The organism is Paenibacillus terrae, from assembly GCF_005217525.1.
GTDB lineage: Bacteria > Bacillota > Bacilli > Paenibacillales > Paenibacillaceae > Paenibacillus > Paenibacillus terrae_C.
Genome location: NZ_PNXQ01000014.1, coordinates 1 through 51,475 on the forward strand (window position 1 = coordinate 1; position 51,475 = coordinate 51,475).

The 51,475-nt window shown below is 48.8% G+C and carries 49 protein-coding genes and 2 tRNA genes; 38 read left to right on the forward strand and 13 right to left on the reverse strand.

Going from position 1 to position 51,475, the window contains the following annotated elements; all coding sequences use genetic code 11:
• The coding region (locus C1I60_RS14715) for an alpha-helical endospore appendage domain-containing protein (protein WP_491844697.1) at window positions 1–317 on the reverse strand (317 nt) is incomplete at its 3' end.
• A 101-nt stretch (window positions 318–418) separates the two neighbouring features.
• Between C1I60_RS14715 and C1I60_RS14720 the strand changes: the two genes are divergently transcribed.
• The 3 genes from C1I60_RS14720 to C1I60_RS14730 all read left to right on the forward strand — a co-directional run bounded on the left by C1I60_RS14720 (window position 419) and on the right by C1I60_RS14730 (window position 4,917).
• Window positions 419–3,400, forward strand: coding sequence for a methyltransferase domain-containing protein (locus C1I60_RS14720; protein WP_137062420.1), 2,982 nt, complete (start codon window positions 419–421; stop codon window positions 3,398–3,400).
• Between the two features lie 69 nt (window positions 3,401–3,469).
• Window positions 3,470–4,132, forward strand: coding sequence for a class I SAM-dependent methyltransferase (locus C1I60_RS14725; protein ID WP_137062421.1), 663 nt, complete (start codon window positions 3,470–3,472; stop codon window positions 4,130–4,132).
• A gap of 83 nt (window positions 4,133–4,215) precedes the next feature.
• Entirely contained in the window at window positions 4,216–4,917 is a 702-nt protein-coding gene (locus C1I60_RS14730; RefSeq protein WP_137062422.1) for an HAD family hydrolase, read from the forward strand.
• Between the two features lie 48 nt (window positions 4,918–4,965).
• Here C1I60_RS14730 and C1I60_RS14735 read toward each other — a convergent pair whose 3' ends face one another.
• Genes C1I60_RS14735 through C1I60_RS14760 form a run of 6 tightly spaced genes read right to left on the reverse strand, consistent with a single transcriptional unit; the run spans window position 4,966 to window position 11,729 of the window.
• Window positions 4,966–6,156: a YheC/YheD family endospore coat-associated protein gene (locus C1I60_RS14735; RefSeq protein WP_137062423.1), complete on the reverse strand. Its 1,191-nt coding sequence runs from the start codon at window positions 6,154–6,156 to the stop codon at window positions 4,966–4,968.
• Entirely contained in the window at window positions 6,138–6,653 is a 516-nt protein-coding gene (locus C1I60_RS14740) for a GNAT family N-acetyltransferase (protein ID WP_137062424.1), read from the reverse strand. Before C1I60_RS14740 ends, C1I60_RS14735 begins: the two co-directional genes overlap by 19 nt.
• A 17-nt stretch (window positions 6,654–6,670) precedes the next feature.
• A complete protein-coding gene (locus tag C1I60_RS14745) occupies window positions 6,671–7,780 on the reverse strand; it encodes a YheC/YheD family endospore coat-associated protein (protein WP_137062425.1) in 1,110 nt (369 codons plus the stop codon).
• Entirely contained in the window at window positions 7,777–9,147 is a 1,371-nt protein-coding gene (locus tag C1I60_RS14750; RefSeq protein ID WP_137062426.1) for a YheC/YheD family endospore coat-associated protein, read from the reverse strand. Before C1I60_RS14750 ends, C1I60_RS14745 begins: the two co-directional genes overlap by 4 nt.
• A 12-nt stretch (window positions 9,148–9,159) precedes the next feature.
• On the reverse strand, window positions 9,160–10,314 hold the full coding sequence (locus tag C1I60_RS14755) for a YheC/YheD family endospore coat-associated protein (RefSeq protein ID WP_137062427.1): 1,155 nt from the start codon (window positions 10,312–10,314) through the stop codon (window positions 9,160–9,162).
• A gap of 44 nt (window positions 10,315–10,358) precedes the next feature.
• A complete protein-coding gene (locus C1I60_RS14760) occupies window positions 10,359–11,729 on the reverse strand; it encodes a YheC/YheD family endospore coat-associated protein (protein WP_137062428.1) in 1,371 nt (456 codons plus the stop codon).
• Between the two features lie 163 nt (window positions 11,730–11,892).
• Between C1I60_RS14760 and C1I60_RS14765 the strand changes: the two genes are divergently transcribed.
• The 3 genes from C1I60_RS14765 (at window position 11,893) to C1I60_RS14775 (ending at window position 14,131) form a co-directional block, all read left to right on the forward strand.
• Window positions 11,893–12,237, forward strand: coding sequence for a YlbF/YmcA family competence regulator (locus tag C1I60_RS14765; RefSeq protein WP_025685398.1), 345 nt, complete (start codon window positions 11,893–11,895; stop codon window positions 12,235–12,237).
• Between the two features lie 72 nt (window positions 12,238–12,309).
• Window positions 12,310–12,594 carry a hypothetical protein gene (locus C1I60_RS14770; RefSeq protein ID WP_137062429.1) on the forward strand — a complete coding sequence of 95 codons (285 nt, stop codon included), beginning with the start codon at window positions 12,310–12,312 and terminating at the stop codon, window positions 12,592–12,594.
• Window positions 12,595–12,796: 202 nt separating this feature from the next.
• Window positions 12,797–14,131, forward strand: coding sequence for a DRTGG domain-containing protein (locus C1I60_RS14775; RefSeq protein ID WP_137062430.1), 1,335 nt, complete (start codon window positions 12,797–12,799; stop codon window positions 14,129–14,131).
• 41 nt (window positions 14,132–14,172) lie between these two features.
• Here C1I60_RS14775 and C1I60_RS14780 read toward each other — a convergent pair whose 3' ends face one another.
• Entirely contained in the window at window positions 14,173–14,670 is a 498-nt protein-coding gene (locus C1I60_RS14780) for a sporulation membrane protein YtrI (RefSeq protein WP_137062431.1), read from the reverse strand.
• Between the two features lie 12 nt (window positions 14,671–14,682).
• The gene (locus C1I60_RS14785; RefSeq protein ID WP_013309582.1) at window positions 14,683–15,012 is read right to left on the reverse strand and encodes a YtrH family sporulation protein; all 330 of its coding nucleotides are present in this window, start codon (window positions 15,010–15,012) and stop codon (window positions 14,683–14,685) included.
• A 139-nt stretch (window positions 15,013–15,151) separates the two neighbouring features.
• On the opposite strand from C1I60_RS14785, the gene C1I60_RS14790 reads away from it, so the two are divergent.
• The 6 genes from C1I60_RS14790 to pyk all read left to right on the forward strand — a co-directional run bounded on the left by C1I60_RS14790 (window position 15,152) and on the right by pyk (window position 23,402).
• Entirely contained in the window at window positions 15,152–18,823 is a 3,672-nt protein-coding gene (locus C1I60_RS14790; RefSeq protein WP_137062432.1) for a DNA polymerase III subunit alpha, read from the forward strand.
• Between the two features lie 128 nt (window positions 18,824–18,951).
• Window positions 18,952–19,449, forward strand: a complete 498-nt coding sequence (locus C1I60_RS14795; RefSeq protein ID WP_137062433.1) for a phosphatidylglycerophosphatase A family protein — start codon at window positions 18,952–18,954, stop codon at window positions 19,447–19,449.
• 152 nt (window positions 19,450–19,601) lie between these two features.
• Window positions 19,602–19,790 carry a hypothetical protein gene (locus C1I60_RS14800; protein ID WP_013309585.1) on the forward strand — a complete coding sequence of 63 codons (189 nt, stop codon included), beginning with the start codon at window positions 19,602–19,604 and terminating at the stop codon, window positions 19,788–19,790.
• 181 nt (window positions 19,791–19,971) lie between these two features.
• Complete coding sequence (accD, locus tag C1I60_RS14805; protein ID WP_137062434.1) at window positions 19,972–20,865, forward strand: acetyl-CoA carboxylase, carboxyltransferase subunit beta; 894 nt, start codon at window positions 19,972–19,974, stop codon at window positions 20,863–20,865.
• Complete coding sequence (locus C1I60_RS14810) at window positions 20,866–21,849, forward strand: acetyl-CoA carboxylase carboxyltransferase subunit alpha (protein WP_137062435.1); 984 nt, start codon at window positions 20,866–20,868, stop codon at window positions 21,847–21,849.
• Between the two features lie 122 nt (window positions 21,850–21,971).
• A complete protein-coding gene (gene pyk, locus C1I60_RS14815) occupies window positions 21,972–23,402 on the forward strand; it encodes a pyruvate kinase (RefSeq protein WP_137062436.1) in 1,431 nt (476 codons plus the stop codon).
• 99 nt (window positions 23,403–23,501) lie between these two features.
• On the opposite strand, the gene C1I60_RS14820 is transcribed toward pyk, so the two are convergent.
• Window positions 23,502–24,401: a LysR family transcriptional regulator gene (locus C1I60_RS14820; RefSeq protein WP_137062437.1), complete on the reverse strand. Its 900-nt coding sequence runs from the start codon at window positions 24,399–24,401 to the stop codon at window positions 23,502–23,504.
• 207 nt (window positions 24,402–24,608) lie between these two features.
• Between C1I60_RS14820 and C1I60_RS14825 the strand changes: the two genes are divergently transcribed.
• From C1I60_RS14825 to C1I60_RS14855, 7 genes are all read left to right on the forward strand, one after another.
• Window positions 24,609–25,532 (forward strand): phosphate ABC transporter substrate-binding protein, encoded by a 924-nt coding sequence (locus tag C1I60_RS14825; protein WP_137062438.1) that lies wholly within the window; start codon window positions 24,609–24,611, stop codon window positions 25,530–25,532.
• A gap of 104 nt (window positions 25,533–25,636) precedes the next feature.
• Window positions 25,637–26,569 carry a phosphate ABC transporter permease subunit PstC gene (gene pstC, locus C1I60_RS14830; protein WP_137062439.1) on the forward strand — a complete coding sequence of 311 codons (933 nt, stop codon included), beginning with the start codon at window positions 25,637–25,639 and terminating at the stop codon, window positions 26,567–26,569.
• On the forward strand, window positions 26,569–27,465 hold the full coding sequence (gene pstA, locus C1I60_RS14835) for a phosphate ABC transporter permease PstA (protein WP_137062810.1): 897 nt from the start codon (window positions 26,569–26,571) through the stop codon (window positions 27,463–27,465). The genes pstC and pstA overlap by 1 nt, the downstream gene beginning before the upstream one ends.
• 16 nt (window positions 27,466–27,481) lie before the next feature.
• Window positions 27,482–28,315 (forward strand): phosphate ABC transporter ATP-binding protein PstB, encoded by an 834-nt coding sequence (gene pstB, locus C1I60_RS14840; protein WP_137062440.1) that lies wholly within the window; start codon window positions 27,482–27,484, stop codon window positions 28,313–28,315.
• Between the two features lie 206 nt (window positions 28,316–28,521).
• Window positions 28,522–29,730 carry a pectate lyase gene (gene pelA / locus C1I60_RS14845; protein ID WP_137062441.1) on the forward strand — a complete coding sequence of 403 codons (1,209 nt, stop codon included), beginning with the start codon at window positions 28,522–28,524 and terminating at the stop codon, window positions 29,728–29,730.
• Window positions 29,731–29,868: 138 nt separating this feature from the next.
• Window positions 29,869–30,387: an acyl-CoA thioesterase gene (locus tag C1I60_RS14850; protein WP_137062442.1), complete on the forward strand. Its 519-nt coding sequence runs from the start codon at window positions 29,869–29,871 to the stop codon at window positions 30,385–30,387.
• Window positions 30,384–30,782, forward strand: a complete 399-nt coding sequence (locus C1I60_RS14855; protein ID WP_137062443.1) for an FxsA family protein — start codon at window positions 30,384–30,386, stop codon at window positions 30,780–30,782. The genes C1I60_RS14850 and C1I60_RS14855 overlap by 4 nt, the downstream gene beginning before the upstream one ends.
• A 27-nt stretch (window positions 30,783–30,809) precedes the next feature.
• Here the strand turns inward: C1I60_RS14855 and ytvI are convergent, their stop codons facing one another.
• Window positions 30,810–31,928 (reverse strand): sporulation integral membrane protein YtvI, encoded by a 1,119-nt coding sequence (gene ytvI, locus C1I60_RS14860; protein WP_137062444.1) that lies wholly within the window; start codon window positions 31,926–31,928, stop codon window positions 30,810–30,812.
• Between the two features lie 346 nt (window positions 31,929–32,274).
• Here ytvI and citZ point away from each other — a divergent pair, with 346 nt between their 5' ends.
• The 15 genes from citZ to C1I60_RS14935 all read left to right on the forward strand — a co-directional run bounded on the left by citZ (window position 32,275) and on the right by C1I60_RS14935 (window position 48,938).
• Window positions 32,275–33,387: a citrate synthase gene (gene citZ / locus C1I60_RS14865; protein ID WP_137062445.1), complete on the forward strand. Its 1,113-nt coding sequence runs from the start codon at window positions 32,275–32,277 to the stop codon at window positions 33,385–33,387.
• Window positions 33,388–33,538: 151 nt separating this feature from the next.
• The gene (icd, locus tag C1I60_RS14870; protein WP_137062446.1) at window positions 33,539–34,834 is read left to right on the forward strand and encodes an NADP-dependent isocitrate dehydrogenase; all 1,296 of its coding nucleotides are present in this window, start codon (window positions 33,539–33,541) and stop codon (window positions 34,832–34,834) included.
• Between the two features lie 15 nt (window positions 34,835–34,849).
• Window positions 34,850–35,791 carry a malate dehydrogenase gene (gene mdh, locus C1I60_RS14875; RefSeq protein WP_137062447.1) on the forward strand — a complete coding sequence of 314 codons (942 nt, stop codon included), beginning with the start codon at window positions 34,850–34,852 and terminating at the stop codon, window positions 35,789–35,791.
• Between the two features lie 251 nt (window positions 35,792–36,042).
• Entirely contained in the window at window positions 36,043–36,459 is a 417-nt protein-coding gene (locus tag C1I60_RS14880) for a hypothetical protein (protein ID WP_137062448.1), read from the forward strand.
• A gap of 203 nt (window positions 36,460–36,662) precedes the next feature.
• Window positions 36,663–37,532 carry an SDR family oxidoreductase gene (locus tag C1I60_RS14885; RefSeq protein WP_170970825.1) on the forward strand — a complete coding sequence of 290 codons (870 nt, stop codon included), beginning with the start codon at window positions 36,663–36,665 and terminating at the stop codon, window positions 37,530–37,532.
• A 166-nt stretch (window positions 37,533–37,698) separates the two neighbouring features.
• Entirely contained in the window at window positions 37,699–39,501 is a 1,803-nt protein-coding gene (gene pnpS / locus C1I60_RS14890; RefSeq protein WP_137062450.1) for a two-component system histidine kinase PnpS, read from the forward strand.
• A 128-nt stretch (window positions 39,502–39,629) separates the two neighbouring features.
• The gene (locus C1I60_RS14895) at window positions 39,630–40,361 is read left to right on the forward strand and encodes a response regulator transcription factor (RefSeq protein ID WP_010349065.1); all 732 of its coding nucleotides are present in this window, start codon (window positions 39,630–39,632) and stop codon (window positions 40,359–40,361) included.
• A gap of 161 nt (window positions 40,362–40,522) precedes the next feature.
• Entirely contained in the window at window positions 40,523–41,647 is a 1,125-nt protein-coding gene (locus C1I60_RS14900) for a methyl-accepting chemotaxis protein (RefSeq protein ID WP_137062451.1), read from the forward strand.
• Window positions 41,648–41,774: 127 nt separating this feature from the next.
• A complete protein-coding gene (gene pstB, locus C1I60_RS14905) occupies window positions 41,775–42,533 on the forward strand; it encodes a phosphate ABC transporter ATP-binding protein PstB (protein WP_137062452.1) in 759 nt (252 codons plus the stop codon).
• Between the two features lie 40 nt (window positions 42,534–42,573).
• Complete coding sequence (gene phoU, locus C1I60_RS14910; protein ID WP_137062453.1) at window positions 42,574–43,233, forward strand: phosphate signaling complex protein PhoU; 660 nt, start codon at window positions 42,574–42,576, stop codon at window positions 43,231–43,233.
• Between the two features lie 176 nt (window positions 43,234–43,409).
• On the forward strand, window positions 43,410–46,064 hold the full coding sequence (polA, locus tag C1I60_RS14915) for a DNA polymerase I (protein ID WP_137062454.1): 2,655 nt from the start codon (window positions 43,410–43,412) through the stop codon (window positions 46,062–46,064).
• 71 nt (window positions 46,065–46,135) lie between these two features.
• Entirely contained in the window at window positions 46,136–46,966 is an 831-nt protein-coding gene (mutM, locus tag C1I60_RS14920; protein ID WP_137062455.1) for a DNA-formamidopyrimidine glycosylase, read from the forward strand.
• A 111-nt stretch (window positions 46,967–47,077) separates the two neighbouring features.
• Window positions 47,078–47,770, forward strand: coding sequence for a sporulation membrane protein YtaF (gene ytaF, locus C1I60_RS14925; protein ID WP_137062456.1), 693 nt, complete (start codon window positions 47,078–47,080; stop codon window positions 47,768–47,770).
• A gap of 11 nt (window positions 47,771–47,781) precedes the next feature.
• Window positions 47,782–48,378, forward strand: a complete 597-nt coding sequence (gene coaE, locus C1I60_RS14930) for a dephospho-CoA kinase (RefSeq protein WP_137062457.1) — start codon at window positions 47,782–47,784, stop codon at window positions 48,376–48,378.
• Window positions 48,375–48,938, forward strand: a complete 564-nt coding sequence (locus C1I60_RS14935; RefSeq protein ID WP_137062458.1) for a lytic transglycosylase domain-containing protein — start codon at window positions 48,375–48,377, stop codon at window positions 48,936–48,938. Before coaE ends, C1I60_RS14935 begins: the two co-directional genes overlap by 4 nt.
• Before the next feature lie 132 nt (window positions 48,939–49,070).
• Here C1I60_RS14935 and C1I60_RS14940 read toward each other — a convergent pair whose 3' ends face one another.
• Entirely contained in the window at window positions 49,071–49,295 is a 225-nt protein-coding gene (locus tag C1I60_RS14940) for an alpha/beta-type small acid-soluble spore protein (protein WP_137062459.1), read from the reverse strand.
• Between the two features lie 105 nt (window positions 49,296–49,400).
• Between C1I60_RS14940 and nrdR the strand changes: the two genes are divergently transcribed.
• From nrdR to C1I60_RS14955, 3 genes are all read left to right on the forward strand, one after another.
• Entirely contained in the window at window positions 49,401–49,868 is a 468-nt protein-coding gene (gene nrdR / locus C1I60_RS14945; protein ID WP_137062460.1) for a transcriptional regulator NrdR, read from the forward strand.
• A gap of 130 nt (window positions 49,869–49,998) precedes the next feature.
• Window positions 49,999–50,074: transfer RNA gene (locus C1I60_RS14950), tRNA-Ala, on the forward strand.
• Window positions 50,075–50,083: 9 nt separating this feature from the next.
• Window positions 50,084–50,156, forward strand: a tRNA-Lys gene (locus C1I60_RS14955).
• A 200-nt stretch (window positions 50,157–50,356) separates the two neighbouring features.
• Here C1I60_RS14955 and C1I60_RS14960 read toward each other — a convergent pair.
• Window positions 50,357–50,818, reverse strand: a complete 462-nt coding sequence (locus C1I60_RS14960; protein WP_137062461.1) for a MarR family winged helix-turn-helix transcriptional regulator — start codon at window positions 50,816–50,818, stop codon at window positions 50,357–50,359.
• Between the two features lie 203 nt (window positions 50,819–51,021).
• Between C1I60_RS14960 and C1I60_RS25670 the strand changes: the two genes are divergently transcribed.
• Window positions 51,022–51,475 (forward strand): SDR family NAD(P)-dependent oxidoreductase (locus C1I60_RS25670; protein WP_434784399.1); only part of this gene is annotated, 454 nt, incomplete at its 3' end.

Here is a 51,475-nt window from a genome sequence, read left to right on the forward strand (position 1 = left end):
CCTGTGCTTCCAAATGGAAAACAACAGGTTGCCCCGGTAATGCCTGACGGATTGAGCAGGCACTGGAGCTGAGCCAGCAGGGCGAGTTCGTTTAAAAACGCACAATTCAGAACAGATTGTACACTGTTATTTACCTCCAGCAGCTCAGCAATGCTCCCTGCGGGTGGTGTAAGGCCGGGGAGGGTCCCGACGGCATATTGTATTTTTTCACCCTCAGCATTAATCAGGTGACTTAATGACAGCTCTTGAAAGGCGATGCAGGCAAGCAGTGCATTGATATTGTTTTCATCGATATTTCCAGGTGTAAGTCCATTCATATCACGCTCACTCCCTTATCGCTTCATCGCAATTATCGTATGCGTCAGAGCAAGCAGGAGGAACGGTTATGAGGCTTCCGCCTGATGGGAGGCGTCGACTCATGCGTATATTAATCGGCAGCCCGGTGCATCAGAAGCCCGAAATATTAGCTTTATTTCTTCAAGCTTTGGAGCGGCTGGAAGCACCCGATGTACTGCCAGATTATTTGTTCGTCGATGATAATGACAATCCAGCCTCAAGCCAATGGCTGGCTGATTTTGCGGACCGGCTTCCGGGACGTGTTTTGCCCCCGCTGTCAGGCTTGCAGCAATACGAGAACCGAAGCGATGAGCATACCCATTACTGGCCGCCTTCCCTCGTCTGGAAAGTGGCCGGGTTCAAAAATCGTCTTATTGACTATGCACTTCAACATCATTATGACGCGCTATTTTTGGTGGATTCAGATTTGATTCTTCATTCCCGCACTTTATGCAGACTGGTCGAAACAGAGAAGGATATTGTATCCGAGATTTTCTGGACACGCTGGCAGCCCGAGGGGGCATTATTGCCTCAGGTATGGGTCAGTGATGAATACAATCTGTTCCATCGTGAGGAAGGCGAAGTGTTATCGGCAGAAGAGCGGGCACATCGCGAGCTGCTTTTCATTCATCAACTGCATGTTCCCGGTTTATATGAGGTAGGCGGTTTGGGTGCTTGTACCTTAATTCGCAGACGGGCACTGGAAGCGGGAATTCATTTTGGCAAAATCCCGAACGTTACCTTTTGGGGAGAGGATCGACATTTTTGCATTCGGGCGGCAGCGTACGGGTTTCCTCTTTTTGTAGATACGCACTATCCAGCCATGCATTTGTACCGGGAATCGGACCGTATCAAGGCAGAACAACTGCTACTGACCCTGGATGGAATGACGCAGGGCACTGCTAACAGGGATGACCAAGATGCTTCATTCACTACTGAAAATAAAAATATTTCAGAAAATTCTCCGTCTAGCACTGCCTCTACACCCCCTGAAATTACCATTCCATCGGATCTCCGCGAGTCTGCTGTCTTTGCAAAGCACGCTACGGAATCTTTTGTCGTCCCGCCAGCATTCTCCGGTCCACGACATAGTGAGCTTCATGCTCCACCTGTCTCCAGACCTAAGCTGACACTGAGCATGACGGTATGCAATGAGGCAGATCGCAAGCTTGCAGAAGTGCTTCAAAGTCATCGGGAATATATTGATGAAGCGGTTATCATTGATGATGGCAGCCTTGATGATAGCGGTGAATTGTGCCGGGATCTGTTAAAGGGGATTCCACTGCATTTGATCCGTAATGAGAGAGCCTCCTTTACGAATGAAGTGGAGCTGCGAAAGCAGCAGTGGAGAGAAACACTGGCATCTTCCCCGGAATGGATTTTAAACATGGATGCTGACGAAATGTTTGAATCCCGATTTGCTCAAGCTGTGCATGCTTTGATAGCTGGAACGAAAGCCGATACCATTTGTTTCAGATTATTTGATATGTGGTCCTCTACGCATTACCGTGATGATGATTACTGGCAGGCTCATCGTTATTACCGCCCTTTTTTGACTCGATACCGGGATAACTTCTCTTATAAATGGAAGGAGCAATATTTGCACTGCGGGAGATTTCCCGATAATGTGCTGGAGCTTCCCACTGAAATTAGCGACTATCGTATCCAGCACTGGGGCTGGTACACACCAGCTATTCGCACGGCCAAATACGAGCGTTATCAGCAGTTGGACCCAGATGCCCATTATGGGTGGAAGGAGCAATACGAGTCCATATTGGACCCGACTCCTCACCTCAGTCTCTGGATAGACCCAGACCAGGATGATGTAAAAAATAAACATGAAGCTGAATCCGGAGACACTGGCGGTGTAAAATCCGATGTGAATACGGGAGCGAACATCCAAGATGCGATTGCCGAGGATACCTATGCTTCCAGGACTGGGAATAAAAATGAAGCAATTCATACCGCTGAATCTGTTCAAGTGGCTAACGTTGCCCATCCCGTTGAACCTGCTCCTGCTCATGAAGCTGTTAACCCTTCGAACCCTGTCAACACGAGTGCTGTTGCTAAGATTGCCGGTGTTCATGCTATTATTGGCTCCCATACTCTTACCAAAGGCGAAATAGAGGACGCACTTTATGGAAAAGGGAAAGGAGAAGAACAGGGCATGGCATGCAAACTGTGCGGCTCGTCCAATACGGCGGTGTTTCATCGGTATGAACATTTTACATTGATAGGATGTGGCTCATGTGGGCTTATTTTTCGCAATGATGTGGATCGTATCCAGCCTGAGAATATGATCGCAGATATCTATAACGTCAAATGGGTCGCCATGCGCGATAGTGCAGCCGCCTCAACCTACGGGGATCATGCTCTTTTCGGGCTTATGCTGCTGGATATGTTCAGTCCTGGTAAAGGTAAATTACTGGAAATTGGATCGGGTACGGGAGAATTTATTCATGCTGCCCTTCAGAGTGGATGGAATGCTGTGGGCATTGAGCCTTCCATCGACTCGCGCGCATATGCCAAATACAAATATGACGTGGATCTACTACCTGGCTTCTGGAATGGCGAAACAGAGACAGAAACGGCAACAGATGAAGAAGCGGCGAATGAAGCGCCAGAAACAGAGGGAGATACTACCTTATCACTGGATCACGAATATGAGGCCGTTGTATGCTGGCATGTGCTGGAGCATATTGTAGACCCGGTAGCATTTTTAACAGATTTACGCGAGCAGCTTCAACAGGATGGAACGTTGTACATTACAGTACCCAACAAAAACTCGTTTACAAATGAGGCTTATGGTGTCCACTCGCCATTATTTACCGAGGAGGATCATTTGTATCATTATTCAGAGCACACGCTGACACGTTTGCTGGCGGAGTCCGGTCTGCACCCGGTGGCCCTGTTCACCCGTCAGCTCCCTTCCGGTCTGGACACCTTGATAGAGGCGCATCCTTTGTATGGCGAGCTTACGTTCACGGAGCGTATGGGGCTGTTGGCCAAACTTCAAGGCGAGAAACGTGGTCATGAGCTATGCTGCGTGGCAAGGGCGATCTGAACTGGCTGGGGGAATATACGATCTGAATCCATACCGTTTCACCTTTCATTTAAAAGGAGGCTATATCCCATGAATACCGCTGATCCGTACCTCTCCCGCTTTTTCGTACATTCTGATCCCAATACCTCCAGCCTGATCTACAGGCTGCCCCAAAGCTGGTGGAGCCGTCCTTATGAGTATGAGTGGTGTCTGCACTTTATGTCCGGGGAGGATACGGTGCTTGACGCGGCATGTGGTATCCCGCATCCGTTCAAGTTTGAGCTGGCCCGCCGCTGCGCTCAGGCTTATGCCTGCGATCTCGATATGAGGATCGTTTCCGTGGATGCTATATTGGCCGAGGTGCGCCGGGATATCGGAGAGGAGGCTGCCGAGCGTGTTCAGGAGATGTTACCGGCTCGTCTTCACTCCGCGCATGCCAATCTAACCGCCTTGCCTTATGAGAAAGCCAGCTTTGACAAAATTGTATGTATATCAGTGCTGGAGCATCTAACCCCGGATGACTCGCTAGCTGCCCTGCGTGAATTTCACCGGACTTTGCGGGATGACGGAATGCTTCTGCTGACGTTTGATTACCCTACAGTTAATCTGTCCGCGATGGAGCAATGGATAGGTGGGGCGGGGTTTTCGTACTGGAACGATGTTGATCTCAGCCTTCCGCCGGACGCCTTGCACACGGATTTGTGGGGCGGTTTGCATTGTTTCAGGGCTGTTTTGAAAAAATACAAGAGCTAACGGTATGCGCAATGAGGTTTACACGGACCTCTCTTATTGCTTATCATGAGAGGGGTCGAACTGTAAACCTACATAGGAAAGGAATGACTGACAATTACATGAACAATGCACCTGTGTTGAAGAAACCTGAGGCTATGGTATTTGATATGGATGGTACACTTTTTCAGACGGAGACGCTGCTGCTTCCTGCTTATCACAAGCTGTTTGATACGCTGCGCGCCGAAGGGCTTTTTGAAGGAGAGACGCCACCCGAGGAGCTTATTTTGAACAGTTTGGGGATGCTGCTGGACGAAATCTGGAGAAGAGTGATGCCAGAGGCCAGCGAAGCGGCCCATAGAAGAGCGGACGAGCTATTGCTCCAACTAGAGCTGGAGGGATTAAAGAACGGTAGTCATGCCCTGTATCCAAATGTAAAAGAAACCCTCCAAGCCCTCCACGAGCAGGGTGTAAGGCTGTTCGTAGCCAGTAACGGGCTGGAGGATTATGTGAAAGGGATTGCGGCTGCATATGAAATGGTCCCGATCTTTGAAGGATTGTATAGTGCGGGTGAATATAGCACACTTTCCAAAGTGAATTTGCTGGAGATTTTGTTAAGCAAGCACGGGATTTCGAACGTATGGATGGTAGGGGATCGGTCCTCTGATGTGGAGGCAGGCAAAAAAAACGGGCAGACCGTCATTGGCTGCGCCTATGCCGGATTTGGCGTAAACGACGAATTGAAGGGATCCGATGCGATTATTACGGACTTCACGCAATTGCTCACACTGTACAACAACGCAAAGTAATCTTTAGGTATGTTGGGCAGATCTAAAAACAAAGGAAGGCGGCCGCCTTTACGCGGAGCCTTCCTTTGTTTTATTCTCTGTTTTATTCTCTGTTTTGCTCTCTGTTTTGCTCTCTGTGTTGTGATCCGTCAGAGGTTTTGGATTAATTTGTGTGTGATAGATCCATAAGGCGTATTCTATGGGCTTGGCGATAGAGCGGCGATAGGTTTCTTTTTCACCAATACGTGCAAATACCTCGCGTGCTGGCTTCGGATTGACCTCCAGTACGTAAATGTGACCATCCTTGTTAATCGCCAAATCGAGCGCAAGCTCGCACAATGTCCCGTAGCTCTCCTCCAGATAAGCTGCGATATCCAACCCGAGCTTTTCCCCTTGCTTGGTGATCTTCTCTCTCTGATCTTCATTACGAATCCATTGTGTCAGCAGTTGATTCATCGGTACCGCCTTGCCTCCGCCATGCAGGTTGGAAGTGACACTGCGATGTGCCCCGATCCGTCCTGCACATCCGGTTAACTCCCATATTCCCTGGCCATTTTTTTGAACCAGCATGCGGTAATCGTGAACCCTGCCATTGGGCAGCTGCACAGGAATGCCCTCCTGAACAATGTAATTATCCATGTGCCAGCTACTTAGACGCGGCTCCAGTCGATCCAGACGCACCCGCTGCTGGGGAATAATACGGCGCTTGCGGTCGCGACCCTCTATCAGATACAGGCCGCCTTGCTTGTTAACGGGCTCAATGCGTAAAATACCGCGTCCTCCTGTACCGTTAATCGGTTTGAGGTAGACCAGTGAATTTTTTTTGAGCATCCGCCTTACACTATGAAATCCTGTGAACGGCTCCGTTTCGGGCAAATGGGATCGAAAGGAGACCCTTCTTGCAAGCTGCTGATGAATGGCCCATTTGTTACTTAATGGTCGGTTTAAATATACGAGATCTGTATATTGCACCCGAAATTGCTTCAACTGACGATACCGCTCACTGCGCTGTACCCGACAACGGTCGAAAATCATATCCGGGAATTCCCGCCATTTTCGGGTCCATTTACCGCTGTGTGGATCATACATTTGGGCAAGCAGCAGCCTGCGATCCTTGTGGACATCGGCGGGAGTGAATACATACATATCCAGTCCCAGTCTGTTCCCTTCTGTAATCATGCGCTCATATATGGCGCGTTCCTCCAATTGCTTCTTGTTGTTCAAATACAAGGTCATGATGCCTAGGACAGGTTTTGGCACAGCATTCCACCTTCCTCTGCCGTCTGCTCATCTTCGGACAGCTTCCCTCGAAATACAAGGGTGGGCTTTCCGGTGGGCCCAGTCGTCATTTCATGCGCCACAAGTCCCGCGCCAAAGCAGGTTTTGAGACTGGCCATATTGTCGGCGGCCACGCTGCATGTCAGGCGACGCAACTGTTTGAGCTGGGCGGACAGCAGTCTAGCGCCCAATCTGCGGCCCCGGTAAAGCGGACGAACGACCACGATACACGCTTCCTCACCGTAATTCAGAGCGAGGCAAAATCCCGCAATCCGCAGCCCTTGCTCCGTGCGCAGATAAGCGCACAGGAGAGAGGAGCCGGGGGAACTCAATTGCTCGGGCGTTAAAACGGCCAGCTGCCGCAAGGCATTGCGGTTAATGCGCATGCCCCCCGAGCTGCGGGCCAAAAACAGCAGTTGCCGTCGTCTCAGCAGCCAGCTCCGGGCAGGCAAATGTTGAACATCACTAATTTGCGGCATGATTCCACTTCCTTGACTCATAATCTCATTCGTCCGGCCAAATAGGAGCTGTACTGGAATATGCGTCTCAGCGACTTTTGACGGATTTCCGGCTCGTCGAATTTCATCGGTTTGGCATTGGCTTCAAAAAACCATAGGATTCCGTTCGTATCCACGCCCAAATCCATGGACATTTCGCCGTGGGAAAGGCTGGAGCCTCGTTCAATTTGGCGTGCGATCTGAACGGCGGTGCTTTTGATCTTGTTCAGCATCTCCGTGCTGTTTTCAGGGCCAAACAATGCGGAGAGCAGCTTGAATGGGTCCTCGATACTTCCGCCGCGCGGGACATGTGTCGTAATACTTCCCTTACCTGCCAGTCTGGCCCCGACTCCCGTAACACTCCAGAAGCCACGGGCGTTTTTTTGCACCAGGAGCCGCAGGTCGAAGGGTTTTTTCTGATAGGTAGCCAGCTCGATGCCCTGCTGAATGATATATGGGGAAGCGCCTGCTTCCCGGCGAATACGTCTCCACAGTCGGGATAGCGATACGGATCGGTAGGTTACGCTTTTTTTATCATGCTGAATCGTCAGCCTGTAGGCCATTAGATGGTTCGGCCGATACTTAAGAATCATAATCCCTTTTCCAGCCTTGCCGTTCTCCGGCTTGAGATACAGGTATGGATACACGGATAGCATTTTTCCCAGGGAGGACAGGTTGCTTAACCGCTTGGTAGCCGGGACGAGTTTCCGGGTAGTTTCCGAGGTGCGGAGCCATTTGAACAGCTCCCATTTGTTAAAGAAGCCCGGATTGTACAGCTCAATGCCAGAGGCATGTGAAATTTCATCCAGTTTTGTGCGCACAGAGGCTTTCAGTTCATAGCTGCGGTTAGGAATGCGATTATAGATGACCTGTGGTTGTGGAAAATCCCGTACCTCCCACGTCTCTGAGTCTTTATTGAAAATATAGCCCTTGACCGTTTCGGATGCCAGCTTCAGGTCCCTGACAGTAACGATGTACACCTGATAGCCCATCTTCGTTCCCGTTTCAAAAATATCCCTGAAATTACGCTGATTACCCTTGAAAAATTGTCCTTCATCGTGCACGGTCAGTACAGCAACGACTGGTTTATGCTCCGCCCGGGTATTCATAGTTCCTCTTTTCTGCGGAATTTACTGAGGTAAAGACAGTGGTCCAAAATATGCTCCACGGATGCTTTACCCTCCGCACGCAACGATGGATGTTGAAAAATAGATCGCCCGGGCTTGGAGTTGGCTTCGAACATCCATACCTTTTCCTGCTGGTCAATACCCAGATCAAATCCAATTTCACCCAGCAGATGATGGTGATGGTGCTCGATAGCTTCTGCGAGCGTAACCGCTGCGTTCTTGGCACGCTGAAGCACCTCGCCCGCCCGGTCTCCGAATACCCGGTTCAGCGCCTGCTCGGGTGTCATGAGGGAGCCGCCGTTTTTAATATGGGTCGTGACACTGCCGCGTCCGGATTTTTTGGCTCCAATTCCGACGACAACCCACTGGTTATTGCCATTCTTATGCATATGAAACCGGAAATCAATCGGGCAATTGTCAATCTCAATCAGTTGGATACCCTGCTGAATGACATAGCCTTTCAACGACTGGCCCCGATTGGATTGAAGCATACGAAGCATGGAGTTAAAAGAGGTGAATCGCAGCAAGACATTGCTGTTTTTCTTTCGGTACCTAACATAATAGCCCTGCTTGGGAACATGAGAGAGACGGTAGATTCCTTTGCCAAGACTGCCTCCGCTTGGCTTGTAATAAGCAAATTGATGACGCTCCAGCATACCTCGGATACGTTCAGAGCTGGGATTCGTATACGATTCGGGGACATAACGGTTAACCTCCGGATTGTTTTCCAGCAGATGATAGATATCCGATTTGTTGAAGAAGCTCCAGTTGAAGAAGGGAATCCGTTTGCGGGAAAAGCGTTCGCGCAGCTGATTGATCGCCGGGGAAAAATCAGAGCGGCGGCTCGGTAGCCGATTGTAAATCACGTCCGGTAAAGGAACGACTTTGCGTGAAAATACCCCGCTTGATGACAGGAAATAGCCGTTAATCGTATCGTTTTGCCAGTTGATATCCCGAGGAGTGAAGGCAAAAATATAAGATTTATTGCTGCCTTCCTTCAGCAGTTGCTTAATGAAGCCCGTGCGTGAGCCAAAAGGGCGGGTGGTGGAGGTGGTGCCGTCAGACAGCACACCAATCAACGGCCCGAGCTGTATATCTCCGTCCAGATTCCGCAAATAGATGGACCCGCTTTTAGGAACACGGATGGCATTACGCAAGCCTGAGGTCAGGTACAGATGGCGCCCCGCCTTTTGGATCGGTTTCACTGTGGCGGGAATTTGATCCTTACCGAGCCGCAGACGAATGGACTTGGTTCCGGATAATTTAAGACTTTTCAACAAGGCAGTGGATAAATACGCCACCTTGTCGGGCTGCTGTGAGAAATGCACATTGCAATGCGTTAAACTCATCTGTTTATCCTCCTATACCGTATGTTCAAGGGAGGCGCCCGCGCCCTTCGACCCCGTCGTTTTCGAATGAGTCATTAAATACCGGGCATATTCGAGCGGGCGGTTGACCGAATGGTAGGCGCACTCTGGCTGACGGGTCTGAAAGAAGGAGGCCCGACCCGGCCGGGAATTAACCTCTAATAGCCAGATGTTTCCGCTCCGGTCAATACCATAATCAATTCCCAGCTCGCCAAGGCGGCCATATCGTTCCTCCAGCGCCCCGGTAATGGTTAGGGACAGCGCCATCATCTGCCCGATGATGAGACGCGTGCTGTCCGCGCCATATTGTTCGCGAAGGTAGGGCTCTGACGGGTGAGCCTTGCCCCCTCCGTGCAGATTGGAAGTCAGGGTTCCTTTTCTGCCTTCTCTCACGGCAAATCCCGTCAGGCACCAGCATCCATTGCCGTCCTTTTGCATGAGCGCGCGGACATCAAAGGGATGACCGCTTTGACTCGTTAATTTCAAATAAGGCTGCACAATATAGGAGCGTCTGCGTACAATCCTGTCGACCCATGACAATCCGTCATCCAGCTCGGAGAACAAGCGCCGGAACGGACGATTTCGGGAATCTCTGCCCTGCACGAGCAGTCCGGTGTCTCCATCCGAAAGCCGGAGATACAGCGTACACTTGCCATGCGTTCCAGCCTGGGGCTTCATAAATAGCGCTGAATGCCGATGTAGCCATTTCACAAGCTGAGCCGTGTCCTGGTAAGGCGCCGTAGGCGGAACAAAGGGACGCACTTCATCTATCGTGTGCAGTGCACGGTACACTTGCCATTTGCCAGGCAGGTTACGCGACCAGTAGATGAGCTTGCGTGATTCCTGCTCTGCCATGTGCTTCAGTGCATGCCCTGCGCTCTGACTGCTGTGAGTATGGAAACAGCGGTTATACACAATATCTGGCAGGGGGAAGTGGTCAGATGTCCATACTCCGTCGCGATAGGCATAACCTTGTATGGAGCGATCTTCGGGCGAAATTCCTTCGGCGGTAAACGCTACTACGTTGAGACCGGAGCGCTTGCCCAACAGACTTAGCCTGCGGCAAAACTCCGCTTCGGTAATCGGGGGAATCGCCGCCTGATTCCGGCTGACGAGCACGCCCAGCGTGTCTGAAATGACAAGAGACACCGATAACAGCCTCCTTTGGGAGCCGGACTCTGTAAGAGACGAATTCATTTGAAACCGGCTGAATAGCAGCAATATTCAATCATTTTCTTTACGGAAGGACGGGTTTTCTGATCATTTAATGGCGTATTGTCATTTTTCGACGGCTTGGAGTTGACCTCCAGCAGCCAGATATGCCCCGTGCTGTCAATCGCCAGATCAATGCCAAACTCCGCAAAATGGGCAGGAATGGCCTTCTCCACGCCGTTTGCAATTTCGAGCGCGGCTGTCTTCAGATGGGTTTGGCCGTTTGACTTGGTTAAGGCAGGCAGCGTGGTTTTGGCCAAGGCCTCCTTGACCGTGCTCAGCGTGCCACCTCGCGCCAGATTGGACACAAAATGACTGCCCCCGGCAATTCGGGCGACGATGGAGGTCACGGTCCATGCGCCAGAGGCGTTTTTCTGCACAAGCGCACGAAAGTCAACCGGACGCTTGCCGTGATCAATCAGGGTCAGGCCCTGCTGGAGCTGGAAGCGCGTCGTTTTCATTTTTCCTGCCATGCCTTTGTACAGCTTTTCGATGTTCGCATACGTTTGCTTTCGTGGTGCGCCGGCGGTAGTGGACAGCACGGAAAAGGCGCCATCGGCTTGCTTGGTAATGCGCATAATGCCTTTGCCCAGACTTCCCCGCACAGGCTTGAGAAAAACAGTGGGGTACTGGTTGCACATTTTTTTGAAGACCGCAAAGGTTTGCAACAAATGAGACTCGGGTAAATACTTGCGCAGGGATGAGTTGGATTTAAGCGCATCGAACACTTCATTTTTATCCAGAAACTTTTCATTGAAAATGGCCGTGCCGTACTGTGATTTTACTTCTTTCATAAAATGCTGTACGCTAGTTCTGTTCTCAAGTTTACGAGAGGTAAGCCGGTTATTGACGACATCCCCGGCGGGCATGACCGTCTTTTTCCAGCCTCCGTCATAGACCCATCCCTGAACGCGTCCGGGCTGGCTTCCGATATGCTCCGGGGTGAAAAAATACACATATGCTCCTTGTCTGCGGCATTCCCCGATCAGTTCACGGCAGAACAGGGTGATCGACCCGAAAGGCTTGTCGGGCTGTTCGGGATAGTCCCGACTGACCAGCACGCTAATAAGTGGGCCCACTCGAAGTGTCCGGCGTCCTCGGCTGTAGGTTACTCGCAGCTCACAATTGGCATGAATTCCCATTTTGCGGGCCAGCACGCTTCCCACACGCAGGCCCCTGTAACGGGGTACCGATATAACGGTAACCTGCTGGCGGAACGAACCGAAGGCGAGCTGTACAGGGTGGCCTTCGGATATTTTCCATTTGCGAAGCAAGGACTCGCCAACCATGAGTACGTCATCCTGCAAGATGCCCGATCCGATGATTTGAATCGTTGTTTTTTTGATGGACATCGTGGATCTCCTTCCAGGCAGCAACTTGATGTCTTAAAAGTAACGGGAAACGTGAAGGGGCTGTAATAGCACTGATTCATCATATGAGGACATATATCCCTTGGTGATTGACGGACAATGTGAAATGTTTGCACGATGATTTGAATTGGAGGAAATAACGAATATGAATATCTATGACAAAGCCCATGATTTGGCAAAAGCGTTGAAGGAAAGCAAAGAGGTGGAGGAAATTACGTCAGCGATGAAGCTAATTGAAACCGACCCGGAAGCCAAGAAAATGCTCGATGATTTCCGTGAGCGCCAAATGGAAGTACAGCAGCGGATGATGAGCGGTGATATGCCGGCACAAGAAGAGATGGAAAAAATGGAAAAGCTGTTCGAGGTGCTTAGCCTGAACCTGAATATCCGCCGTCTGTTCGACGCTGAACGCCGCCTGAGTGTGATTATTGAGGATGTCAACAAAATTATCGCAGACAGCCTTCAGCATTTGTACGGTTCGTCTCTGTAAGTTTGTCTCATATTCCTTCCTGCCCTCTCATAGACTAGATACATAGAGTCACAGGGAGAGGAAGGGATAACATTGGGTACTTTTAAAAAATGGAAACACGGCTTGTACACACTGATTGCGCTGGCTATGGTGCTTACCGCGTTGCCGCGCATTTCGCTTACGGGCGGATTGAACTGGGTCAACGGCTTCGGTATCGTATGGGTATTGTTTGCACTGCTTGTCATCGGAGCGAATCTTCACTTTTTGCTTGGTGTGGATGAGGAAAAAAGGAAAACGCTGGAGCGTGTGCGGCGGGCCAAAATGAAGCAGTGGCAGATGAAATGGGAAAAAGAAGCTGATAAAGGCAGCACGCTATAAAAAGTTTCTTCCCGGCTTGTCATGAGCATGCTCTGATGCTGCCGATCCGTGATAGTTAAGAAGCGGTCTCTGTAACAAGGAGATCGCTTTTTTGCTATTTCCGGCTCTGATATGTCGTGATTAACGAGGGTCTAAAAAGATGGGGTTTTGTGCTATAATAGATACAGAATGATACAGATTGAACGTTGGGGGTGTAACAGAGTTGGATGGGCTAGATGAAGCAGTTACGAAGCATGAGCAGCTATTGCGTCATATCGAGCAGTTGAAAATAGGCTCCAAAATTTCTGTGCGCAGGTTGGCTAAAGAAATGAGTGTCAGCGAAGGAACGGCCTACCGAGCCGTGAAGGAAGCGGAGAACCTGGGAATTGTCATTACCAAGGAACGGATCGGGACGGTGCGGGTAGAAAAGCGCCCACGGGGGTTGTCCGAGCAGCTGACCTTTGCCGATGTCGTGAATATTGTGGAGGGACATGTGCTGGGAGGAAGCGAGGGGCTGGAAAAGCCCTTGCACAAATATGTCATTGGAGCGATGCGTGAAGAGGCTATGGCCCGATACATTGATGCAGGCAGCTTGCTGATCGTTGGTAACCGTGAGGATGCACATTCCCTTGCGCTAGAGCAGGGAGCAGGCGTGCTGATTACAGGCGGCTTCGGTACGAGCCGGGAGGTTAAGCAACTGGCGGACCAGATCAGTTTGCCGATCATTTCTTCGCGTCACGATACCTTTACGGTGGCCTCTATGATTAATAGAGCGATTTTCGACCGCTTGATCAAAAAGAAGATTATGCTGATTGAAGACATCGCGGCAGGTAAACCGAAGACGCAGACCTTGAAAATCAACAGTACCCTTACCGAATTTGAAGAGCTTTCGGTGACGACTGGAAATCACCATTTTGCGGTGGTGGATGAATGGAACCGCCTGATCGGTATCGTCAGCCGCAAGGATGTGGAGGGACTGCAGCCCGAGCATACGATGGACAAATGCCTGATCCGCAATCCCGTAACAGTGACCTACCAGACCTCGCTCGCTTCGGCTGCGCAGATGATGGCGTGGGAAGGTGTGGATTATTTACCGGTCGTTGACCGCAACCGCAAGCTGCTGGGTTCCGTTACCCGGCGGGAGGTACTGGACGCACTGCGCAACGCCCAAAAGCAGCCACAGCTTGGCGAGACGTTCGACCAGCTCATTTGGAACGGATTTGCAGAGGAGCGTGATGAGGACGGATCATTATTTTTTCGGGGCTTCGTCATTCCTCAGATGGCGACCAATCTGGGTACCATTTCAGAAGGCGTGCTGGTCAATGTGATGACACAAGCGGGCTACCGGGTGGCCAGAGACATGAGCGGAAAGGATTATGTGCTGGACAATCTAACGACCTATTTTATCCGCCCCGTACAGATTGAGGATGCCATAGTCCTTCGTCCATTGTTGCTGGAAATGAGCCGCCGCACCTGCAAGCTGGAAATTACAATTTCACGGGAAAATCAATTGGTATGCAAAGCGGTGATGACGCTCCACTCCATTGAACACGGTTAATTTCCATATGTGTGTAGTAAGTGGAGTCGGAGTAGAGCAGCTCAATGACTTTCTGGAAGTCTTTCTTTTGCCTCCAGCCAAATTTGCAGCACACCTTCCATTACAAGCATCGTTTTGACCTGGATCGTATACTCCTTGTCACGAACGGTGTATTTTTTTTGGTGAAGCAGCATGCGTACCAGCTTGCTGTCGGAATCAATCTCGAACATGTCCCGGCCTCGCAGTACCTCCAAATCCCGGCTGACGCGGCGAAGAAGCTCCTTCAGATTAATAGAGTCAATTTTTTCGGCCGAGGTTTCTTCTGCGATTAATTTGATTTCTTTCACAACAGTCTGGCGTTTGCTGTATTTGCGCAGGGTTCTATTGTCCTCCTGCGCTTGCTGGAGCTGGAATTGCAGGTCCTGATTGTTCGTCCACAGCTCGTTGAAGCTGGCGTGCCAAATGGCATTGTAGACCATTGCCCCGGTAATCATACCCAGCACGAAGACGGAGGATAATTGCATAAAAGGGCGCAGGCGCTCAAAGGGGGGTACTCTCATGGTCGTTTCACCTCACGGCCGTCCGTTGCCGCACACCCACTTGACCAGCTCTGCACCCATATGAGCGCCTAAAAAGGCGAAAATCAAATACAATATCTGCTTAATGGCAGGCGACAAATTACCATCCAGCATATTGCTTTCAATGACCCTGATCGGGTCCATCGTTCCCCCTACAGCGGCGGCAAGCGCCCATATTTTAATTCTCCCGGCAACCTCCAGCATCGTCTGGGTAGGCGGCTGAAGCGATACCACAGCTCCCATTCCGCCGAGCATGGCTCCCCCGAGCACGATGCCGAAGGCAATGAAGAAGTCGAGAATCGCTTTGGATATAAAAGTGCTCATGCTCTTTTCCTCCTTTAAGGTGTACGAATCAGGACCGCGCTTGTCCGCCCGGGTCTGTACTTTTATTGTATGGGCGCTACCAACGCGGATATGATAAAATAGTTTGAAGAAAAACAAGCGGTGAAAGGAAGAGAAGCGCATGAGTTCATTTGTGCATTTGCATGTTCACAGCGAGTACAGCCTGCTGGACGGCGCGGCTCGTACCGCGGAGTTGGTCAAACAGGCATCAGCTTACGGAATGAAGGCACTTGCCCTTACGGATCACGGGGTGATGTATGGTGCCATTCCTTTTTACAGAGCGTGTGTGGAGAACGGCATTAAGCCGATTATCGGGTGTGAGGCCTATATGACGGCAGGCTCGCGCAAGGAGCGCGGCAGCCGGAAGGATCAGCCCATATATCATTTAATTTTGCTCGCCAAAAATAAAACAGGCTATCAAAATCTGATGAAGCTGTGCTCTATCGGCCATTTGGAGGGCTTTCACTACAAGCCGCGCATCGACATGGAAGCGCTGGCTGCTCATCATGAAGGCATCATATGCTTGAGCGCATGTTTAGGCGGTGAAGTGCCGCAGCATTTGCTGCATGGCCGGGAAGCCGAAGCACGACGGGCAGCGGAACGCTATCGCAACATTTTTGGTGATGATTTTTATCTGGAGCTTCAGGATCACGGTCTGTCGGAGCAAAAGCGCGTAAATCCTCTTCTGATCGCTTTGGCGAAGGAGTTGGATATTCCGCTGGTAGCCACCAATGACGTGCATTATCTGACCGAGCCGGATGCAGATGTACAAGACGTTCTGATCTGTATTGGGACAGGCAAGACGGTCGACGACGAGGAACGCTTGCGCATACCGACACGTCAGTTGTTCCTGAAAAGCCAGGAGGACATGGCCCGCTTGTTCCCGCATGTGGCGGAAGCGATCGATAATACGGTGCGTATTGCTGAAAAGTGTGAACTGGAGCTGGAATTTGGGCAATCTATTTTGCCAGAATATCGTCCGCTGCCGGAAGGCATGACTCCTTCGACCTATCTGCGCAGTTTGTGTGTGCAAGGGCTGGAGCGTCGTTATGGGAGTGATCTGGCGTGGGGACAACCGGAGCAACGGGAAAGGCTGGAACAGCGGCTCAGTTATGAGCTCACCACGATTGACAGCATGGGATTCAGTGATTATTTTCTGATCGTGTGGGATTTTATCGCTTTCGCTCATAAGCATCATATTGCTACCGGCCCGGGACGGGGTTCCTCGGCGGGCAGTCTGGTCGCTTATGTACTTAATATCACGAATGTTGATCCGATGAAATATAACCTGCTGTTTGAACGGTTTCTGAATCCTGAACGGATCAGCATGCCGGATATAGATATTGATTTCAGCGATGAACGACGGGATGAGGTTATTGACTATGTGGTGCAGAAGTACGGCAACGAGCATGTAGCGCAAATTATTACCTTCGGAACGCTGGCGGCAAGAGCCGCAGTGCGTGACGTTGGGCGTGCGTTGAACGTGCCGTATGGCGAGGTGGACAAGGCGGCCAAGCTGATTCCTGCGCAGCTCGGGATTAATATCCGTCATGCGCTTGAGATCACCCCGGAGCTGAAGACGCTGTATGAAACCAAGCCCAAGACGCGTGAGCTGCTGGATATGGCGATTAAAGTAGAGGGCATGCCACGTCATGCTTCGACCCATGCGGCGGGTGTCGTCATTTCGCGGACTCCGCTGACTGATGCAGTTCCGCTTCAAGAGGGGAGTGAAGGGGTTCCCCTGACGCAATACTCAATGGAAAATCTGGAGCGGATCGGTTTGCTGAAAATGGATTTTCTTGGGCTGCGCACCCTTTCTATTATTGAACGCTGTATGCGTTGGATTACCGAAGAACATGGGGAGACGCCTGATTTTAGCCGCATTCCCGACAATGACTCACTTACCTATGACATGCTGGGCAAAGGCGACACAGGCGGTGTATTCCAGTTGGAGTCGGCAGGGGTACGTCGGGTGCTAAAGGATCTAAAGCCAAGTGTGTTCGAGGATATTATTTCTGTATTGGCCTTGTATCGTCCGGGTCCAATGGGCTTCATTCCTAACTTTATTCAGGCCAAGCACGGGGAGATTGAGGTTCATTATCCGCATCCTGATCTGGAACCCATCCTGAAGGATACGTACGGCATTATCGTGTATCAGGAGCAAATTATGCAGATTGCTTCGCGCATGGCGGGCTTTTCCTTGGGAGAAGCGGATTTGCTCCGCCGCGCCGTGTCCAAGAAAAAACGCAAAGTGCTGGACCTTGAGCGTGGCCATTTTGTGGAGGGCAGTGTCAAGCAGGGCTACACGGAAGAGGAAGCCGGAAGGGTCTACGATATGATTGTCCGTTTTGCAGACTATGGATTTCCGCGTGCACATGCGGCTGCTTATGGTGTACTGGCGTTCCAGACGGCGTATCTTAAAGCCCATTATCCGGTGCAGTTTATGGCTTCCATGCTGACAGCAGTGATGGGTAGCCACCGCAAAGTGGCAGAATATGTCGTCGAATGCCGTCGTATGGATATGGCGGTTCTGCCGCCTGATGTGAATGAAAGCGGGGTGCTGTTTACCCCATTGCAGCAGGGTAATATCCGCTTTGGGCTGGCCGCGATTAAAAATGTCGGCACGCAGGCGATGGAAAGTATTCTCGCCGTTCGCAAGGAGCGTCCTTTCGACAGCCTGCTCGACTTTTGTCGTCGCGTGGATTTGAGGGTATGCAATAAGCGAGTGATCGAATCGCTCATTCAGGCAGGGGCGTTTGACTCGTTGCCGGGTCATCGGGCACAACTGCTTGCCATGCTGGATGAAACGGTGGATGCGGCGGTCAAATGGCGCAAGGAACGTGACGATTTGCAAATTGATATGTTCGGTTTTGTGGAAATGCCCAATTGGGATATCGAATATCCCGAAGTTCCGAAATTCAGTGTGGGTCAGCAGTTAGACCTGGAACGTGAGCTGTTGGGACTGTATCTGTCCGGGCATCCGCTGGATGATTTTGAGACGTTGCTGGAAAGCACCGATGCGGAGCGTCTGATGGAATTGGGCGATGTGCCGGATGAAGCGGTTGTTGTGACCGCAGGTATGGTTGTGTCGCTCAAGACGATTACGACCAAGCAGGGGAAGGCTATGGCCTTTATCGAGCTGGAGGATCAGATTGAGCGCTGCGAGGTTGTTTTATTTCCCGAAGTGTGGAAGCGAAGCCACCAGTGGATTGAAAAGGGAGCGCTGCTTGCGTTTCGTGCCAAAATGCAGCACCAGGACGAGCATTTCAAGCTCCTTGCGGACGAGGCCGCCCCGCTGGCGGAGGATTCGCTGGCGCGGCTTCTCCAGCGCCGACGTGCTGGAGCGCGTTCGTCCGCCGCGGCTGGCTCTGCCGCTGGCGGCGGACGAGCGCCGCGCGTGCCGTCGAGGCCGTCGGCAGCCGGGGCGCCTGCGCAGCCGACTACGGCGCCAGCGGTCCCGCCCGCTGCGGCGGCTCGCCCGGCCACGGGCATTTCGCCGCACGTCACGGAAGCGGCTCCCGGCGAACAAGCCTCGGCTCCGCGTGGTTCGGAGCCGACAGCCCGTCAGCGGGTGTTTGTCAAAATCACCCGCCAGGCCGAGGAGGACGCCAGCTTGCTGGTCAGCCTCAAGGCGCTGCTACAGGAGCATCCCGGTGCGTTGCCTACCGTACTCTTTTATGAGAGCAGCCAGCGTTTGCTGGCGTTGAGTGATGCTTACAGCATCAAGCCTTCGCCTCAGCTTTTCGACCGGATGGAGTCCATGCTGGGTGCAGGCACGGTGAAAGTTAAATAATGAACATTTTCCTTCCCTCCCGCATACACTTGGAACACTGGCGGAACAGGAGCATCAGCACTTATCCAACATTATAAGGTTCCGCAAGCTGGAAGACAGAACTGTATGGTGAAGGCGGGAGGGAAATCATGTCCTATGAATACGCGGAAACCCTGTTAATTCGCAGAGGGATTAGTATCGAGTCCATAGCGGACATTGTTTTTCAGCTTCAGCTAAAATATTACCCTCATTTGACCATTGAAGAATGTGTGGACAGCGTAAAGGCAGTTTTGCAGAAGCGGGAAGTGCAGTATACGCTGTTCACGGGTATTGCGCTTGATGAGCTGGCCGAAAAAAAACTTCTTCCCCAGCCGCTGCAAGCCATTATGGAGGCAGATGAACCCCTGTACGGAGTGGACGAGACACTGGCCCTCGGGATTACGAGCGTGTATGGTATGATTGGCTTGACCAGTTTTGGTTATCTGGATAAAGAAAAGACGGGAATCATTGAACAGCTAAACCGTAAAGGCAGCGGTATTCATGTATTTCTGGACGATCTGGTCGCCGGATTGGCAGCTGCCGCTTCTTCGCGCATTGCTCATCGCAGTCCTCATGCCAAGCAATACCCCGTGTCATTGGAAACTTGATTCACCTGCACGACAGAGTCAATGATTTTCTGGGCCCTCTGACCGATCTTGACCGAGCAGAAGGGCTTTTGTTGCGGGAAAAAAGTAAGGTATGTTATCATGAGTCTATTATATGGGCTCAAAACTTGAGGCTTAGGGGGTAGAAACAAGGCATGTGGACGGTGATCTATATTGCACCGACGGCCAGACTGGCTGACATGATTAAGCTCAAACTGTCGGAAGAAGGTTTTATGGTGCAGGCCCGGGCCATCAGCGCGTCCAAGCAGCAGTTTGAGATACTTGTGCCTTCGGGTGAAGTCGAAGAAATACAGGAAGTGCTTAATTCGATTTTGCGCCCTTGAGTCCGGAACGGCGGAAGTGATACAGCAGCATGAGTGGAACGAAGGATGCACGATTGGCGGTAATGTTTTGCAAAACAGGCGTTGACGTGTGTATAAACATAATGCTAAGAGATGCCGCACAGACGGCAGAGGACCTTGTATCGGTTACGGCTGACAAATAAACGGCTGGAGAGGTGTAGTTGTGTTTAAAGATTTATTCCAAAAGAAGCGTAAATACGCGACCATCCCTTCGGAACGGGCGCTGAGCGGCGATCAAGCGGACATGCCGGATCGTCCCAAACGGGAAATTCCCGAAGGTCTTATGACCAAATGTGGCAAATGCGGAAGCATTCAATACAGTAAAGAGTTGGAAAAAAATCTGAAGGTGTGCCCGGTTTGTGGATACCATATGCGTCTTAATGCTATGGATCGTATTCGCATGGTGCTCGATGAAGATACATTTACGGAATATGATGCCGATATGATTTCGGTTGATCCGCTAGGTTTTCCAGGTTATGCAAGCAAGCTGGAGCAGCAGACGCTGAAATCCGGTTTGCGAGAAGCTGTCATTACGGGCGATGGGCTCATTCATGGGCTTCCGGCTGTTGTTGCAGTGATGAGCTTTGACTTTTTTACCGGCAGCATGGGGTCGGTCGTCGGGGAGAAAATTACCCGCGCCATTGAGCAGGCGATAGACAAGCGTCTTCCACTTATTATTTTCTCCACATCTGGTGGGGCGCGTATGCAGGAAAGTATTTTGAGCCTGATGCAGATGGCCAAAACCAGTGCAGCACTCGCTCGTATGGACGAGCAGGGCTTGCTCTATATTTCCGTTATCACCGATCCGACTACAGGTGGAGTATCCGCTAGCTTTGCTACGCTTGGAGATATTAACATCGCGGAACCGGGAGCAGTGTTCGGTTTTGCCGGACGTATCGTGATCGAACAGACGATCCGACAGAAGCTACCGGACGATTTTCAAACCTCCGAATTTAATTTGCAGCACGGACAATTGGATATGGTTGTACATCGCAAGGAACTGCGCGATACACTTGGCCAACTGCTCGATTTGCACAGCACGAAAGAGGTGGAATAGATGGCTGGCGAATTGCCTTATGAAAAGCCCCTGGTCGAGATGCGACAGAAGATCGAAGAACTCAAGCAATTCGGACAGGATAAGCAAATTGATTTTACCGATGAAATTAACCGTCTGGAGGAACGCTATCTCCAGATGGAGGAAGAAATATATACAAACATTTCAGCACCGCAAAAAATGCACGTGGCTCGTCATCATCAGCGACCAACGTCGCTTGATTTGATTGGGCAGGTGTTTACGGACTTTATTGAACTGCACGGCGACCGCCTGTATGGCGACGATCTTGCGGTCGTGGGTGGAATTGCCAAGTTGAATGGTATTCCGGTAACTGTCATTGGGCAGCAACGTGGCAAGGATACGAAGGATAACATTGCGCGGTTTTTCGGGAGCGCGCACCCGGAGGGATTCCGTAAAGGCTTGCGTCTAATGCAGCAGGCTGACAAATTCAATCGCCCAATCATTACATTTATTGATACGAAGGGCGCTTATCCGGGTAATACAGCAGAGGAGAGAGGTCAATCGGAAGCGATTGCCCGCAATTTGCGGGAGATGGCAAAGCTTTCGGTGCCTGTTATTTGTGTGATCATCGGCGAGGGAGGAAGCGGCGGTGCGCTTGCGTTTGCCGTCGGCAACCGTGTGCTGATGCTGGAGCATGCCATCTACTCGGCCATTTCTCCTAACGGAGCGGCCTCGATTCTGTGGAAGGATGCCTCCAAGGCGGATCAGGCTGCCGAGGCCATGAAGATTACGGCGAATGACCTCCTGCGGATGAAGATCATTGAGGATATCGTGCCAGAGCCGAAGGGGGGCGCGCATCGTAACTATGAAGTAACCGCTGCCGCTATCAAGGAGTCTCTGGAACGCCATTTGGCCGACCTTTTGAATATGAGTTGCGACGAATTGAGGGAAGATCGGTATCAAAAGTTTCGAAAAATAGGCCAATATACCTTTTTGAAAACTTCGGCAATAGATCCCATGTTGTAATAAGCTGGAAACGGGTAACAATAAATATGACGAACTTCCTATACAAATAGGAAAAAGTGTAGTAGATTTAATTGTTGGAAAAAGTTATAAAGTAGCACCTTTGAAAACGGAGGAAAACCCAAATGCGCAAAACTAAGATTGTATGTACCATCGGTCCTTCCAGTGAGTCATTGGAAAATGTGAAGAAATTGATTTTGGCTGGTATGAACGTAGCCCGCCTGAATTTCTCTCACGGTGATTTCGAGGAGCATGGCAACCGGATCAAAAATATCCGCCAAGCTTGTAAGGAGCTTAACAAAAACGTTGCTATTTTGCTCGATACGAAGGGGCCGGAAATTCGGACAGGAAAGCTCGAAGTTGAACCTATTGAGCTTGTTCAGGACGAGTATATTACACTGACAACGGAAGAAATCCTGGGTAACAAAGATCGTATTTCAATTACGTATCAGGATCTTCCTTCGGACGTGGAGCCCGGCTCCACCATTCTGATCGACGACGGTCTGATCGGACTCACCGTTATTGAGGTATCAGGCAGTGAAATCAAATGCCGCATTGTCAATGGCGGAACGATCAAGAGCAAAAAAGGCGTTAATGTTCCCGGCGTGAACATTTCCTTGCCAGGCATTACAGAAAAGGATGCTAACGACATCACTTTCGGTATTGAGCAGGACGTTGATTTCATCGCAGCTTCTTTTGTTCGTAAAGCGAGTGACGTACTGGAAATTCGTGAATTGCTGGCGAAGCATAATGCAAGTCACATTCAAATTATTTCCAAAATCGAAAATCAGCAAGGTGTCGACAATTTGGACGAAATTTTGGAAGCTTCCGATGGCCTGATGGTTGCCCGTGGTGACCTCGGTGTCGAAATTCCTGCTGAAGAAGTGCCATTGGCACAAAAATTGATGATTACCAAGTGTAATGTTGCTGGCAAGCCGGTTATTACCGCGACACAAATGCTGGATTCCATGCAACGTAACCCGCGTCCGACCCGTGCGGAAGCGAGTGACGTAGCGAATGCCATTTTTGATGGGACAGATGCCATTATGCTGTCCGGCGAAACAGCTGCGGGTAAATATCCGGTAGAATCGGTATTGACGATGTCCCGTATTGCAGAGAAAGCAGAATCCGCTCTGAACTACCGTGATTTGTTCAAAAAACAAAGAACGGCTCAGGAAGTTAGTATTACGGAAGCGATCAGCCAATCCGTTTCCATTTCTGCGCTGGATCTGCATGCCAAAGCCATCCTGACGTCCACACAAAGCGGAACAACGGCACGTATGATTTCCAAATATCGTCCACAAGCTCCGATTATTGCTGTGACAACGCAGGAAAGAACAGTTCGCCGCTTGGCTCTGATCTGGGGAGTACATGCAGTACAAGGCAGACCTGTCGTAGACACGACGGACAAACTGATCGAGAACGCACTGGAAGGCGGTCACAAATCCGGTCTCGTTAAAGAGGGCGATTTGGTTGTTATTACCGCAGGTATACCGCTCGGTGCTTCTGGTTCTACGAACCTGATTAAAATTAGCTGTGTTCCTGCACAAGCGTAGCTCCAGCTTATTCATAATAACAGACAGGCTGTATCTTTTAGGTACGGTAGAGAGAGCATTCAAGTCACTTATGACATGGATGCTCTTTTTTTATGTTCTCTAAACTTCTCTATCCTCCAGACCTCCTATCCGTGTAAAATCCAGAAATGCCTGTTGGATCATGCTGAGGTTAGTATCGCTTTGATACAGTATATTTATGTGATAACGTTCATTCTTCCCTTCAGCATCAGTCCATGGAAGCCACTCGACCGACGGAACGTCACTGCCATCGTTGCGAAGAACGCCACAGGCAGGAAAGAAAGCAAGTGCTTCTCCGTCGCTTACCACCTGCTTTACCGCCTCCCATGAATTCATTTCCAGGTGGGGCTTGATCAGCGAGGAGTACGGATCTGCAACAGATGTTCCGCTATATCTAACCCATCTATGCTTGTCCAGCATTTCAGTGCCCAAAACATCCGTTAGCTTGGAGATATGCTGCACAGACATAGACCTGATAACTCCAATTCGATCCGAAGCGACAGGCTCTACCACCGTATGCACGGAAGAATACTCTCCGTCATTCAAAAAAGCAAAATCAATCTCCCCTTGCTTTAGCAGCTGTCTGACTTTATCCGGGGATTGAATGTCTAGCCGAATTTGGCATTCGGGATATTGTTGAGCAAATGTAGCAATCATAGAGGGGAGTACATACGTGCCCGAGATGGACTCGGCGCCGAGATGTAATTGTCCCTGCGACTGCTCTGCCAGTTCATTCACGGTTTGTCTTGCTTCTTGCTCCAGAGCAACCATCTGCTTTGCGTAAGGCAGCAGTTTTTTGCCAGCTTCGGTCAGCATAATTCTTCCTTGTTGGGAGATGAACAGGGAGACTCCCAGTTCCTTTTCCAGACTTTTCATATGAAAGCTGACGGTAGGCTGTTTAATTTGCAAGGCTTCGGCCACATCCGTCGCCTTGTGAAATTTATCGATCATCATTAAAATGCGCAATTTTAAAATATTCATGGACTTGAACAGTTCTCCTTACATGGCATTCATGTATAAAAAATAGACTATAGATTAATTATATACTGAAAAACAAATTATCTATCAATATTTAATATTTCTTTTACAAAACCAAGTCGTTCATCTAACATTCCAAGCCTACAATGTAAAAGTGTTGATGGTCATAAATAAAAAACCGTCACTTAAATAAGGGGAGGACAATAAAAAATGTTGAAAAAATGGCCGTTCATTCTGATGACTCTTACCATGGTATTTGCACTTGCAGCTTGTGGATCAGCTAACAATGCTGCACCACAAGGAGACGCTGCTACAGGAACAGACAATAAAGCAGCTACTGAACTGACAGGTAACATTCTGGCTGTTGGCTCCACTGCACTTCAACCATTGGTAGAGCAAGCGGGACAAAAATTTATGGCTGTAGATAAATATAAAGGAATTGCGGTTCAAGTGCAGGGCGGCGGTAGCGGTACTGGCTTGACTCAAGTTTCTGGCGGACAAGCGGATATCGGTAACTCCGATGTGTTTGCAAAAGAAAAATTGGAGAGCGGTGCAGATGAACTGGTCGATCACCAAGTAGCTGTTGTAGCTATGTCAGCAGTAGCGAATCCTAAAGTAGGCGTAGCAGATTTGAAGAAAGATCAATTGGTACAAATTTTCACAGGTAAAATTACCAACTGGAAGCAAGTTGGTGGCGCAGATCAAAAAATCGTTATCGTAAACCGTCCAAGCAGCTCCGGTACTCGTGCAACGTTTGAAAAATACGCTTTGGGACAAAAAACGGAAGATCTGCCAGGCTCCATTCAGGAAGATTCCTCCGGTACTGTGAAAAAGCTGATTGCTGAAACACCGGGTGCTATTGGTTACCTCGCCCTGTCCTACATCGACAACACAGTAACAGCATTGAAATACGATGGTGTTGAAGCTAACGTGGAAAATGTAGAGCAAGGTAAATATCCAGTATGGGCTTACGAGCATATGTACACCAAAGGTGAGCCAAAAGAGCATGTAAAAGCATTCCTGGATTACATTCTGTCTGATGAAATCCAAAAATCCGATGTCGTAGACCTGGGATACATCCCGGTATCAGGCATGCAAGTTAAACGCGATGCTGACGGTAATATTACGAAATAAGGAGATCACCTCCAGTTTGGGTAAACGCAGCTAACGCGAGTATATTCACGGAGAAGAGGCGGACTAGCGTCCAGCCTCTATTCTTCGGTTAAAGGAGTCACAGTATGGAACCAATTGAAGGGAAGGCATACATGGAACAGAATAAACGATCCCGAGGTATGAAAGAAAGGCATTACTGGGAAGAATGGACCGGCCGCATTTATACGTCGGTTTGTGTCGTTTTTTTGGTTGCAGTCATTGTCTCCATTGTATATTTTGTCGCCTCCAAAGGTGTAGCTACATTTGTGGTGAATGGAGTCAGTCTGCAAGAGTTTTTCTTCGGAACCAAATGGAGCCCGGATGGTGAGCCCATGTCCTTCGGTGCCCTTCCGTTTATTACAGGCTCTTTTGCTGTAACCGTTCTGGCGGCCTTGATCGCCAGCCCGCTCAGCTTGTGTGCGGCTTTATTTATGACCGAAATCGTACCCAAATCCGGTAAACGTATCCTTCAACCTGCGATTGAATTGTTATCCGGTATTCCGTCCGTAGTATACGGCTTTGTCGGCTTGACCGTAATTGTTCCGTTGCTGCGGGACGTGTTCGGGGGACAAGGCATCGGGATTCTCGCTGGCTGTCTCGTGTTGTCAGTGATGATTTTGCCGACGATTACGAGTATTATGGCGGATGCGTTGTCATCCTTGCCAGGTGGCCTGCGCGAGTCCTCTTACGCCCTGGGCGCTACTCGCTGGCAGACAATTGCACGTGTTATTATTCCGACACTGCTGCCTGCTCTGTTAACAGGAATTATTCTCGGCATGGCTCGTGCCTTCGGGGAAGCTCTGGCTGTACAGATGGTGATCGGGAATGCTCCGCATATACCGCAATCCTTGCTGGAATCCGCTTCGACCTTGACCAGTGTCATTACACTTAGCATGGGCAATACAGCTATGGGCTCGGTTCATAACAATGCTCTCTGGAGCATGGCGCTTGTTCTCCTGCTCATGACATTCATCTTCGTGCTGCTGGTAAGGCTGCTTGAAAGGAGAAACCGGATTTGATGAAAGCTAAAACGACCGACAAAATCGCTACATTTGTAATCTGTTTCTTCGCTCTATTCATTGTCGTACTTCTAGTGGGCTTGCTGGGATTCATTTTGGCACGCGGAGTCAGTCACATTTCCTTTGACTTTTTAACCAGTGCTCCCCAGACGCTACGCGCAGGCGGGGGTATCGGCCCGCAATTGTTCAACTCTGTATTCTTACTTATTTTAACCTTGATTATCACCATTCCGATTGGCTGGGGTGCCGGTATATACATGGCGCAATATGCAAAGCCGGGGAAAATTACGGACTTCATACGACTTGTCGTCGAGGTATTGTCTTCGTTCCCGTCCATTGTCATCGGTTTGTTCGGACTTTTACTGATCGTAAATACGTTTAATTTTGGTTTTTCCCTGTTATCAGGGGCATTGGCTTTGGCGGTATTCAACCTGCCGCTGATGGTTCGAACGACAGAGCAGGCTTTCCGGGCTGTGCCCAAGGAGCAAAAGGAAGCCGGACTTGCACTCGGATTGTCCAAGTGGAAAATCATTACCTCTATTTTGCTGCCTGCTGCGCTGCCAAGCTTGATTACAGGGACGATTTTGGCCGCAGGCCGCATTTTCGGGGAAGCAGCAGCGTTGCTGTTTACAGCCGGGATGAGTACACCGCCGCTTGATTTTACTGACTGGAATCCATTGCATGCCAGATCGCCCATTAATCCGATGCGTCCTGCCGAGACACTGGCTGTGCATATCTGGAAGGTTAACAGTGAAGGCATCGCTCCTGATTCCAAGGATATTGCCGCAGGCGCTTCCGCGGTATTGGTGCTGCTCGTACTTGCCTTCAACCTGATCGCAAGATGGTTCGGAAGAGTTGTCTACCGCCGCCTGACAGCTGCCAAACGGATGGATTAGAAAGGGGATGGGAAACATGGAACAAGTCATTACGCGAACGGCAACACCTGCAACACCCATACAATCTACGCGCTCGGAACAACTTGCGGGGCAAGCTCCACAACCATTCAGTACCGAGGATTTAAGTATCTATTACGGCAGCTTTGAGGCTGTAAAAAAAGTAAATCTGGCCTTTCCCGAGCAGACAGTGACCGCCCTGATCGGGCCTTCCGGCTGTGGTAAATCGACCTTTTTGCGCTCGCTCAACCGAATGAACGATGAGATTGCATCCTCCTCTACGACAGGACACATCTGGATGGATGGTCAGGATTTGACTGCACCGGGGACAGACGTGATCAAGCTACGTCAGCAAATTGGAATGGTGTGGCAGCGGCCTAATCCGTTTTACAAATCCATTTACAATAACATCGCCTTCGGCCCCAAATACCGGGGTGTTCGTAACAAGAAACAGCTTGATGAAATCGTCGAAAGTAGTCTGCGTAAAGCGGCGTTATGGGATGAGGTCAAGGACCGCCTTCATGATTCCGCCCTGGCGTTATCAGGTGGACAGCAGCAGCGGCTTTGTATTGCGCGTGCGCTATCCGTCCAACCGAAAATTTTGTTGCTTGACGAGCCAGCCTCCGCGCTGGACCCTGTGTCTACAGGCAAGGTGGAAGAGCTGATTACCGAGTTAAAAAAAGAGCTGCGCATCGTCATCGTAACGCACAATATGCAGCAGGCCGCTCGGATTTCCGATTACACTGCTTATTTTTATATCGGGAGTCTGGTTGAGCATGGCAAAACGAATGATATTTTCACTAATCCTGAAAATGAGCTGACCCAGGAGTACATTATGGGGCGGTTTGGGTAAGCGAGACCGTTCGTCGACTTACTATATATGAGATAGGATAAATCCTCTTACTAATCTAGTATTAGTAAGAGGATTTTTTATTAGTTTAGTAAACTCTTTCATTTGTATATAATAAAATATATTGATTATTTGGGTATATTTTCATATAATACATGTGTTTAATCGTTTTTGAGGTACCTACAATCATATTTAAGGAGAGGTTTGGAATGAGGTTTAATGTTAAAGAATCTGTCAAGTGGATCGCCCTTTCAGGAATGGCGATTACAGTAACAACAGGGCTTATTAACCCTTCGTGGGCGGCAGCGGAGCAGGATGCAGCTGATGCGGGGGTGAATGTTATCCAAGCAGTGTATGGTGATACGGCCATTTACAAAAATTCTGTTGTCCCAATGGCTAGTGTGAGTGCGAGCAGCCTGCTGGACAAGTACCGTGATTTTAGTAAATTTTCCACTGGCGATGTATCTAAGGATACCAAACTCGCCTTGAATATCGTATCGTGGCAATTGCCGCATGGCGGATTCTTCAAAGCTATGGAAAATAATTATAAATCCAAGTGGGACGGTAAAACTGCACGCTCCACCTGGAAGAGCAAGGATGGCGTAGAGCTGGGAACATTTGATAATGAGGCTACGACAACTGAAATTCGCTTTTTGGCGGATGTATACAAAAAAACAAAAAATAAAGACATTAAGAACAGTGTACAAAAAGCAGTTGACTTCGTTTTAACCTCTCAATATTCCTCTGGTGGCTGGCCGCAAGTATACCCTAAACGTGGAAATTATTCTGATGCTGTAACTTACAACGATGATGCAATGGTTAGAGTTATGGTTTTGGCTGACGATATTGTGAACAAGAAGCAGCCGTTTGATAGTGACATTCTGGACGATTCATATCGCTCCAAACTGCAGCAAGCACTAAACAAGGGCATCCAATATACAATTAAGTCGCAAATTGTAAATAATGGCACACCGACAATCTGGGGTGCACAGCATGATCCGTCTTCTTATGCATCTGTTGCGGCCCGTGCATTTGAGCTTCCTTCCAAAACAACCACAGAATCTGTAGGCATCACGGCTTTCCTGATGTCCCAACCGCAAACGGCTGAGGTGAAAAAAGCAGCTCAGAGCGCTTTGAAATGGTTTGATAGTAACCGGATCGACGGGATCAAATACAACCGTCAGGGTCCGGAGTTTTTCCAAAAGGACGCATCGAGCGTAATGTGGTATCGCTTCTACAATGTGGAAGACAATAAGTACTTCTTTTCAGACCGGGATGGCAAAAAGTATACGGACATCATGAAAATCAGTGAGGAGAGACGACTTGGTTATGCTTGGGCAGGAAGCCAAGCGAAAAGTCTGTTGAATGCGGCTTCGGAAAGCGGATATTACAAATTGTCCAAGCCGTTGCCAAAATGATAAAGCCATCATTATAAAATGCTTGGGAGGGCGGAACCATCACGGTTCGGCCCTCTTTTTGTTCCGGGGCGGTAAATATGGTTTAATGGAGAGAGGGCAAATATAGAGATAAAGATGCACACAGATAGGAGAGCTTGTATGACACAAGAGGAGAAACAAACGGAATTACGCTGGTATGGAGCACCGCTGCGTGTCCGTTATCAGGAAAGCGACCAAATGGGGGTCGTATATCATGCCAATTATCTGAACTGGTTTGAGATTGGGCGTACGGAAATGATCCGACAGGCAGGTTTTAACTATCGGAGCATGGAGGAACGAGGTGTTCTGTTGCCCGTTATCGAAATCAATGCGAAATATGTGAGTCCTGCCCGATATGATGATTTGATTACTATTTATACCGCGATCACGGACTTCTCCAGACTGCGTCTGAATTACACTTATGAGGTCCGGCGTGTAACGGCTGAGGACCATAAAAGCCAGATTGGAAAGGTGTGGACACAGGCAGACACACTGCCTGGAGAGCTGCTCGTAACCGGGGTGACACGCCACGTATGGGTGAGTACCGAATGGAAGCCCGTCCGGCTGGATCAGGTGCTACCTGATCTGTACACCGCGCTATGGTCTGCTATGACAGGCGGGGAGGGAGAGAAAGCATGATGATGCGCAAACGTCTGTGGCTGTTATTGCTGCTTATCCCTTTGGCGGAGCTGTATGGGTTTATATGGGTAAGTCACTGGATTGGAGCGGGTAAGACGATTCTGCTTATCATTCTGACGACCCTGATCGGAGCCGCCATGATGCAATTTGAAGGTCGCAAGGTCATTGCCGATGCGAAAAATGAAATGAATCGGGGACAAATGCCCGGCCGTAGAATGCTGGATGGATTATGTGTCTTTTTCGGCGGGAGCTTGCTGCTTATCCCCGGATTTTTAACGGATATTATCGGTTTTACGCTGGTTTTCCCTTTGACCCGTGCTTTGTATCGACGCTTTCTGTTAAAGTGGCTGGAGAAAAAAATGAAAAATGGCAGCATTACGTTTCGGCGGTTTTGACGTAAGCTGTTTCTTACTCACATGATCTTAACGGACTCTTCCGTAGACAATATAGTTGCGCAAGTCCTGAATGACATTGGCGCGATTGAGCGCGTCCACTACAATAAGGGACACAGGTCCGATAATCAGCCCCAATACACCAAACAGCTTGAGCCCGATGAACATCCCAATAAGGGTGGGAAGCGGGTTCAGACCCACGCTGCTGGCCAGCACCTTAGGTTCTACAATTTGCCGTCCAATCAACAGGATGATATAGAGGATCGACAATCCTACCCCTAATGCCAAATTACCCGACATATAGGCATATAAAATCCACGGAATCATCACAATGCCAACCCCTAAATAAGGAAGCAAATCAACCAGCCCGATCATCAAACCGATAGTGAAGGCGGATTCTACACGCAAAATGAACAGTCCAATAATGACGGTCGCCGCAGTAATGGAGATGATAATAAACTGTGCGCGCAAATAACCAAATAACGCCTTGCGCAGATCGTGCCATATCCCCGACAGGGGCTTGCGAATCGTATCAGGAACCATATTCGAGAGCATTCGACTATGTTGGTCCCAGTCCTTACTGATAAAAAATGCCGCTAATACAATAACGATCAGTACCGTGCCCATATTAGGCAGAGAGGTCAGCAAATTCAGAATACCATTAAAAAATTGGGCAACCAGTGTGGTGACAGCCGAGCTGACCGTCTGGGTTGTTTTATCAATATTGCTGTTAATTGTATGGTAGTAATCAGGGTTATTGCGGATAAATTGATTAATTTCATTAATCACATTTTGGATCAGATCGCTCTGGGTCCAGTCGATAAACAGGCTTTTAAAATGTTCAATATGTCCGTCAAAGGTCATGGTGAGCCTGATGACCTCCCGAACCATCCGCGTGATGGCCGCAGAAAGGACAACGGCGATTCCACCTAAATATACAAATAACGAGACCGTGACAGCCATCCAACGTGGCAAGCGGGTCTTGCTGCGCAGAAATCGAACCAGCGGATTCATGGCATAGGCCACAAGCCAGGCGAACAGGAAGGGATAGATGAAAGGGAACAGCACATATATGCCCAGCAACAGAGCTGTAATCACGACTGCTACCCACAGAGCGCGAAATATGCGATTCAAAATCAAGCTGCTCAAGTTTCCACGTCCCCCTTTCTTTTACAGTTGTATTCCATGTAATAAGTGCTTTACTATACATATGCGCGAAGGGGGTGAGACAAGACCTGTGTAAAAAAGTGCAAATGGATTAAAAAATTATGTAAGGGGTTTCAAAAATTTCTTTATAGAACCGATAAAACATTTGAATGTGTCGGAATAGCCCTAAATGTTCACATAAACGACAAAATCCAGTATAGTGAAAGAAGGTTTAAATATTGACATATGGCGTTAACATTACTTATCTATTTAAAAGGCAAAACTTACTTTTGAAAATGTTTACATTGCAAGTCCGTTCACAATGTTTTTACAAAGGAGAGATGTAACGATGACAGCGACTAAAGGTCTGGAAGGGATCGTAGCGACCACTTCCTCCATAAGCTCTATCGTAGATGGCGTTCTCACGTACCGGGGTTATAACATTGATGATTTGGCTGTTAACGCCGCTTTTGAAGAGGTAGCTTATTTGTTGTGGTTCGGAAAACTGCCTGATCAAGCCCAATTGCAGGAGCTTCGCGACCAACTAAGCGAATATGCTGCCATTCCGGATGAAATTATTACTCAATTAAAGCTGTACCCGAAAGATTTGAGCACGATGGCTGCCCTGAGATCAGTCGTATCGTCTCTTGCCTTGTATGACCCACAGGCGGATGATATGTCGAGAGAGGCCAATGTGATCAAAACCGTCAAGCTTCAGGCGCAATTGCCCACAATTGTGGCGGCCATAGCGCGTGTGCGCGAAGGGCTGGAGCCGATTGCGCCCAAGAAAGGTGTTTCTATCGCTGAAAACTTTCTGTATCAGCTTACTGGAAAAGACCCGGAAGAGACGGCTATCAAAGCGTTCAATCAGGCTCTTGTGCTGCATGCCGATCATGAATTGAATGCATCGACCTTTGCTGCACGCGTGACGGTAGCAACACTATCCGATATTTATTCCGGCATTACGTCGGCAATCGGAGCTTTGAAGGGACCACTCCATGGCGGAGCCAACGAAGCTGTTGCCAAAACCCTGGAGGAAATCGGCGGTTTGGATCAGGTGGATTCGTATATTCAGACCAAACTGGATAACCGCGAAAAAATTATGGGCTTTGGACATCGTGTCTATAAAAACGGTGATCCGCGTGCCAAGCATTTGCACAAAATGTCCCGCGAACTGGGTGAAATGAACGGCGATACGACGTTGTTCGATATTTCGGTTCGAATCGAGGAAATTGTGACAGGACAAAAGGGCTTGAAGCCGAATGTTGATTTTTACTCTGCCTCTGTTTATACCCAACTGGGTATCAAAAGAGACCTGTTCACACCGATCTTTGCCGTGAGTCGTGTATCGGGGTGGACTGCGCACATTTTAGAGCAGTACGAAAATAATCGTCTGATCCGTCCGCGTGCTGAATACACAGGTCCGATTGACCAAAAGTATGTGTCTCCGGAATTACGCTAATCACTTGTTGTACGAATATTGAGGCTGTATACCCTGAATTAAAAAAATAAGGTACAATAGAAGGGACGGCGAGAGATGCGTGTTTTTGTCTATGATGAAGATCACGTCTTTCGCCCTGTACCCATTCATATCTGAGGAGGAAAAGGAACTTATGGCGAAATTTGAAAAGTTTGAGCTCCCAACTGAAGGCGAAAAAATTACGATTGATAACGGTCAACTACAGGTTCCGAATCATCCGGTTATTCCGTTTATCGAAGGCGACGGCACAGGCCGCGACATCTGGAAAGCATCCAAGCGCGTACTAGACGCAGCTGTAGATAAAGCATATAACGGCACTAAGAAGATTGCCTGGTATGAGGTATTTGCTGGTGAAAAAGCTTTCAATACATACGGCGAGTGGTTGCCTAACGATACTTTGGAAGCCATCCGCGAGTATATTGTAGCCATCAAGGGTCCGCTCACGACACCCATTGGCGGAGGCATTCGCTCTTTGAACGTGGCATTGCGTCAAGAGCTGGATCTGTACGTATGTCTGCGTCCTGTTCGTTACTTTAACGGTGTTCCGTCTCCGGTGAAGCGTCCTGAATTGGTAGACATGGTTATTTTCCGTGAGAATACCGAGGATATTTATGCTGGTATCGAGTATGCGGAAGGCTCCGAGGACGTGAAAAAAGTCATTCAGTTCCTCCAACAAGAGCTGGGTGTGAACAAAATCCGTTTCCCAGAAACGTCGGGTATCGGGATCAAGCCGGTTTCCTTGGAAGGATCGAAGCGTCTGGTGCGTGCGGCCATTCAGTATGCTGTTGACCACGGACGCAAGAGCGTAACGCTTGTACACAAAGGCAACATTATGAAATTTACCGAAGGTGCCTTCAAAAACTGGGGTTATGAAGTAGCTGAGGAAGAATTTGCAGATAAAGTATTCACTTGGGCTCAATACGATGCTATCAAGGAAAAAGACGGTGAAAATGCGGCAAATGCGGCTCAAAAAGCGGCTGAAGATGCAGGGAAAATCATTATCAAGGATGCGATCGCTGACATTGCACTTCAACAAGTGCTGACTCGTCCTTCCGAATTTGATGTTATTGCTACGCTGAACCTGAACGGAGACTACCTGTCCGATGCCCTGGCTGCTCAAGTTGGTGGAATTGGTATCGCACCAGGTGCGAACATTAACTATGTAACTGGGCATGCTATCTTTGAAGCTACACACGGCACAGCGCCAAAATATGCTGACAAAGATGTTGTAAACCCTGGTTCCGTTATTTTGTCAGGCGTGATGCTGCTTGAGCATTTGGGCTGGCACGAAGCGGCAAATCTGATTTACAAAGGACTGGAAACGTCCATTAATAAGAAAATCGTAACTTATGACTTTGCCCGTCTGATGGAAGGCGCTACACAAGTGAAATGCTCCGAGTTCGCAGATACCATTATTAGTAACCTGTAGAGAGGGGAATGCCACGTGACCATTCAACGTAAAAAAATATCCATTGTTGGCGCCGGTTTTACCGGTGCCACTACCGCATTGCTTCTGGCCCAAAAGGAGCTGGGTGATATCGTTCTGATCGATATTCCACAACTTGAAAATCCAACCAAAGGCAAAGCGCTTGATATTTTGGAGGCCAGTCCGGTCCAAGGATTTGACAGCCAGGTCACAGGCACTTCCAATTATGAGGATGCAGCCAACTCGGATATTGTCATTATTACAGCGGGGATTGCGCGCAAGCCAGGCATGAGCCGTGACGATTTGGTAAATACGAACGCAGCCATTGTAAAATCCGTATGTGAAAACGTGAAGAAGTATGCGCCAGATTCTATCGTCATTATTCTGAGTAATCCGGTCGATGCGATGACCTATACCGCATATCAGACGCTCGGTTTCCCGAAAAATCGGGTCATCGGCCAATCTGGTGTGCTGGATACGGCGCGATATTGTACCTTTATTGCACAGGAATTGAACGTATCCGTCGAAGACGTGCGTGGCTTCGTAATGGGTGGTCACGGTGATGATATGGTGCCGCTTGTACGCTATTCCAGCGTTGGTGGTATCCCCATCGAAACACTGATTTCGAAGGAACGTATCGAAGCGATCGTACAGCGAACGCGTGTAGGTGGCGGGGAGATTGTTAACCTGTTGGGCAATGGTAGCGCATACTATGCTCCGGCGGCATCGCTTACACAAATGACAGAAGCGATTGTGAAGGACAAAAAGCGTATCATTCCGGTTATTGCCTATCTGGAAGGGGAGTACGGATATCAGGACTTGTTCCTCGGCGTACCGACACTTCTCGGTGGCAATGGCATTGAAAAAGTATTCGAGCTGGAACTGACAGCGGAAGAAAAGGCAGCGCTTGATCAATCCGCCGAATCGGTTCGTAATGTAATTAAAGTAGTGACCGTATAGGTTCGGTTATCTACTACAACGGCATATTTTTACTAGCGGAGGTGTCCGTCAGTCATAGTCATGGCTGACGGACACCTTTTTAAATAGAATTTAATTAATTTCCCCGGTATAATAGACTTTGTATGCGTTGAGAGTGTACATAGAAAAGCATGTCCCAAAACACTGAAATGATGACAGTCTGATCTTTGGAATATGACCGTTCTATGGAAAAATGAATTTGCAGGTAATCAAAGAAATGGAGGTTGTAAGCTATGTTTTTTATTCACATGATCGGATCGCTGGCGCTGGGCTTTTATATTCTGCTCCCCTTCGTAGTTGGCAAAATCGATAAGCTGGCTCCCACTGTGCAGGAAGGAACGATATCGGCTGTTCAGCTATTGAACCGTTTGGCTCAATTTGCAATGATCATTTTGCTCGTTAGCGGCATCTATATGATTTTTGCCTGGGGCCCATATTCCGTAGCATGGATCGTCGTAGTCTTGCTGCTGTTTCTGGCTATTTCCGGCATCGCAGGTGCTATGGGCAAGCCGTTACGGTTGTCGCTGGAAGCGATTCGTAACCAGCAGCCCATTACGCAATACGCTGGAAAAATGCGCATGTTCAGTACACTGCTGGCTGTATTTCTGATCCTAATCACGTTTTTAATGGTATACAGCCATATTATTTAATGGAGCATTGAATCGAATGGTATAACATGCTGAATGGAAGAAAGACGGTTTGTGCTGAATAAGCACAAGCCGTCCTTTTGTGTGTCCAGCGAACTTCATGATCTTTTCTCGTTTAACGTACATGCCAGCGTGGTAAATCAGGAGTAGAGTGGGTGCAAATGTTGCATCCTATAAAATATCTAATCTTGAAAGGAGCATGCACGATGGCCAAAAACAATCAGACCCAACAAACCTTGCCCCCGCAGCATCAAGAACAGCAACCGGGGGTTGAATCCAAAATGTCGCCTGCACCTCAGTTTGAGAAGGCTAACTATAAGGCGGCTGGCAAGCTAACAGGCAAAGTCGCACTTATTAGCGGTGGAGACAGCGGAATCGGACGCGCTGTAGCCGTTACGTACGCCAAGGAAGGTGCTGACGTAGCTATCGTCTATCTAAATGAGCATAAGGATGCTGAGGAGACGAAACGTCAGGTAGAGCAGGAGGGGCGCAAGTGCGTGCTGATTCCCGGCGATATCGGAGATGACCAATTTGCCAAAAAAGCAGTTCAGCAGACGGTTAACGAGCTGGGCAAGCTGGACATTGTCGTGAACAATGCCGCAGAGCAGCATCCGCAGCAAAAGCTGGAGGATATCACGAAAGAGCAGTTGGAGCGTACATTCCGCACGAACATTTTCGGCATGTTCTTCCTGACGCAAGCGGCATTGCCGCATTTGAAGAAAGGCAGTGCTATCGTTAATACTACGTCGATTACGGCCTATGCCGGGAACAAGACACTCATTGATTATTCATCCACCAAAGGGGCGATTACTTCATTCACCCGTTCCCTTTCGCTGAATTTGGTCGATCAGGGCATTCGGGTTAACGCTGTCGCACCGGGCCCGGTCTGGACACCGCTGATCCCTTCCACCTTTGATGCCAAGACCGTCAGTGAGTTCGGAGGCGCACAGCCGATGAAACGTCCCGGTCAGCCGGAAGAATTGGCACCAGCCTATGTGTATCTCGCCTCAGATGATTCATCTTATGTCAGCGGGCAGGTCATTCATATCAACGGCGGCGAAGTCGTAAACGGATAAGAGAGAGGTTGGGTCAGGGCGTGCCCTGACCTTTTTCCTTTTTAACAGTGGAACAAAAAGCAGGTAGCCTGTAGAATGGGACTTAACTTCAGGATTTTTGCAACTCTTCACTTACATAGCTTTTATGATCAAAAAATTTCTACTCAACTAAAGGATGGGCATATTTATGAAGTCGTTTCGTTTCAGGCTTACCTTGATGATGCTGATTATGATTGGCGTTTCTGTCCTTGCGGCCGGCATCACCATGGGACAAATTTTTAAAAACTCAAACATGAAGGTGCTTGAGGAAAATATGGGACGTGAGATCGACCTGCTTCGCGCTACATTTCCTTTTGTCAACGCAGACGCTCTTTCCAGTAGTGATTATGTCTCTTACTATTCGGAAAAAGCAAAGGAAATTGCTAAACTGACCGATTCACGGGTGACCTTCATTCGCAAGGATGGAACGGTGGTGGGCGATTCGCTAAGCGATCCGCGCAAGATGGAGAACCATGTATCACGTGAAGAAATCCGGGAAGCCGCGTCGGAAGGAATTGGACGAACGATACGGTACAGCGAAACCTTGCAGCGAAATATGCTGTACGTGGCAGAGCCTGTCGTATCCGACAAGGGCTTCGACGGATATATCCGTTTGTCCATGAACCTGAAGGCAGTGGAGGAAGGTGTGCAGCGTGGCTGGACGGCGATTGGCATTGGTCTGGTTTTGCTGTTTCTTGCCGCTGGTTTGGTCAGTTACCGCATCGCGCGGGGCCTAACCTCACCTATTGAGCATATTACAGGCGTAGCCAACCGCATTTCAAGCTTGGATTATGACGCAAGAGTTGGTGTACAGCGCCGGGATGAGGTAGGGCAACTGGGTGAAGCCATTAACCGTATGGCGGACAGCCTGCAAAACCAAATGAAAACGATACGTGATAATGAGGATTTGCTTCAGAGCGTCATGAGCAATATGACCGGAGGGATTCTCATGATTGATGCCGGGGAGCGCATTGCGCTTATTAACCGTGAGTCTGAGCGAATGCTCGGAGTCACTAGCAAACGGGTGACGGACAAGCCATATCACGAGCTGAAAAAGCACTACGAGCTGACAAAGCTGATCGAGGGCAGTATACAAAGCCGCGAAAGACTGCACGGTGAGGTTCATCTGTATAATCCCGAGGAACGGCTGATTCTGCTTGATGGTGTGCCAATGTATGAGGATGAAGGTGGATACCGGGGCATGCTGTTCCTCTTGCAGGATATTACAGCTATTCGGCGGCTGGAAAATATGCGGAGCGAATTTGTAGCAAACGTTTCTCATGAGCTAAAAACGCCGATTGCCGCAGTCAAGGGCTTTGCTGAAACGTTGCTCGGCGGCGGGGTTAAGGATGAAGAAACATCCCGTTCCTTTTTGCAAATTATTTATGATGAAAGCGAACGGCTGAATCGGCTGATCGGCGACATTCTGGAGCTGTCCAAAATTGAATCCAAGCGTTCTCCGCTGGATTGTTCTCCGGTTCATGTGTCCTCGTTTATAGAATCATTGCTGGGAAAATTAAATAATGTAGCTGCCAAAAAAAGAATTACACTGCATATGGATGTCCCGGATGAACTGTTTATGGAGGCGGATGAAGATAAGCTCCAGCAGATTTTTCTGAACCTGCTGTCTAATGGCATTAACTACACACTCGACGGCGGCAAGGTGAAAATCAAGGTTGTGACAGTACAACGGGAGAATGGCACGGAGAAGGTCGTATTTACGGTTAGTGATACGGGCATAGGGATTCCGAAGAAGGACCTGCCGCGCATCTTTGAGCGCTTTTACCGGGTGGATAAAGGGCGTTCGCGCAACTCGGGTGGAACTGGTCTGGGATTGTCCATCGTCAAGCATTTGGTGGACCTGCATCATGGGGTGCTTTCCGTAGAAAGTGAGCTTGGCCTGGGCACGACATTTACGATTGAATTGCCGTTGCTGCAACAGGAAGAATGAACTAGATCGGTTTTTACATTCTGTTAACAATGCCGTGATAAAATATACGGGTGTTGCATGAGTATGGAAAAGATTTTGGAATTTTGACCAATGCGCCTTTAAAAGGTAAACAGGAGATGAATTTATTTATGGGACAACGCTTGCTGGTTATTGAGGATGAACCAACGCTTGCCAGATTGCTATCCTACAATTTGATACAAGAGGGTTTTGAAGTAGATACGGAGGATCACGGCAGTGCAGGGTTTGAAAAAGCCTCCAGAGAGTCCTACGATTTGATCCTGCTGGATTTGATGCTGCCCGGTATGAACGGGCTGGATATCCTGAGCAGACTTCGCCATCAGGGCCTGACAACTCCGATCATTATTTTAACAGCCAAAAACGGCGAAGCCGAAGTTGTCCAAGGATTGAAATCTGGAGCGGACGATTACATCACGAAGCCTTTCGGTGTTTCCGAGCTGCTGGCCCGCGTAACTGCGGTGCTGCGTCGTACTTCCGGCGGGGATGAAGGTGTGCTATCCGATCAGAAAGACGGCTCCAAAATCCAATTAGGCGAGTTGGAGATTTATCCTGAAAAATATGAAGTGATTCTCGGAGGACAATCCATCAGCTTAAGACCCAAGGAATTTGAGGTGCTCCTCTATTTGTCCCGTAAGCCGGGCGTGGTATTGACTCGCGACGATCTGATGAACGCGGTCTGGGGCTTTGACTACATTGGCGGTCAACGGACGGTAGATGTGCATGTTAGCTCATTGCGCAAGAAGCTGGAGCTGGACCCCGATTCGGTTCATATTGATTCGATTCGCGGAGTCGGATACAAGCTGGTTGTTAATAAAAAAAGAAGCGCTTCTCATTTGCTATAAATGAGGAGCGTTTTTCTTTATTTCGATTTTTGTATGCGACGATTTTTGTGTCCATTTCGTGATTTTACATTTCGTTAACATAAACTAACGTTACAATCAACAAATGACCGATATGATGTTCCCGTCACTTCAAGTAGTCAAAAAAAGGGGACTTCAGAACGATGATAACGGAACCAAAGACCCAGCCGAGTTCCACTGCCGTGATTGAACGTGAATCTAACAAGCCCATTACTACCTACGTGCCTTGCCGGGAGGTTCCGATCATTGGTACGGATATGTCTTGTAAAGAGCTATTAGCCCTTATGAAAACGCAGGAAGACATTCCTTGTGTCATTGTCGTTGATAAAAATGGCCATCCGTTGGGCATTATTATGAGAGATGCGTATAACCGCCATTTTACGGGCAGGTTTGCTGCGGCTCTGTTTTATGACAAGCCTGCGGCCATATTTGCCGACCCTGATACATTAATTGTGGATCTGAAAAGCCCGGCATCGGTCATTGTAGAGCAGGCGATGCTGCGCGAAGATCAACAATTTTACGACTGCCTGCTAATTAAGGAAGGTACGCGGTTGCTTGGCGTACTGACCATTCGTGATATTTTGTCCGTCGTTCAGCGGATGCAGAAAGAAGCGGATGATCATCGGGGCAACGTGGTACGGCATAGTTATGATGGTGTCCATCGGATTCAGACAACTGTGCTGAATGCCGCTAAAGAGGCCGGTGACAGTGTGCGTCTAACCCGTTCGATGAGTGAATTATCACGTCGTGGCAAAATGGAACTGGAAGATGTTCTGCTCTCCTATCGTGCGGTCACAGAGCAAATGAAGCGTCAGCATGAGCAGATTACAGCGTTAACTCAATTGCTGAATGACATTGCAGGCATGGCTTCCTCCATTCGCGGACTCGCGGATCAAAGTGGACTGCTGGCGATTAACGCGTCGATAGAAGCGGCACATGCTGGAGAACATGGGCGTGGATTCCAGATTGTTTCTCAGGAGGTGCGGAATATGTCACTTCAAACGAAAGCCTTTTCCGCACAGATTACAAGCCTGCTTACGGATATTGAACAAATGCTGCGTGATACTGCTGATCTGACGGATACGAGCATGCAGCAGATTAATACTGGCTCCCGGTATATATCCGCTGGAACCCAAACGTTTACCCAACTGTTGCAGGCCGTTGTGGAAATTGAAACTAAAAACAATGAAATGTCCCGTTCCGCAGAGGAAGCGGCTTTGAATGCAGCCGGGATTGCACAGGAGCTGGAGCTTATGCTGAATTCCTGATCATTTTACATACCGTTAACAAATCCACCACACTGAATTTACACACAGCTTATATAATCTTCATATTGTGCAAATCAGGTGCAATGCTTGAGGACCATAACTGCAACACGAAGGAGATCATAAATCAATGAATGATTCCGTTATTCAGATTGATAAGCTGAACTTGTATTATGAAAATTTTCAAGCGCTGAAACATATAAACCTGGATATTCCTGAAAAAACGGTAACAGCCTTCATCGGACCGTCCGGATGTGGTAAATCTACCTTGTTGCGTACATTGAATCGGATGAACGATATGATCCCAGGAACGCGTATTGAAGGAACGGTGAGTATCGCAGGTCAGGATATATATGGTGATACGATGGAAGTAGAAGCCCTGCGCAAGCAGGTGGGAATGGTTTTTCAACAGCCTAACCCGTTCCCCAAATCTATTTATGATAACGTGGCATACGGCCCTCGTCTTCACGGAATCCGGCAAAAGGACAAGCTGGACGAACTTGTGGAGCAAAGCTTGCGGCAGGCGGCACTCTGGGAAGAGGTTAAGGACTTCCTCAAGCGTTCAGCCCTGAGCTTGTCAGGCGGACAGCAGCAGCGTCTATGTATTGCCCGGGCGCTTGCTGTACAGCCGGATATTTTGCTCATGGATGAGGCAACGTCAGCGCTCGATCCGATCTCTACGATGAAGATTGAAGAACTGGTTCAAGAGCTGCGCGACAGGTATACAATCGTCATGGTGACGCATAACATGCATCAAGCAGCTCGTGTGTCCGGTCGGACTGCGTTTTTTTTGAACGGTGTCGTAGTAGAGGCGGCGGATACAGAGACGATGTTTTCCACGCCGCAGGATTCCCGTACGGAAGATTATATTTCCGGCCGATTTGGCTAAAGATGACCAGATTAGTAATGCCAGGAGGGGTGACTTCGAAATGATTCGCAGAAAAGGTTTTGATGAAGGATTAGATGAACTGAGAGCTGTACTGCGTGAAATGGGTGCACATGTATCGAAGGCACTCGATCAGGCCATTGAATGTTTGCAGACCAAAAATACGGAATTGGCTCAGCAGGTGGTCAAAAATGATGCATCCCTCAATGCGCTGGAAGAGAACATTCTCGATATGGGCTCCAAGCTCATTATTACCCAGCAGCCGGTAGCCAAGGATTTGCGCCGGATCATTGTTGCATTTAAAATTTCCAGTGATCTGGAAAGGATGGGGGATTTGGCACTCGATATTGCCAAGGTCACGCTGCGTCTGGAAGGGCAGCAGGTCATCAAGCCGCTGGTGGATATTCCGCATATGGCTTCAATCGTCAAAGAAATGATTGACGACGCGATTACATCCTATCTGGATGAAAATACAGATTTGGCTTATAAAATGGCCAAAGAGGATGATCGTGTAGATTCCATATATAGCCATATGATCAGCAATCTGTATGTGTTTATGGTAGAAAAGCCTGAGGAAGCTCCGCAAGGCATGCTGCAACTGCTCGTCGGACGTTATATTGAACGGATTGGCGACCATGCGACGAATATCGGTGAAAGCACTGTATATCTCGTGACAGGGGAGCGACCAGATTTGAACCAGTAGGACTTTGAGGAATATAACGGTTGTTTCTGACCCAGACTTGTCTTTGAGCAAAAGACGAATTTGGTTAGGAAGCAGCCGTTTTTTTCTGAAAAAGGGACCTTTATGTTAAGATAGGAAAAGGAATGCGTAAAACGAAAGAACGTTTCAAATGCATTGATGAACTTGCGAGGTGCTAAATGGATAAACTCATGCTTATAGATGGCAACAGTATCATTTACCGGGCGTTTTTTGCTATGCCGCCGTTAACGAATTCGAGCGGACAGCAGACGAACGCGGTGTACGGATTTACAACGATGTTGCTGCGGCTTTTGGAGGAGCATAAGCCGACGCATATACTGGTTGCCTTTGATGCTGGAAAAATAACGTTTCGCCATAAAGGATACGAGGATTACAAGGGTGGACGGGAGAAAACACCGCCGGAGCTGTCCCAACAATTCCCGCTGCTGAAAGAGCTGCTAACCGCCTTCGGGATTGCCCAGTTTGAGCTGGATGGTTATGAGGCGGACGATATCATTGGAACCCTGTCTAAAACCGCGGACGAAGCTGGTTTTAACGTGCTGGTGGTTACCGGAGATAAGGATATGCTTCAGTTGGCTTCGGACAACGTCACTGTCGGATTGACCCGCAAAGGGGTTACCGAGGTGGAGGCATACGGACCTGAACAGATTCAGGAGCGTTATGGCTTGAAGCCGCTGCAAATCATCGACCTCAAAGGTCTGATGGGCGATACGTCGGACAACATTCCCGGGATTCCGGGTGTGGGGGAAAAGACAGCGCTCAAGCTCCTGCATCAGTATGGATCAGTCGAAGAGGTGCTGGCGCATACGGATGAGCTGAAAGGCAAGATGAAAGAGCGCGTCGAAACGCATGCAGATGATGCACGGATGAGCAAGGATTTGGCGACCATCTATCGGGATGTAACGCTGGACAAGCAGCTGGAGGATGTTGTCTTCGGCGGGCTGCAAGCAGAAACGGCGGGGCCTGCTCTGGCGAAGCTGGAGTTCAAGTCCTTGCTGGAGCGGTTATCCTTTTCGGGAGAGGTTGGCAGTGCAGGAATAGACGTAGAGGAAGCCGCGGCTGACGTGACCGTACTGGACGAGCAGCGGATTGGCGAGCTGGTACATGTACTGGATACCGTCGATCTGCTGCATGTCGAGACCCATGGCGACAATCCGCATCATGCTGAAATTGTGGGGCTGGTCTTTGGTGGAGCGGGACGACAGTTTTTTATGACCTTGGATGTACTGCAAACTGATGCAGCCAAGCCTGTCCGCGAATGGCTCGCCGATGCTGGGCGTAAAAAGCGGGGGCATGATCTGCACCGTACGGATTTAGCCTTGCATTGGCACGGGATCGAATTTGCCGGGGCCGAGTTCGATGTCCAGTTGGCCGGATATTTGCTGGACCCAACGGATGCGAACCAGTCACTGAGCGGATTGGCAGCCAAATATGGCTTGTCTTCGATTCGTCCGGATGATGAAGTCTTCGGCAAAGGCGCTAAATATAAAGTGCCTGATGTGGATGTGCTGTCCGATCATGTGGCGCGTAAGGCGGCGGTGATTGAAGCGCTGGTGCCTGTACAGCAGGCCGAGCTGGAAAAAACGGAAATGCACAAGCTCTTCCATGAGCTGGAAATGCCGTTGTCCCGCATTTTAGCGGATATGGAGAAGCAGGGCATTTTGGTTCATGTGGAAGAGCTGCGCGCTTTGGGTAAAGAATTTGAAGCCCAGATTGAAACGCTGGTGCGCGAGATATACAGCATTGCCGGTGTGGAGTTCAATCTGAATTCGCCCAAGCAGCTAGGTGAAATTTTGTTCGATAAGCTGGGCCTTCCTGTTATTAAAAAGACGAAAACCGGGTACTCCACCGATGCCGAGGTACTGGAAAAGCTCGCCCCATATCATGATATTGTGCAAAACATTTTGCAGTACCGTACCATTGCGAAACTCCAATCCACGTATGTGGAAGGATTACTTAAGGAAATTTCGGATAAAACGGGCAAGTTGCATACGTATTTCCGGCAGACGGTTGCAGCAACCGGACGCTTGAGCAGCCAATTTCCAAATTTGCAAAATATTCCGATTCGTCTGGAAGAGGGACGTAAAATCCGTAAGGTATTTGTGCCGTCCGAGCCGGGCTGGTCTATTCTGGCAGCGGACTATTCGCAGATCGAGCTGCGAGTGCTGGCTGATATTTCGGATGATGAGCGCTTGAAGGAAGCCTTTGTCCATGATATGGACATTCATACGAAGACCGCGTCCGATGTTTTCGGCATCCCTGCGGAAGCCGTAGATTCTAACATGCGGCGTTCTGCCAAGGCGGTTAACTTCGGGATTGTCTACGGGATCAGTGATTACGGTTTGTCGCAAAACCTGAATATTACGCGCAAGGAAGCGGCTCGCTTTATTGACCAATATTTTGACGTGTTCCAGGGCGTTCGTCGTTACATGGATGATATTGTGAAGGATGCGAAGCGGGACGGATACGTAAAAACGCTGCTGGAGCGCAGACGTTATTTGCCGGAGATTAACGCCAGCAACTTCAACCTGCGTTCGTTCGCGGAGCGTACCGCAATGAATACGCCGATTCAAGGTACCGCAGCCGATATTATCAAACTGGCGATGGTACAGATGGATGTGGCGCTTCGCGACCGTAATCTTCGCAGTCGTATGCTGCTTCAAGTACATGATGAGCTTGTTTTCGAGGTTCCGCCGGAGGAAATGGAAACGATGAAAGAGCTTGTCCCGGCTACGATGGAAGCGGCGCTGAAGCTGTCTGTACCGCTCAAAGCGGAAGTTAGCTATGGAAGTAATTGGTATGAAGCGAAATAGGTTATTTCAACGAGTAGATAGTCCCAATTTAACGCTGCTTCCGTTATAATATAGGGTGAGGTGAAGACATCATGCCGGAATTACCGGAAGTAGAAACGATTAAACGAACGTTAAACGAGCTTATCGTCGATAAACATATAGATCATGTGACCGTAAATCTGCCGCGCATTATTCAGCGGCCTGATGATATAAACGCTTTTGCTATGGAATTGGCTGATCATCGCATTACAGGAGTGGAGAGACGCGGGAAGTTTTTGCGGATTCTGCTGGACGGGCTGGTGCTTGTATCCCATCTCAGAATGGAAGGGCGATATGGCCTGTATTCGGAAAATGATCCTGTGGAAAAGCATACTCACGTTATCTTTCATTTTACGGATGGTACGGAATTACGCTATCAGGATGTTCGCCAATTCGGCACGATGCATTTATTTACGGAAGGACAGGATTTGCTGGAAAAGCCGCTGAACAAGCTCGGTTTGGAGCCGATGGAAGAATCCTTTACGCCGGAGGCGCTTCGCGCCGCTGTCGGTACCCGTTCAACCTCGATCAAGGCTGCCCTGTTAAACCAGTCATATGTCGTAGGCATCGGGAATATTTATGTGGATGAGTCGTTGTTTAAGGCGGGTATACATCCGGCACAGCCAGCCAAAAGTTTGGATGAAAACCAGTTTCGTGTGTTGCACGAAGCTATTATCTCCACTTTAAGCGCGTCGATTCTGGTCGGAGGTTCGTCCATCAAATCATTCGTCAACGGGCAGGGTGAAGCGGGCGATTTTCAGCATCAATTGCAAATCTATGGACGTAGCGTTAAGCCTTGTGTTCACTGTGGTACATTGATCGAAAAATCCGTCGTAGCCGGACGTGGTACACATCATTGCCCGGTCTGTCAGCCCCTGCGTTGAACAGGTACAGTCACCCAAAGCCCATTCCTCTCATATATTGATTCCAAGTACCAATACTGCGAAGGGTTCCGGCTGCTTTAGGGCCCTTCCTTCGCAATGGGGGGAATTGGAGTGGCTAATCATTGGGGAGCCCTGCTGCTGCTGGCATTTGCGCTAAGTCTTGACAGTTTCGGAGTCGGTGTTACATATGGGCTACGCAAAATGAAAATTCCACTGCTGTCCATTGTTATCATTTCAGTATGCTCAGGTTTGGTCATTGGCATATCCATGCAGCTAGGCGCATTATTGTCCCAGGTTCTGTCTCCTGTATATACGACGGTTTTTGGCGCTGTCATTCTGATTGGGATTGGCTGTCACTCTTTGTATCAGTCTCTGCATCGCAAGGAAGATTTGATTGATGATCCTGATCCTGTGAGCAGAAATGTTCTGGAGGCTGAGAAATCCTTAGAAGTGCAAGAGGAACGGACTGTGTTTTCTTTGGAATTCCGCAAATGGGGTCTCGTTATTCGGATTCTCCGAAGTCCGTCTGCTGCAGATATGGACCGTTCAGGCAGTATATCCGCTACGGAGGCGATTTGGTTAGGGATCGCTTTATCGGTAGATGCGTTCGGTGCAGGATTGGGAGCAGCTATGTTGGGCTTCCAGCCACTCGCTACCGCGCTGGCTATTGCATTTTTCAGCGGGACATTTTTGATTGCAGGTATGAAAACAGGTTTCTGTCTATCGGCATTTCGATTTATGAAGGCGCTGGGTGTGTTACCGGCATTATTATTGATTATGATGGGTATATTGAAGCTGTTATGAGGTGAAAGAGCATGAATATCGGATTAACCGGAGGTATTGCTACCGGTAAAAGCACCGTGTCGGCTCTACTGGTCGCCAAGGGTGCGCTGCTGATCGACGCAGATGCCATTGCCCGGGAAGTAATGCTTCCGGGGCAACCGGTGCTGACGGCGGTCATACAGCATTTTGGACAAGCTGTGATGAACAGTGATGGAACTTTGCACCGCAAAAAGCTGGGCGAGATTGTATTTGAAGACCCTGCTCAGAGGCAGGCGCTTAACGATATTACACATCCTGCGATTCGTGAGGAAATGCGTACGCGCATGGGATCTTACGAACGCGAACATCCGGACAAACTTATTTTGGCGGATATCCCGTTACTGTATGAGTCAGGGCTGGAAAGCTTGTACGATGAAATTATGGTGGTATACGTACCACGCGATGTGCAGCTCCAGCGTCTGATGCTCAGAGATGGATTGACCGAGGAACAAGCCGGACTTCGGTTATCCGCGCAAATGGATATTGAACAAAAAAGAAGCCTGGCTGATATCGTCATCGACAATAGTGGAACACAGGCTGAAACAAAACAGCAAATTGATCAATTCTGGCAGCGAAAGGGACTGGCATGAATATTTTGCGCAAAAAAAGAGTCCTGCTGACTTTGTTTGTTGGGTTTGTCTTGATTCTGTTTTTTAATTCAAACTGGATGTCGTGGTTCTATCCGATTCAATATAAGGATGAGATCCGGCAATACTCGCAGACGTATGAAGTGGACCCGTTTTTGGTGGCGTCCATTATCCGTGTTGAGACGAATTTTAAGGCCAGCAAGCAGTCGCACAAAGGTGCACTGGGACTCATGCAGATCATGCCTGATACGGCGAATTGGATTATGGACAGCACCCAGATCCAAAAGGTTCCGCTGGATAACGTCAAGCACGAGCCCGGCACCAACATTGAGCTGGGAACCTGGTATGTGCATAACCTGTCGGTAAAATTTAAGAATAATCCCATAGCTATCGTTGCAGCTTACAACGCGGGCCCCGGTAAAGTGCAGGAGTGGCTAGATAAGGGCGTATGGGATGGGAAAGAAGAATCCATTAAGCAAATCCCTTTTGGCGAGACACGACATTATGTACAGCGGGTTATATACTACTACAGGCAGTATACGAAGATTTATAATCAGTTTTAATGGGTGACGAGGCAGCATGTAAATATATCATGACAATATGGGCCTTTTTCCATTAAAATGAAAAAAGTGCAGGACAGACTGTGTTTGGCAGCCCATCCGTACACTTTTTTTGTTACTTCTGCGTTACCGCGATTATTGGTATTGACCTGCCAATTGTTGTTCGGCGATCGTTACGAGGCGTTTTGTAATGTAGCCCCCGATCGAACCGTTCTCATAGGAAGTCATGTTACCTTGGTATCCATCTTGAGGAATGCTGATACCCAGCTCTTGAGCGATTTCATATTTCATTTGCTCCAGAGCGCCGGAGGCTTTGCTGACTACCAGGTTGTTGGAGTTGCCATTGTTTCCTTGTGCCATTGTTGTTCACCTCCTCGCGACGTGGTAAACATATTATGAACCGTTTTGACAAAATTATTACGAAAAAGTATAGAGAATTTATTGGAAAAAGGAAGTGGTGAATTTATGAAATGTCCGTACTGTACCTACAATGGAACAAAGGTGCTGGACTCGCGGCCCGCGAATGACAACAAGTCCATCCGCCGCCGCCGTGAATGTGAGCAATGTGCTAGGCGTTTTACCACCTTTGAAATGGTGGAGGAGACTCCGTTGATGGTCATTAAAAAAGATGGCAGCCGTGAAGAATTCAGCCGTGATAAAATGCTGCGCGGTCTCATTCGGGCCTGCGAGAAGCGTCCTGTATCAGTCGAGCAGCTGGATATGATCGTATCCCAGGTGGAAAATGCTATCCGCAACACAGCCGCCACTGAAGTGGACAGCCAGCAGATCGGCGAGCTGGTCATGGAACAGCTCTATCCTGTTGATGAGGTCGCCTACGTACGCTTTGCGTCCGTATATCGGCAGTTCAAAGACATCAACATGTTTATGAAGGAACTGAAAACACTTTTATCCAAAGATGCAGCCAGCGACTAGATCGCTGACTGTATCTTTGGTTGATGGAGGAAGGGTAATTATAAATTTTTTATAAAAGTATTGACACAGGGGTAATAATTTTATATGATATAGGAGTCGCTTGAAACAGATGATTGAAATTACATAAAATGGGGCCTTAGCTCAGCTGGGAGAGCGCATCGCTGGCAGCGATGAGGTCAGGGGTTCGATCCCCCTAGGCTCCACCATAATAATATGGACTCTTAGCTCAGTTGGTAGAGCAGTTGACTCTTAATCAATTGGTCCAGGGTTCGAGTCCCTGAGAGTCCATCCTTTAGAAAAACGGCAGAAATGCCGTTTTTTTGTTTTGAATTTAGCTTTGTTTTCCTTCGTGGTCACACGTTCGGTCACAGGAGGCCCTACATTTCTTGATGAAAAATAAACGCCATGTTCTCTCTAATGAGGACACGACGTTTATTTTAGTTTTACTCCATGCTTTTAAGAAAGGCAGTCATCAACCTATGAACTTGTTACTTGTGATCAAATCCGTTAAAGTCCCTGAGCATTCCGATAAAATGTTCAAGTTGTTCATTGTCCCATCTTGAAATGTGTTCGTAAAATACAAATTCTTTCTCTTTTAGAGCATCAATCGTCTTTTGTTGTCCAAGCTCAGTGAGGGATAGAAGTATTCCTCGACGATCATCAGGGGAGGCTTCCCTTTTCACATAACCCAAAAGCTCAAGTTGTTTGACGAGACGGCTAACCGAACTGCGATCCATAGCTGTTGATTCCGCCAGCATAGTGGCGCTTGTTGGTCCATATGAGTACAGCCAACGGATAATATGGAAACCCGCAGGTTGTATTGAAGGGTCAAAACGTGCTGCAGTTTTGACATTTAGCGCATGTGAGGCGCTTATGAGCGCATTGATTTGCTCGCCGAGTTCCAACTCCAGTTGTCCTCTCTGCGTATTTTTGTGTTGATTATCATTCATCCTATTTCACCTAACCTTAATTGATAAAGTAAATCATTCAAGTTAATTAATTGACATATATCAATCAAAATAATATAGTTGATTTATATCAAGTATATAGTCACGCCAACTGAATGTCAAAACTTAAGACGGGTCTAACAGAGCAAAGCAATGAACGGCCCATTACATTGACAATGACTATTTCTGCACAAAGGAGAATCAATATGACGGCTAATCCGATTGTTGTAATAACTGGCGCAACAAGTGGTTTGGGGCAACTCGTTGCGATTGAATTGGCTAAACGTGGTACTCATCTTGTCCTGACAGCCAGGAGCAGGGATCGCGCTGAAGCTACTAAAGAAATTATTAAAGGTATGAGGCCCTCAACAAAAGTAGACTATTTTTTAGGGGATCTATCTTTAATGAAAGATGTCAGACGTATGGGAAACGAGATTTCAACTGCATACCCCAAAATAGATGCGCTTTTGAATAATGCAGGATTGCATGCATTCGAACAACGGGTAACCTCCGAGGGATTAGCAGAAATGATGGCTGTGAACTATTTAGCACCGTGGTTATTGACGCACGCCTTACAGCATTCCTTGAAAAATGCAGGAAGCTCCAGAATTGTCAATGTTGCCTCTGAGGCTTCACGCAATCATGGCGAGCTTGAGCTCC

Bases quoted from the DNA above. Each gene is read 5' to 3' on its own strand.
- C1I60_RS14810 (WP_137062435.1), top strand. From the start codon at position 20,866: ATGGCTGGCGAATTGCCTTATGAAAAGCCCCTGGTCGAGATGCGACAG.
- pyk (WP_137062436.1), top strand. From the start codon at position 21,972: ATGCGCAAAACTAAGATTGTATGTACCATCGGTCCTTCCAGTGAGTCA.
- C1I60_RS14880 (WP_137062448.1), top strand. From the start codon at position 36,043: ATGTTTTTTATTCACATGATCGGATCGCTGGCGCTGGGCTTTTATATT.
- C1I60_RS14885 (WP_170970825.1), top strand. From the start codon at position 36,663: ATGGCCAAAAACAATCAGACCCAACAAACCTTGCCCCCGCAGCATCAA.
- C1I60_RS14940 (WP_137062459.1), bottom strand. From the start codon at position 49,295: ATGGCACAAGGAAACAATGGCAACTCCAACAACCTGGTAGTCAGCAAA.
- C1I60_RS14790 (WP_137062432.1), top strand. From the start codon at position 15,152: ATGAGTTCATTTGTGCATTTGCATGTTCACAGCGAGTACAGCCTGCTG.
- C1I60_RS14825 (WP_137062438.1), top strand. From the start codon at position 24,609: ATGTTGAAAAAATGGCCGTTCATTCTGATGACTCTTACCATGGTATTT.
- C1I60_RS14800 (WP_013309585.1), top strand. From the start codon at position 19,602: ATGTGGACGGTGATCTATATTGCACCGACGGCCAGACTGGCTGACATG.
- icd (WP_137062446.1), top strand. From the start codon at position 33,539: ATGGCGAAATTTGAAAAGTTTGAGCTCCCAACTGAAGGCGAAAAAATT.
- citZ (WP_137062445.1), top strand. From the start codon at position 32,275: ATGACAGCGACTAAAGGTCTGGAAGGGATCGTAGCGACCACTTCCTCC.
- polA (WP_137062454.1), top strand. From the start codon at position 43,410: ATGGATAAACTCATGCTTATAGATGGCAACAGTATCATTTACCGGGCG.
- coaE (WP_137062457.1), top strand. From the start codon at position 47,782: ATGAATATCGGATTAACCGGAGGTATTGCTACCGGTAAAAGCACCGTG.
- C1I60_RS14780 (WP_137062431.1), bottom strand. From the start codon at position 14,670: ATGAGAGTACCCCCCTTTGAGCGCCTGCGCCCTTTTATGCAATTATCC.
- pelA (WP_137062441.1), top strand. From the start codon at position 28,522: ATGAGGTTTAATGTTAAAGAATCTGTCAAGTGGATCGCCCTTTCAGGA.
- pstC (WP_137062439.1), top strand. From the start codon at position 25,637: ATGGAACCAATTGAAGGGAAGGCATACATGGAACAGAATAAACGATCC.
- C1I60_RS14820 (WP_137062437.1), bottom strand. From the start codon at position 24,401: ATGAATATTTTAAAATTGCGCATTTTAATGATGATCGATAAATTTCAC.
- C1I60_RS14765 (WP_025685398.1), top strand. From the start codon at position 11,893: ATGAATATCTATGACAAAGCCCATGATTTGGCAAAAGCGTTGAAGGAA.
- C1I60_RS14850 (WP_137062442.1), top strand. From the start codon at position 29,869: ATGACACAAGAGGAGAAACAAACGGAATTACGCTGGTATGGAGCACCG.
- C1I60_RS14725 (WP_137062421.1), top strand. From the start codon at position 3,470: ATGAATACCGCTGATCCGTACCTCTCCCGCTTTTTCGTACATTCTGAT.
- pstA (WP_137062810.1), top strand. From the start codon at position 26,569: ATGAAAGCTAAAACGACCGACAAAATCGCTACATTTGTAATCTGTTTC.
- pstB (WP_137062452.1), top strand. From the start codon at position 41,775: ATGAATGATTCCGTTATTCAGATTGATAAGCTGAACTTGTATTATGAA.
- C1I60_RS14900 (WP_137062451.1), top strand. From the start codon at position 40,523: ATGATAACGGAACCAAAGACCCAGCCGAGTTCCACTGCCGTGATTGAA.
- mutM (WP_137062455.1), top strand. From the start codon at position 46,136: ATGCCGGAATTACCGGAAGTAGAAACGATTAAACGAACGTTAAACGAG.
- nrdR (WP_137062460.1), top strand. From the start codon at position 49,401: ATGAAATGTCCGTACTGTACCTACAATGGAACAAAGGTGCTGGACTCG.
- C1I60_RS14895 (WP_010349065.1), top strand. From the start codon at position 39,630: ATGGGACAACGCTTGCTGGTTATTGAGGATGAACCAACGCTTGCCAGA.
- C1I60_RS14745 (WP_137062425.1), bottom strand. From the start codon at position 7,780: ATGAATACCCGGGCGGAGCATAAACCAGTCGTTGCTGTACTGACCGTG.
- phoU (WP_137062453.1), top strand. From the start codon at position 42,574: ATGATTCGCAGAAAAGGTTTTGATGAAGGATTAGATGAACTGAGAGCT.
- pnpS (WP_137062450.1), top strand. From the start codon at position 37,699: ATGAAGTCGTTTCGTTTCAGGCTTACCTTGATGATGCTGATTATGATT.
- C1I60_RS14795 (WP_137062433.1), top strand. From the start codon at position 18,952: ATGTCCTATGAATACGCGGAAACCCTGTTAATTCGCAGAGGGATTAGT.
- C1I60_RS14720 (WP_137062420.1), top strand. From the start codon at position 419: ATGCGTATATTAATCGGCAGCCCGGTGCATCAGAAGCCCGAAATATTA.
- pstB (WP_137062440.1), top strand. From the start codon at position 27,482: ATGGAACAAGTCATTACGCGAACGGCAACACCTGCAACACCCATACAA.
- C1I60_RS14740 (WP_137062424.1), bottom strand. From the start codon at position 6,653: ATGCCGCAAATTAGTGATGTTCAACATTTGCCTGCCCGGAGCTGGCTG.
- C1I60_RS14730 (WP_137062422.1), top strand. From the start codon at position 4,216: ATGACTGACAATTACATGAACAATGCACCTGTGTTGAAGAAACCTGAG.
- C1I60_RS14935 (WP_137062458.1), top strand. From the start codon at position 48,375: ATGAATATTTTGCGCAAAAAAAGAGTCCTGCTGACTTTGTTTGTTGGG.
- C1I60_RS14960 (WP_137062461.1), bottom strand. From the start codon at position 50,818: ATGAATGATAATCAACACAAAAATACGCAGAGAGGACAACTGGAGTTG.
- C1I60_RS14855 (WP_137062443.1), top strand. From the start codon at position 30,384: ATGATGATGCGCAAACGTCTGTGGCTGTTATTGCTGCTTATCCCTTTG.
- C1I60_RS14785 (WP_013309582.1), bottom strand. From the start codon at position 15,012: ATGAGCACTTTTATATCCAAAGCGATTCTCGACTTCTTCATTGCCTTC.
- C1I60_RS14760 (WP_137062428.1), bottom strand. From the start codon at position 11,729: ATGTCCATCAAAAAAACAACGATTCAAATCATCGGATCGGGCATCTTG.
- C1I60_RS14750 (WP_137062426.1), bottom strand. From the start codon at position 9,147: ATGAGTTTAACGCATTGCAATGTGCATTTCTCACAGCAGCCCGACAAG.